Genomic DNA, 47732 nt, shown 5'->3' on the forward strand with positions numbered 1-47732 from the left:
GGGACATCCTTTCGGCCATCATGTATGGCGCGCGGGTCTCGCTGCTGGTGGGCATCTGCTCGGTCGTCTTCGCCATGCTGGTCGGCGTCGCGGTCGGCTTGCTCGCCGGCTATGCCGGCGGGGCGGTGGATGGGTTGCTGATGCGCATCGCCGATATCCAGCTCACCTTCCCGAACATCCTGATCGCGCTGCTGGTCGATGGCGTGGCGCGGGCGGCGCTGCCGCCGGCGGTGCATGACCGGGTTGCCCTGTTTGTCGTCATCTTCGCCATCGGCATCAGCGCCTGGCCGCAATTCGCCCGCACCGTGCGCGGCTCGACCCTGGTGGAGCGCAACAAGGAATATGTCCTGGCCGCCCGGGTGATCGGCATCTCCCAGGCGCGGATCATGCTGACCCATGTGCTGCCGAACGTGCTCGGCCCGGTACTGGTCATCGCCACCCTGGGTCTGTCGAACGCGATTATCTCCGAGGCGACGCTGTCCTATCTCGGCGCCGGCGTGCCGCAGACCCAGCCCTCGCTCGGCACCCTCATCCGCATCGGCAACGACTTCCTGATGAGCGGGGAGTGGTGGATCGCGGTCTTTCCCGGCATCGCGCTGATCGTCATGGTCCTGTCGGTGAACCTGCTCGGCGATTGGCTGCGCGATGCGCTGAACCCGAGGCTCCGTTGATGGCCCCGCTGCTCGAAGTCCGCGACCTCCGGGTCGAATTCCCGACCCGTCGCGGCACCCTGACCGCGCTGGATGGCGTCTCCTTCGACATCGCGCCGGGCGAGGTGCTCGGCATGGTGGGCGAGTCCGGCGCGGGCAAATCCATGACCGGCGCCGCCATTATCGGCCTGCTGGAGCCGCCGGGCCGCATCGCCGGCGGCGAGATCCGGCTGAACGGCAAGCGGATCGACAATCTGCCCTATGAGCAGATGCGGCGCATCCGCGGCCGGGAAATCGGCGCCATCTTCCAGGACCCGCTGACCACGCTGAACCCGCTCTACACCGTCGGGCGGCAGCTGGTGGAGACGATCCAGAGCAATCTCGGCCTCGATGCCGCCGAGGCGCGGCGGCGCGCCGTCCATTGGCTGGAACAGGTAGGCATCCCGGCCGCCGCGCAGCGGGTGGACAGCTACCCGCATGAATTCTCGGGCGGCATGCGCCAGCGCGTGGTCATCGCGCTGGCCCTCTGCGCAGAGCCGAAGCTGATCGTCGCCGATGAGCCGACCACCGCGCTCGATGTCTCCATCCAGGCCCAGGTCATCACCCTGCTGAAGGGGCTGGCCCGGGACAAGGGCACCTCCATGATGCTCGTCACCCACGATATGGGCGTGATCGCCGAGACGGCCGACCGCGTCGCCGTCATGTATGCCGGCCGCATCGCCGAGATCGGCCCGGTGCGGGAGGTGGTGAAGCACCCCAAGCACCCCTATACGCGCGGTCTCATGGCTTCCATCCCGCCGCTCGACCGCCGGGTGGAGAAGCTGGCGCAGATCGACGGCTCCATGCCGCGCCTCTCGGCCATCCCGCCGGGCTGCGCCTTCAACCCGCGCTGCCCGGAGGTCTTCGGCCGCTGCCGCGTGGAACGGCCGGTGCTGCTCGAGGCCGGGGGAACGCGCGCCGCCTGCTGGCTCTACGACCCGGCTTCCGAGAAGCGTGCGCCGGAGGCGATGCGCCATGGCTGAGACGCCCGTCCTCGAGGTCGAGGATCTCGCCAAGACCTTCGACGTCTCCCGCCCCTGGCTCCAGCGCGTGCTGGCGGGGGAGGGGCGGCGGACGCTGCGCGCCGTGGACGGCGTCTCCTTCGATATTCCAAAGGGCACCACCCTGTCCCTGGTCGGCGAGAGCGGCTGCGGCAAGTCGACCGTGGCGCGGCTCGTCGTCGGCCTCTACCGGCCGAGCCGTGGCCGCGTCCTCTTCGAGGGGGTTGAGCTGGAACGCGCCCGTGCCGTCGCCGAGCAACGGCGGCGCATGCAGATGATCTTCCAGGACCCCTATGCCTCGCTCAACCCGCGCTGGCGGGTGAAGGACATCGTCGCCGAGCCGATCCGCGCCTTCGGCCTGGTGAAGGGCGCGGCCGAGCAGCAGGAGATGGTCGGCCGGCTCCTCACCCAGGTCGGCCTCTCGCCGGCGGATGGGGAGAAGTTCCCGCATGAATTCTCGGGTGGCCAGCGCCAGCGCATCTCGATCGCCCGGGCGCTGTCCTCCAACCCCGACTTTCTCGTCTGCGACGAACCGACCAGCGCGCTCGATGTCTCGGTGCAGGCGCAGATCCTGAACCTGATGAAGGATCTGCAACAGCGGCTGGGGCTGACCTATCTGTTCATCAGCCACAACCTCTCGGTGGTGCGGCAGGTCAGCGACCGGATCGGGGTGATGTATCTCGGCCGGCTGGTCGAGCTTTCACCCGCGGAGACGCTCTTCACCGCCCCGCGCCATCCCTATACGCGGGCGCTGATGGAGGCGATCCCCGATCTCGACATGACCGGCCGCCAGCGCATCCCGGTGGGCGGCGAGGTCCCGAGCCCGATCGACCCGCCCTCCGGCTGCCCCTTCCACCCGCGCTGCCCACTGGCCAATGACCGCTGCAAAGCGGAGCGGCCGGCGCTGCTGCCGGCCCGCGGCACGCCGGAGAGCCTGACCGCCTGCCATGCGGTGGAGGAAGGGCGCGATCCCCCGCCGCGGCCGGCCGGGATGGATCAGCGGATGGGCACCACCGCCACCGCGTTATAGGGCGAACCGTCCACCAGCTTGGTGGACCAGGCCATGTAGACGACCACACCGCGCTCCTCGTCGAGGAAGCGGTGCACCCGCGTCTCCTTGAAGAAGAGGCTGGTGTTGCTCTCATAGACATTCTCGCCGCGCTGGCCGCGGCGGGCCTTGTCCGAGACGGTGACCGGCCCCGTCTTGATGCAGGACAGGCCGAAGCGGGCCGGATCCTCGGCCAGCCCGACCATGCCGGAGACGCCGCCGGTCCGCGCCTGGCTGACATAGCAGGAGATGCCGGCGATCTCCGGGTCGTCGAAGCGCTCCACCACCACCCGGTGGCTGCGGGTCAGGCCGAGATTGGTGATGGCCGTGTTGACATGGCCGATCTCCTTGGTCTCCTCGGCCAAGGCCGGGCCGGCGATCAGGAGGGCCAGCAAGGGGGCGACAAATCGCATGACGGGGGTCCCATTCTCGTTCGGCGATCAGGACGCGGCACCTCCGCGATGGTTTCAATCCCCCAACGCAACCCCGTCGCGCCGCGGATCGGCCCCGCCGAGCAGCCGCACCCCCTCCGGCCCACGCAGCAGGCGGATGGCGGTGAGGCCCGAATTCATCACCCGCACCTCCACCGGGAAGCCGCGGGCCTCCAACGCCGGGGCCAGGGCGGCGGCGCCGGTCCCGGCCTCCAGCTCCAGCGTCGCGTTCAGCGCGCCGACCCGAGGCAGGGCTACGGCGGCCTGCGGCTCCATCCCCCAATCCAGCATCGCCACCAGCGTCTGCGCCACATGGCCGATGATCCGCGATCCGCCGGCCGAGCCGACCACCACCACCGGCTGGCCATCCGGGCCGAAGACGATGCTTGGCGCCATGGAGGAGCGGGGGCGCTTCGCCGGCCCCACCCGGTTCGCCACCGGCCTGCCCTCGACCTCCGGCAGGAAGGAGAAATCGGTCAGCTCGTTGTTCAGCAGGAAGCCGCGCACCATGACGCGGGCGCCGAAGGCATCCTCGATGGTGGTGGTCAGTGCCACCGCATTGCCCGCTGCATCGACGATCGAGAGATGGCTGGTGCCATGCTCCGGCTGCGGCGGCTGGGAGGCGAGGGGGGCGCCACCCTGCCAGGGCGGGTTGCCCGGCCTCGGCGCTGCCAGGGCGCGGTCGCGGTCCAGCAACTGGGCGCGGATGGTCAGGTAGGTCGGGTCGAGCAGCCCCCGCACCGGCACCGGCACATGATCCGCATCCGCCAGGTAGCGGTTGCGGTCGGCGAAGGCGATCCGCCCCGCCTCGCCCAGCAGATGCGCCGCATCCACCCCGCGCGGATCGACCAGCATGTCCTGATGCGCCAGCAGGCCGAAGATCTGCAGCACCGCGACGCCGCCCGAGCTCGGAGGCGGCATGGAGCAGATGGTGAATCCGCGATAGGGCCCGCAGACCGCCTCCCGCTCCATCGGCGCATAGCCGGCCAGGTCGTCGGTGGTCAGCAGCCCGGGATTGGCATGGCCGCGCACGGCGCCGGCGATCTCGGCCGCGATCGGGCCGCGATGCAGGGCATCGGCCCCCCCTTCGGCGATGGCGCGGAGCGTGGCGGCGAGGGCCGGGTTGCGCAGCCGCGCGCCCTCGGCGAGCGGGCGTCCCTCCGGCAGGAAATAGGCCCGCGCCTGCGGATCCCGCCGCAGCCTGTCGGCATCCGCTGCGACCTGGGCAGCGAGGCGGGCGGTGACGGGGAAGCCCGCCTCGCTCGCGGCGATGGCCGGGGCGAAAAGCTGCGCCCAGGGCAGCTTGCCATGGCGCCGATGCGCCGCTTCCAGCATGCGGATCGCGCCCGGCACGCCCACGGCGCGGCCGCCCACTGCCGCCTCATAAAAGCCCATCGGCTGGCCGTCGCGCAGGAACAGGCCCGGCCCGGCCGCGGCCGGCGCCGTCTCCCGCCCGTCCCAGGCCGCGAGGTGCCGGGTGTTTGCGTCCCAATGCAGCATCAGCGCCCCGCCGCCGAGGCCGGAGGCTTGCGGCTCGACCAGGGCCAGCATGGCTTGGGCGGCGATGGCGGCATCGATCGCGCTGCCGCCGGCCCGCAGCATGGCAAGGCCCGCCTCGGCCGCCATGGGATGCGCGGCGACGACCATCTGCCGCTGGGCCTGGGCCGGCAGAGCCAGGCAGAGGAGCAGGAAGAGAAGACGGACCATGATGCTCCGGCGCGGAGGGGAGCCCGGGTTCTAGCCTCCGCTGGCGGTTGCGGGAACCGGGCCGCGATGCCGGAAGGCCAGCGCCTCCGCCACATGGCCGCGCTGGACCGTGGTGCTGCCGGCGAGATCGGCGATGGTCCGCGCAACCCGCAGGGTCCGGGTATAGCCCCGGGCCGAGAGCCGGAGCCGCTCCGCCGCCTGTTCCGCGAGCTGCCGGGCAGGGCCGTCGGCCGCGAGGCTGCGTTCCAGCACCGTGCCCTCGGCCGCCGCATTGCAGCGCGGGCCCTCGGGCCCATAGCGCTCGCGCTGCCGCAGCCGCGCCGCCTCGACCCGGGCCGCGACCACGGCGCTGGTCTCGCCGGCCGGGGCGCGCGCCAGTTCGGAGGCCGGAACCGGCATCACCTCGATGGCGAGGTCCATCCGGTCCAGCAGCGGGCCGGAGAGGCGCATGCGGTAATCGTCGCCGCAGCGCGGCGCCCGGCCGCATTCCCGAGCGGCATCGCCGAGATAGCCGCAGCGGCAGGGATTCATCGCCGCGATGCATTGGAATCGCGCCGGATAGGTCACATGCGCATTGGCGCGGCTGATCGTGGTGCGGCCGGTCTCCATCGGCTGGCGCAGGGCCTCCAGCGCCGCACGCGGGAATTCCGGCCATTCGTCGAGGAAGAGGACGCCGTGATGCGCGAGGCTGATCTCGCCCGGCTTGGCGCGCCCGCCGCCGCCGATCAGCGCCGCCGGGCTGGCGGAGTGGTGCGGTTCCCGGAAGGGCGGACGCACGACCAGCCTGCCGCCGCGCAGCAAGCCGGCGATGGAATGCACCAGGCTGACCTCCAACGCCTCGGCCGGCGAGAGGTCGGGCAGCAGCCCTGCCAGCCGCGCCGCCAGCATGGATTTGCCGGCGCCGGGCGGGCCGCTCATCAACAGGTTAAGAACATAAGAACCGGTCCATGCAACCTTACGGTTCATGGAGGCTTCCACTCATGTCCACTCCAAAGGCCTATAGCTACCTTCGCTTCTCAACCCCTGAGCAAATGAAGGGCGACAGCTTCCGGCGGCAGGCTGCACTTGCCGAGGCGTATGCGATCCAGCACCGGCTGGAACTGGACCGCGACCTCACCTTCCGCGATCTAGGCGTCTCAGCGTTCCGTGGGAAGAATGCGGAGACGGGACGATTGGGCGATTTCCGTCAGGCTGTCGCCGACGGACTGGTGCCGGCGGGATCGTTCCTCCTGGTAGAAAGCCTCGATCGAATCAGCAGGCAGGCTGCTCGGAAAGCGATTCGTGTCCTCGAAGATATTGTCGACCAAGGCGTAACCGTCGTCACGCTGAACGATGGTCGGGCCTACGATAAGGGTGCTTTGGATAACGACCCCATGGCGCTCCTGATCGCCCTCCTCACTTTCATTCGGGCGAATGAGGAGAGTGCCATGAAATCCCGACGCCTCAGGGCCGCGTGGGAGGGCAAGCGTCAGCGGGCTACATCAGGTGTAGGGATGACTGCCCGTTGCCCCTCTTGGCTCCGGCTGGACCCGGTGTCCCGTCAATATGTGCCTATTCCGCAAAGGGCGGAGGTAGTAGCGCGGATTTTCCAGATGGCTTCTGACGGTATCGGCCTCCACGGAATCGCCGCAACTCTGAATACCGAGTGTATTCCGACTTTCGGTGACACGACTAGAAAAGCGGAGTTCTGGAACCGAAGCTACGTGGCAAAGATCATCGAGAGCCCGGCGGTCATCGGGACCTTCGTGCCGCACACGGTAGACTATACTGGGGGAACGAAGCGTCGGGTTCCCGATAAGCCGATTGAAGGATATTTCCCAAGTATCGTCGACATCGCATTGCACGGCCAAGTTCGACTGGCGCGCCTCAACTGTCGCGCGCCGTCGACACGAACTGCGAACCGCGAGACGGCAAGTATGCTTGCTGGTTTGGCGGGCTGCCCGTTGTGCGGCGCGACCATGACCCGAGTTAGTAAGGGGGCGAAAGGCGGCAAGCCGCGCCTTACCTGTGTCCGCGCGAAAAAAGGTGCTTGCGGAGGAGCAAGTGTGCCGCAGCCGGAAGTTGAGGACGCCCTGATTTATTGGGCCGACAGCCTTGCGCGCGTGCCTTCGGGTGGCTCGGAATGGGAAGAAGCCTACTTCGATTGCAAGCAGAGGATCATCGGTCTTGACCGCCTTATTGCATCAGCGACAAGCGAACTGATCGAAACGCAGTCACCTGCTGTGCGGGATCGCTTACGTAAGCTGGAAGCAGAGCGGGCGGAGGCTGTCACCCAGCTTAAGGCGCTTGAAGCGCGCGCCATTGCTGCTGGGCCCGGATTGCAAAGAGCAGCGCATCAACTTCGGGACGCACTCAGAAGCCAGCCGCTTAATCGCCTAAGCGTCAACGGCCTTTTGCGTCAGATGTTCGATGCCGTGACCGTTGACGCCGAGGAGGCCGAACTGCGGTTCTTCTGGAAACATGGCGTCGAACAGGCCCTGCCTCTGGATGTGAAGCTCACCCCACCCTTAGCCCCAGGCTACCCGACGCCATTGGCAGATGCAGCACGCCGTCTCTTATCACGCCAAGGGCGATCTTAACGACCACGCGGCGAGCTTTGCTCAAGTCGCGCGCCTGCCTAATCTCGCTTGATAATCGCCATCGCTTCCCGCAGCGCCGCTTCGCGCGTCAGCCGCACGCCGGGCCCACCGCCGTTTGCGGGGATGAATTCGACACCGGCCGCGGTCAACGCATCCGTCAGTGCCATAAGCGTTCGACTTTGAGGCCGTGCGGTTTGGCCAGACTCAAGTTCAACGAGTGCACGTAGCGACACGCCACTCTCTTTAGCTAAACGAGTCCGCGACCAATCCAAGAGTCCGCGACCAGCCCGGATTTGGGCTGGCAAAAGCGCGCGATTCGTGCGGAAGTCCTGCTCGCTCACGGAAAGCGGTGCCAGATGCGGCGCCGTCGTGCAAGCGGAGGTGGGTCACGTCATGCCTAAGAAGGCAGTTGCGGTGAAGCGTGACGATATGGCCGACCTGTTTAACGCATCCTCTACGGGTGGAAAGTCGGTCACGGACGCCGAGCTATTCAGCTTCCCGGCTGTCAGGCGGCGATATTCCGACGCCGAGCTCCTGGCTGACCTTCGCGCCTTCGGGGCCGAATTTGGTCCGAGGGACCGCACAATGCTGAACTACCGCGACTGGCCGAAGCGGCAATTTCACCACTACACAATCATCGCACAGCTTGGCACTTGGATACAGGCTCTTCGAAGAGCCGGGCTGGACCATGAAACGCGGCAACGCAACGCGCCGACGAAAGCAGATGTCGAAGCCGAGCTTAGGCGATTCGCCAAAGCAACCCGTGTTGCAGATCGCACGCTGGCTAACTTCAAAGACTGGCGACTGCGAAGGATCAGCCCAACCGCCGTCTCTCGCTACTTCGGCTCTTGGTTTGATGCCTTCCAGGAGCTTGGCATCGCAGTTCCAGGCCGCACGAAATCGTCCCGGCACTCAGAAGAAGAAATTATCGCGGCTGTCGAGCGAATTTGGCGTTGGTGCGGGCGGCCACCGTCGGCAGAGGACTTCAAAAAATATGCCCGTATCCACGACGACGGAATCTCATTCGGGGCAGTCTATTACCACTTTGGTGCTTTAAAGCCCTTCTTGGCCTCCTTCGTGCAATGGAAGCAAGGAAGGCTCACCCTGGCGCAGTTTTTGACAGGCGCTCGAATGGGGCGGCTACGCGATCCAGTGCGGCCCAAGGTCCGGTATGCCTTGCTCAATGCTCGGAACTACACCTGCGACGCCTGCGGTAGAAGCCCGAAGCTGCATCCCGGCACGGTGCTGCATATCGACCATGTCATTCCGGTTTCGAAGGGCGGAACCGATGATCTGAGCAACCTCCGTGTCCTTTGTCAGGTTTGCAACATTGGGAAGGGCAACCGATTCGCCGATTGAGACTGATGCTTGGCCTCTTTGGCACCCCACGAAATGGCAGCTAGCGAAGCTGCTTGACTCTGCCGGATGTGAATCTTCCTCCTGCTAGTTGGCCTTGGCTTCGAACCACTAAAAAAGGAAGGATGAGGGGGGAAAGGCAATATGCATAACATTCCTGCTCGCCTGCCCTGACCCTACCGCAACCCCACCCAAGCTTCGCTTCAGCACAGCCGACCTGCCTAGCCCGCTTATTAGATTGGTCGGCTCCGCTTGCCTGGCCGTAGCCTGTAGCGGCACCACGCCGACCACGAACAAGAGCGAGGAACCCACGACGTGACCACCACGCTGGTGATTGACCGACCCGATTACAGAAGGGCCTGTTGTCGCCTGAAGGGCCTCGGTGCCCAATAGGGTTGGGGCGAGCTATCGAGGGGCTATGCACCCCCGAGCTGCCCCTACGTGCCCCCGTGCACGGGGCTCGTAGCGTTGCGGGGTTGTGTTGGGTGCCTAATGCAGTGCTGGTCTGTATGACCCTTGCAGGCTAATTAAGGTGATGGTGCGGATTGCTCCGCACCGTCCTTCAAGTCCTAACCACAGATTAGGCAAAATCGAAGTCTATCAGAATCTGCTGTCCCGCCAGAAAGCTCGCGCTGCTTCCGGCTGAAAAATCAAGATAAGCGTAGTTGGACCCATAGCTTACCGAGGCGGTATCGAAGGCCGGATCGGAAACAGTCTCCGATTCAATGTGGGCGCCGGCAACGTTTGGAGATCCGGCACCAAATTTCATCAGGATACCGAAGTCACCAAAAAAACTATGCTGGGCGCCGACGTCTATAGCGACCTTGCCGTCACCCGTAATATCGAACTTGAATACATCGAGATCAAATACGCCGTTAGACCAGAAATCCTGAACTTCAACGCCGTCGCCAATGGTTCCTGACTTTGTGCCAGCACTTGCGGAAAGCGGATTGTTGTGATCGACGCCTAGTGAGACAGTGAAGCTCTTGCCGATCAGCGACTGGATTGGGAGAGCCTCCACCGCTGCTGTTGCGGCTGATGATTCGCTTTCCAGCGTGCCGCCGCCGTCGGTAAAAGTGGCTAGGGCGTGAATGGCTGTGCCTACATCAGCAGCGACCGCAGTGTAGGTTGAACCACTTCCTACTTTTGTGGCCCCAGCGAACCATTCGTAAGTGATAGCGCCAAGGCCATCCACGTCGGCGAGGGTGTTGGATGCAGTGAGCACCTCGCCGACCTTCGCTGTGCCTGATACCGACACGCCGCCAGTGTGCGCGTCGTTTACGGCTGCGAGATTGAAGTTCTGGCTGGCCGCCATCACGCCGCCGTTGCCGTCGATAACGTTGTAGGACAGGGCGACCAAGCCATTATAATTCGCGGTCGGCGTAATGGTGTAGGTGCCGTTGCCGCTGTCGGCCACTGCCCCATGGTTGGCTGCAAGAGCCGACACCGAAAGCTTGTCACCGTCAAGGTCACTAAAGCCCTGGAGCAAGTCGGCGGCGCTGACGATATAAGCGGTGTCCTCGGTGCCGGCCGAGAGCGTCGCAGTAGCGGAGCCCACCGGGGCATCATTTACCGCAGCGATCGTGAGGCCAACCTTCGCCGTCGCGGTCAGGAGATCATTGGCGCTGGCGCCCTTGATGGCGTCGCTAACTGTGTAGCTAAACTCAGCGGCACCAAAGTAGTTGGCGTCAGGCGTATAGGTGATGGTCTGCTTGTCCGCAGACACCACCACGCTGCCATGTGTGGCACCGCCTACGCCAGTGATGACCAGATCGTCGCCATCAGGATCACTGTCATTAGCCAGCAGGGTTGATGCCTGGATGACAATGCCAGTGTCCTCCTTACCCGTTGCCACGTCAGCTACCGCCACGGGACCCTTGTTGGTGGTCAAGAAGATGGTTTTGTCCGAGAACTCGAGACGCTCGACGTTGGTCAGCTTGTCGTTGCCGTCCCAGGTGGTTTCTTGGTTGTCACGGTGCTTGACCATTGTGACGCCGTTGACGGTGGAGATTGTAAAGTCCGACGACTGGTCAGTGTAGAGCGCGGTATCAGTGCCGCCTGCGCCATCGAAGTCGTCATTGCCGGCGCCGCCGTAGAACGCCTCGTTGGCCGCAGTGCCAACTTTCTTGTCGTTGCCGGACGTCCCATTAATGCGCTGATACGCCATTTTTGCTCTCCATTTTCCAACCTCAACCTCTGTAGCCGGACCGCTTTCGTCGTCTAAGAAAATAAAAAGAAACAAACGCGTTGTAACTGATTCGTGATTGATGAATGATGCAACTTGTTTGGATGAACGCAAACACATGCAGGTGTTTAATCGAGAAGCGTTTCGATGCGGTTGTGGCCCGGCCCGGACGTAAATACGCCTGGACCTTTCCAGCCTCTGTTTAGAAGTCGAGCACTGTTAGTTGAGTTAGGGATTTTGCATTCCCCACTATGTCTGCATTCTGCACACGAGCGAACCGCTACGAACTTGGACGTATCTGATGCCGGCTCTGTTGGGGCCCATGCTGCCCCTGAGAGCCCCGCACAGAGGCTAGTAGCGGGTCAGTGCTCGCTGGGTGTCTATGCGGGGCAGGGCTGTATGACTCTGCTAGGCAGGCCTCCAGCATCAGCGCCTCAGGCTCCGTAGCAGGGCGCTGACCAAGCCATTTAGCGGTGCTTACAGCAGCAATGGCCTGTCGATCGTCAATCGAAGTGCGAGGCCGATTTCTTGCCGCGAGATCGCGCGGATCAGGTCGCAGGCGAGGCCCGCAGCAGAGGCCGGGACGAGGATGCCGTCATGGATCGGCAGCCCAAGAATCCCCTGCCGGTTCAGCGCCTGGACAACGGCGAGCATGATGTCGGCCTCGATGCCCATCAGGAGGTGGGTGAGGACGCGCTTCGGCTGCGCGACGGCGGCAAACTCTGTTGCCAAGCGCCACGGCTCGGCAAGCCAAGGGTAGCGCCCGAGCACCGCGCCCATGACCTTCAGCGGGTCAATGGCGGCCAGTTCCGCCATCCGCTCAAGCGGTCCACGCGGCCACTTCCGCACCGGACTGCCCTTGCCCAAGGTTGCGTTCACCCACGCCTTGACGACGCGCCGGTCAAACCCTGGCACGGCGTAGAGGTCACCTTCCGGCAGCGGCAGCCCCACTAAGGCGTGCATGATGGACAGGTGCGACGAACTGATGTCGATTTCGACCACCGGCTCGCCGTTGATCCGGATGTCGTTGATACGGCGCTCGGGCGGCATATTCTGGTAGTTGCCGTCGCCCACCGCATGGAGCCGTCCGTAGAGGCGCCAGTCTCCCCGGAAATGGCGTTGCCAGCGCGGAGGCAGGCATCCGGTGACGTTGAAGCCTGCGGCAAAGATGTTCAGGCGCTCCACCTCGGCTTTGAGCGAGGCGGCGATGGGGTCGTGCGGGTCGATCCGGAGCTTGCGTCCGCGATCGGCGTTCGGATGCGCCGTGACCTCCTTCAGGACGATCGACTCGCGGACCTTGGGCACCTTTTGCGAAGCGGATTTCCGCCAGCCGAAGTCCTTGCTGACCGTAGCGGTGTCGATACCGTAGGTGGCGGCGAGGGTCAGCAGCCGCTCGGTTGGCCAGAAGCGGGATGCGGCGCCCTTGGAGCCGTCCGAGAGGCGACCACCCTTCCTGCGGCGTAGGAGGTAGTCTTTCTCCATCCACCGAAGGGCATCCGAGAAGGCCGGGTAGCCGATGTCCTCGCCCGTGAAGCTGGCCGCATGGAGGGTCCGGGAGACTGCCCGAGGCGGTGTCTCCGACCAGGCTAGAAGTAGGTTCCCAACAATTGCGCCTAAGGCTGCCCGAAGCTGCCTGTCAGCATCGGCTCTGCGAGCCCGCCCGCGGGGCTTGTGATAAGCCTCCGCCAGTAGAACGCGCCGATGGACCTCTGCGGCCAAGGCTTCGGCTGCTGGATTGGCAGGGGTCCGGAGGGGATTGAGATAGCGGGAGTCGCTGACGGCCTTCCGAGACAGTCTTTCCGGGGTGAAGCGGAAGCCTCCCATTCGGCCAAGAGGGGAGTCCGGACGCAGGGGAGGAATCGGCCCAGGTGTTGGCTTCGCCTTCCTCGCGCGTCGAGGCCGCGCCGGAGGTGTCTTGGTGGGATCTTCGGTCTTGGGTGGAAGAACAGAGTCCGGAAGCGGTATCGGAGCGTTGTGGATCGAGGTTTCGACAGGGCTAGTATCCCCATCGAAGAACTCTCGAAGCCAATCATCATCGGCGTTGGCTTCTGGTTCTTCTAGATGGTCCTTATTGTTATACGGCCCCCCGGAGGGAAGCCTACTGGTAGACTTAAGCGTGCAGTCATCATCTGCCAGCAGGTCTGGCGGGAGGGTAGTCTGATCTAGCGGGGGCATGAGGGGACCAAGGCATGGGGTGGGCCAACCCCTAGCCCGCACCCGCACCTCCGCCAGCCGGGCTTGGGCATCCGGTCAGCGTCGATCAGGGCTCAGGTAATGGCGCTTGCCGGGGAGCAAGGCCTAGGGATCGGGATGCCGTATATTGCTATTCACGAATTCGTGATGTCAAGGAAAAAGCCTTGTGGGCCGATGGCAACAGTGATCCGCCGGCTCGGCCCGATTAGGACCATCAAAGTGGTGCCATTCCTCCACAAGGAATGTTTGGTAACCGCCTGCATCTAGTATCCGGACCCCCACCCTGGCCCAAGCCCCCCTTGCCGGTTAGGACGCCGATCACGGAATTCGATAGCGGCAGCGACGGGGCTTCGGATGTGACGGAATGCTGTGGGCAATACCCCCATGGGCACACTGACGGTGCCGCCGGCCATGGCCATCCCTGGCCGCGCGACGATCAAGGACCCTACCCCATAAGCCCACTTTGAAACGCAAGCGGAAAATCCGCAACCGTTCTGAACCATTCGATGGCGCGGCGCGCTGTTCGGGCGTGCCCCGCTACTTCTTCCACCTTCGTGGGTTTGACGGCTTGGACGTCGAGGATTTCGAAGGGACCGATCGTCCGGACCTCGATCGCGCGCGAGCCGAGGCGGTCAGGGACGCACGCATCTTGATTGGCCAGCAAATCGGCAAAGACGGGACGGTGCTGCGCGGATGGTTCGCGATTTGCGATAAGGCGGGGAAGGTGCTGGCAGTAGTGCCGCTTCGAAACACCCTGACCTTCTAGGGGCAGCGCAAGCGTCACGCTTCGGCGCCTGTCGGTCCACTTCCACCCTTCGCAGTTATCCCGCGAACATTCTGAAGCAGGCGCTCACGCCGCCTGTGGCCTGGGGCCCTGGTGGTCCGGCCCGTTGATAATGGCGTTCACAATCACCGCCCGGTATCGGACTGAGGCGAATGCAGAATGCGGCTACAAGCAAACCATCGCCTGCTGACGTTCCTCGGCGGAAGCGATCGGGAGAGGCCTGGGCTCCCACCGAAATTCCATCGCGGAGCCCCGTATGGCCCTTGCTAACCAAACACCGCCGCGCACCCGGAACCGTTTACTTGCGGCCCTGCCGCCTGAGGACCTATGCCGGCTCTGGCCCCAGTTTGAGCCCGTTGAACTCGGCTTCCGCCGTATCTTGCAAGAGCCGGAAAAGCCGATCACTGCCGTCTATTTTCCCGAAAGCGGCTGGGCCTCGATGCTGGCCTATCTGGAGGACGGCGACGCGGCCGAGGTTGGGCTGATCGGCCGCGACGGCATGGTCGGGCTGCCGGTTCTGCTCGGCGGCGACAGCGACGACCTTGAGGCGATGGTGCAGGCACCCGGCACCGCTCTGCGGATGGATGCAGCAGCATTCCGCGAGGCGCTGGACAGCATCCCCGCTTTCCGCACCCTCCTGCTTCGCTACGCCCTGGTCCACCTTGGACTGGTGGCGCGCACGGCGGCCTGCAATGGCCGGCACCAACTTGACCAGCGCCTTGCCCGTTGGCTGCTGATGGCACATGACCGGACCGAAGGTGATGAGTTCCCGATGACGCATGAGCTTATGGCGATGATGCTCGGGGTCCGCCGCGCCGGGGTTACCGTCGCGGCCGGGCAGCTCTCGAAAGCGGGCCTGATCCGCTACAGACACGGCCGCATCGAGGTTACCGACCGCCCCGGCTTGGAAAATGCCACTTGCGAGTGTTACGGCGTGGTCCGCAGGGCATCCGATGCTTTGCTTGGGCGGGAGGACGGGACCACCGCTGTCTACCGCCGATAGGTGGCTGTCGCCGACCGTCTCCTCATCGGGCAACCCTTGGCATCCCACGCGGCCGGCCGCGAAGGTGCATTCGACTGCACCAAGGGGGTTCAGAAGTTTCACTGCAGAAATGTGAGTGCCTACCCCGCACCGGCTGGGTCATGGTTCTCCCCCGCGAAGGTGCTTGGGTCCGCTCAGAGAGACTTCTATGGTTGGACTTGCCGCGTTGGCCCAGCGCAAGATCCGGCAGCTTAATGACATGGTTGCTTGCAAAACAAGCCGACCAGCTTCGTCCCTAACATTCGCCACTAGTGTCTGCGCACCGAGCGTGGACGGGATATTCTTTGCGTATTCAGGAAGGAACTGCATCGCTTCGGCCTGCACATCCTCTATGCAAGCAATTTCTACGCCCTCGTCGTCCTCGTAGTGGTTTGCTCCGTCGTGCAAAGTCCAGAAATATCGCGGCATTTTCTGTGCCTGTCCGGAAAGGCTTGCTTGGGACCCGCTAGTGTCTACGTCAAAATACCGCCCGCGTCTGTGCGGTAACCCGCTGTCGTATAGGAGCACGGCCGAGACCATCGTTGGCCGCGCTGGTTGCGAAAGTGGTGGTATCCAGCCCTGAAATGGAAGCGCCAACGCGTTCGGGCGTGACCGTAACCCGAGGCAGGAAAAGCTTGGGCTGAGCCAGGGAACTCGCAACAAACGCGAATCCTAATGGCCGCTTTATGTTATAATATTGCGCGCATCCTTTCGGGCCGTTTCGCAGTGGTTGCGTTGGCACCGCCTAGGCTGCCACTGTTGCCCGCCGAGGAGTCACAAATCCAGCGGGAGGGCTTGCCGATGTCCATACTTGGCGAAGTGCATGCAGCACGCGCTGCGATGCTGAAGCGGCTGCGGCAGGAGGATCGCCGGATCGCTTTGCTCGTCATCGGAGGCGCCATACTTCTCATCGCGGCGGCAGCATCATACCCGGTTCTAACGGCTCTGCTACGCTAGTTCTGGGCCGACCACGGGATCCAGTGAAGGCGGATCCTGATACGCCTAGGCATGGGCGCCCAGGCTTGGTCACAACACGCCCCAGCTTGATTGCGAGAGCGGGACGCCAGCTAGGCGGGGCCGTCGACGGACACATCGTGAGGAAGCGGTTCTTTTGTCATTGACCTGAACAGGTTATGGCCGCCGGCCGCTGCCACTTCCAGCGCCCGCTTGGCGCTTTCCTGCCCCTTCACCTCGGAGAGGCAGGGGCCACGCGGCGCGGCGGCCTCGGGCGGGGGCGGCTCCGGCGGGGTGAGCACCTGGATGCCGCGGAAATGGTTCATCAGCGCCAGCAGGTCGGGCGCCGCCAGTACCTCCACCCGGCCCGCCCAGGCCGCCTCGCCGCCCTGGCTGGCCGGGCAAATCAGGCCGAGATCGCGGGCCGAGGCGCCGAGCGCCGCCGGCAGCACCCCCGCCACCGGCCGGATGGCGCCATCCAGCGACAACTCGCCGAGCGCCGCATAGCCCGCGACCTCCTCGCGCGGCAGCACGCCCATGGCGGCCAGCACGCCGAGCGCGATGGGAAGGTCGAAATGCGAGCCTTCCTTGACGATATCGGCCGGCGCCAGGTTCACCAGCACCCGCTTCGGCGGCAGGGACAGGCCGAGCCCGACCAGCGCCGCCCGCACCCGCTCCCGGCTCTCGGCCACCGCCTTGTCGGGCAGGCCGACCACGAGGAAGGCCGGCAGGCCTGAGGCGAGCTGCACCTCCACCTCGACCGGCATGGCCTCGATTCCGGAGAAGGCGAAGGTGGCTATACGGGCAACGGTCATGCGCCCGCGAGATTATATTATTCCGATTTTACATCAATCGGCGATGGCGAGGGCCCGGCGCCACAGGCGGAGGAAATTGCCGGACCAGAGCAGCCCCAGCTCCCGCTCCCCATAGCCGCGCCGGGCCAGCGCCGCGGTGAGGTTCGGCGTCTCCGCGGCATTCTGCCAGCCCTCCACCCCGCCGCCGCCATCGAAGTCGGAGGAGAGGCCGACATGCTCGATGCCGATGCGGCGGACGGCATGGTCCACATGGTCGGCCATGTCCTCGACGCTGCCGGGATTGCGCTGGCCTTCCGGCGTGGGGCGGAGGAAGGCGGGCACGGCGGTAATCTGTGCCAGGCCGCCGACCGATTTCAGCGCATCGAGCTGTTCGTCATCGATCCCGCGCGGATGGTCGTGCAGGGCGCGGCAGGCGGTATGCGTGGCGACGATCGGGGAGCGGGAGAGGTCTGCCGCCTGCAGCATCCCGCTTTTGGCCACATGCGAGACATCGACCAGCATCCCGGCCGCATTCAGCGCCGCGATCGCCTGCCGCCCGAGCGGCGAGAGCCCGCCATGCTCGGCCGGCGCATCACCCAGGCGCTGCTGCGGCCGGGCGCTGTCGGCCAGGTCGTTATGCCCGTCATGGGTCAGGGTCAGGTAGCAGGCGCCGAGCGACCGCCAGCGCGCCGGCACCGAGAGGTCATGCCCCATCGCATAGCCATTCTCGACCGCTGAGAGTACGGCGAGCGCGCCGGCCGCATGGCAGGCCTCCAACTCATCCGGCGTGGCGCAGAAGCGGTGCGCCTCGCCATCGGCCCGGTCGCGGATATGGCGGAGCATCGCCTCCGCCCGCTCGGCCGCCGCCGCATGGCCCGCCGCATCGCGCCGACCCTGGCCGACATAGGCGATGAAGATGACGGCGTTCAGCCCGCCGCGCTGCATCTTCGGGAAATCGACCCGCATCGGGCCTTCCGCCAGCGGGTCGGGCGGGTCTGGCCAGCGGATATCGACATGGGTGTCGAGGGTGAGCATCACGCCCCGCCCCAGCCGGTGAGGAAGCGTTCGAGCAGGCTGCCCATCACCTCCACATTATAGCCACCCTCCTGGATGACCGCAGCGGGGAGGCCAAGCCCGGCGATGGCGGCGCCGGCGCGGGCGAAGCCATCCGCCGTGACCTTCAGCAGGCCGAGCGGTTCATGCTCGCTCGGGTCGAAGCCAAGCGAGACAACCAGCGCCTCGGCGCCGAAGTCGCGGGCGGCGCCGATGCCGGTGGCCACGGCCTCCAGCCAGCCGGCATCGCCGGTCCCGGCCGGGAGGGGCAGGTTGCGGTTGGTCCCGGCGGGGCCGGTCTCCTCGGCATAGCCGGTGAAGAAGGGATAGTATTCCGACGGGTCGCCATGAACCGAGACGGTCAGCACCGACGCATCCTCCCAGAAGATGCCCTGGGTGCCGTTGCCGTGGTGGCTGTCGATATCCAGCACCGCGACACGCTTCGCACCCGCCCGGCGCAGCGCGGCGACGGCGATGGCGGCGTTGTTCAGGTAGCAATGCCCGCCCGCCCGCGCGGCATAGGCATGGTGCCCGGGCGGACGGCACAGCCCATAGGCCGCCCGCCCCGCCGCTGCTTCCGCCGCCGCGGCGAGGGCGACGCCGGCCGCGGCCCGGCTCGCCTCCCAGGTGCCGGCGCCGATGGGGCAGGAGGTGTCGGCCGTATACCAGCCGGCCTGGCCGATGATGCCGGCCGGACGGCGGCCCCCATTCGACAGCGCATCAGCGGTCGCATGGGTGTTGCCAACCACCTCCTCGCCCGGATTCGGCAGGGCGCGCCAGGCGGCGAAGGCGCCCTCGAGGAAGTCGATATAGTCCGGCGCATGCACTGCCTCAATCGCCGCGCGGTCCGGCGCCGCCGCCGTCTCCGGCGCGAGGCCGAGGCGGTGCAGGGCGCCGAGCAGGGCCTCGGCCCGGGCCGGCACCTCGAAATTCGGCCGGAGCTGGCTGCGCTGGAGGAAGAAGCGCGGCTGGTGCCGCATCTGGTCGGGATGGAAGAAAGCGCGCATGGCCGGGAGGCTAGCAGCGGATACGCCCTTGTCCATGCGCCGAACGGGCCGTTAGCATCCGCACAATTCACCCTGGGAGATCACAATGACCGTTTCGCGCCGTGGCCTGCTGGCCGCGTCTGCCGCCGCGCCTGTGCTCATGCGGGTGCAGGATGCCCTGGCCCAGGGCATCGCCCCGCGCCGTGGCGGCACGCTCACCTCGATCCTGTCGCCGGAGCCGCCGGTGCTGCAGATCGGCGTGAACAACCAGGGCCCGACGCTGGTCGCCGCCGGCAAGATCTTCCAGGGGCTGCTGACCTTCAGCCCGACGCTGGAGCCGATCCCGGTGCTGGCGAAGAGCTGGACCATCAGCCCGGATGGCAAGGAATACGTCTTCAAGCTGCAGGAAGGCGTGAAATTCCACGACGGCCATCCGATGACGGCGGATGACGTCATCTTCTCCATCATGAAATTCCACATGGAGGTGGCGCCGCGGGCGCGGGCCATCTTCGCGCTGATCGAAAAGGCGGAGGCGCCGGACCCGCTGACGGTGCGCCTCACGCTGAAGCAGCCCTTCCAGCCCTTCCTGCTGATGTTCGACAACAGCGCCTGCGCCATCGTGCCGAAGCACCTGTTCGACGGGCAGGATTACCGCACCGCGCCGGCAGTGCAGCGGCCCGTCGGCACCGGGCCCTTCCGCTTCGCCGAATGGCAGCGGGGCAACTTCATCAGGCTGGAGCGCTTCGCCGATTACTGGAAGCCGGGGCAGCCCTATCTGGATGCGATCATCTACCGCATCGTCCCCGACAGCCAGAGCCGGCGCCTGGCGCTGGAGACCGGGCAGGTGCTGCTCACCCAGGGCAGCGATATCGAGCCCTTCGACGTGCCGGCGCTGCGGTCGCGGCCGAACCTCGAGGTCTCGACCAAGGGCTGGGAGTATTTCTCGCCGCTCGCCTGGATTGAGCTGAACCATCGCGTGAAGCCGCTCGACGACGTGCGGGTGCGGCAGGCGATCAGCATGGCGCTCGACCGCAATTTCATCACCCAGCGGCTGTGGTTCGGCGTCGGCAAGCCGGCGACCAACCCGATCGCCTCCACCACCCGCTTCCATGATGCGAGCGTAAAGATCGCGGCGCATGACGTGAAGGCCGCCGCGGCGCTGCTGGATGCCGCGGGACTGAAGCCGAATGCCCAAGGGGTGCGCTTCACCCTGAAGCACCTGACCCTGCCCTATGGCGAGGTCTGGTCGCGGCTGGCCGAATATCTGAAGCAGTCGCTGCGCCAAGTCGGCATTGCGCTCGAACTGGAGAGCACGGATGCCGGCAGCTGGGCCCGCCGCGTCGGCGCCTGGGAGTATGATACGACGATCAATTTCGTCTACCAGTTCGGCGACCCGACCCTCGGCGTGGAGCGGACCTATGTCTCCTCCAACATCCAGAAGGTGACCTTCACCAATACCGGCGGTTATTCCAACCCGAAGGTCGATGAGCTTTTCGCCACGGCGCGGAACTCGGCGGATGCGAAGGACCGGCAGGCGGCCTTCAGCGCGGTGCAGAAGATCCTCTGCGAGGAAGTGCCGCAGATCTGGCTGATGGAGATGGCCTTCCCGACCATCCATGACAAGAAGGTGCGCAACGTCGTCACCACCGGGCTCGGCGTGCATGCCAGCTTCGACGATGTCTTCCTGACCGCCTGATGGAAGCCTCGAAGCTGCCCGGCTTCCTGCTGCGACGGATGGTGAAGGCGGCGATCGTCGTGCTGGCGATCGTCGTCTGCAACTTCCTGCTGGTGCATGCGGCGCCGGGCGACCCGGCCAGCGTCATCGCCGGGCAGTCCGGCGTGGCGGATGCGGTCTTCCTCGAGCAGCTGCGGCGGCAATTCGGGTTGGACCAGCCGCTGTACGTCCAGCTCTGGATCTATCTGAAGAGCGTGCTCTCGCTCGATCTCGGCTTCTCGCACCGGCAGCAGGCGCCCGTGGCACAGCTCGTGCTTGAACGGCTGCCCGCGACCCTGCTGCTGACCGGGGCGGCCTTCGCCTTCGCCCTGGCTGCCGGAGTCACGCTGGGCGCGTTGGCGGCGCAGCGGGTGGGGCGCTGGGCCGACAGCGTCATCACCGTGGTGGCGCTGACCTTCTACGCGACGCCGCTGTTCTGGGTGGGGCTGATGCTGGTGCTGGTCTTCTCGGTCTGGCTGGAATGGCTGCCGAGCTTCGGGATGAGCAGCGTCGGCGTCGAGATGCAAGGGCTCGAGGTCGTGTGGGACGTGGCGCAGCACCTGCTGCTGCCGGCACTCACCCTCGGCCTCTTCTACCTCGCGGTCTATGCGCGGCTGACGCGGGCGACGATGCTGGAGGTGGCCGACCAGGATTTCGTCAAGACGGCGCGGGCCAAGGGCGTGCCAGAAGGGCGCATCCTGCGGGCGCATGTGCTGCGCAACGCGCTGCTGCCGGTCATCACCTTCGCCGGCATCCAGGCGGGGCAGCTGCTCGGCGGCTCGATCCTGGTGGAGACGGTCTTCGCCTGGCCGGGCATCGGGCGGCTGGCCTTCGAGGCGCTGCTGGCGCGGGACTACCCGGTGCTGCTCGGCGTCTTCTTCTGCACCAGCGTCATGGTCGTGCTGTTCAACCTGCTGACCGACCTGCTCTACGCCGTCATCGATCCTCGTGTGGAGGTTGCGGGTTGAGGGATTTCTGGAGGCGCTTCCGGCGCAACAAGGGCGCGGTGGTCGGCCTCGTCATCCTGCTGCTCGTGGTGGTGCTGGCGGCGACGGCGCCCTGGCTCTTTCCCGGCAGCCCCTGGGACATGGCGGGTGCGCCCTTCTCCCCACCTGGGGAGATGGGGATGCTGCTCGGCACGGACAGCCTTGGGCGCGACGTAGCGGCGGGGATCGCGCATGGGGCGCGCATCTCGCTGCTGGTCGGCGCGGTCTCGACCGTGGCGGCGCTGCTGGTCGGCGTGACGCTCGGGGCGGTGGCCGGCTATCTCGGCGGCTTCGTGGATGATGCGGTGATGCGCTTCACGGAGTTCTTCCAAACCATCCCGAGCTTCGTCCTCGCCATCCTGCTGGTGGCGATCTTCACGCCCTCCATCGGCTCCGTGGTCTTCGCTATCGCCATCGTCTCCTGGCCGCCGGTGGCGCGGGTGGTGCGGGCGGAGTTCCTCTCGCTGCGCGGGCGGGAATTCGTCCAGGCGGCGGAGGTGCTGGGGAAGTCGCGGCTCTCGATCGTGCTGACGGATATCCTGCCGAATGCGCTCTCGCCCATCGTCGTGCTGTCCTCGCTGATGGTCGCTTCGGCGATCCTGCTGGAGAGCGCGCTGAGCTTCCTCGGACTCGGCGACCCGAACCTGATGACCTGGGGCTTCCTGATCGGTTCCGGTCGCAGCGTCATCCGCCTCGCCTGGTGGATGAGCGTGTTTCCCGGCGTTGCCATCTTCCTGACCGTCCTGGCGCTGAACCTGGTGGGGGAGGGGCTGTCGGACGCGCTGAATCCGCGCCTCGCCCGGCAGCGCGGAGGCGCGGCATGAGCCTGCTGCGGGTCGAGGGGCTGACCGTCGCCCTGCCGCCGGGCGGCGACCGGCCGCATGCGGTGGAGGATGTGTCCTTCCATGTCGATGCGGGGGAGATCCTCTGCGTCGTTGGCGAGAGCGGATCGGGCAAGTCGATCAGCGCCAATGCGGTGATGGGGTTGTTGCCGAAGGGGCTGCCGGTGCGGTCCGGGGCCATCAGCTTCGAGGGCAGGGACCTGCTGTCGCTTGGGGCGGAGGCGATGCGGAGGCTGCGGGGCCAGCGCCTCGCCATGATCTTCCAGGAGCCGATGACGGCGCTGAACCCGCTGATGCGGGTGGGCGACCAGATCGCCGAGGTGCTCCGCGTCCATGGCAGCGGTGCCGATGCGGCGAGGCGGGTGCCGGAGCTGCTGGCGGCGGTGAACCTGCCCGATCCGGCCGCCATCACCCGGAGCCACCCTTTCCGCCTCTCGGGCGGGCAGCGGCAGCGGGTGATGATCGCCATGGCGCTGGCGCTGGAGCCGGCGCTGCTGATCGCCGACGAGCCAACCACGGCGCTCGACGTCACGACGCAGATGCAGATCTTGCGGCTGATCCGCGAGATCCAGTCCCGGCGCGGCATGGGCGTGCTCTTCATCACCCATGACTTCGGCGTCGTCGCCGAGATCGCCGACCGGGTCGCGGTGATGCAGCGCGGGCGGATCGTCGAGCAGGGGCCGGCGGCCGAGGTGCTGAATCGGCCGCAGCACCCTTATACGCGGGCGCTGATCGCCGCCGTGCCGCATGGCGCGGCGGAGGCGCGGGCGGCAATCGCCACGGCGTCGGTGCTGGAGCTGCGCGGCGTGGAGAAGACCTATCGCCGCGGCGGGTTCTTCGGCGCGCGGGCGGTGGTGCGGGCGGTCCATGATGCGGATTTCGTCCTGCGGCGGGGCGAGACGCTGGGCTTGGTCGGCGAGAGCGGCAGCGGCAAGTCGACGCTGGCGCGCTGCGTGGTGAAGCTGGTGGAGCCGGAGCAGGGGACGATCGCCTATCACGGGACCGATCTGCGGCCGCTCTCGCGCGCGGCCTGGAAGCCCTATCGCCGGCGCATCCAGATGGTGTTCCAGGACCCCTACGCCTCGCTCAACCCGCGCCGGACCGTGGGCGACACCATCGCCGAGGGGCCGGTGACTCATGGGGAGCCCCGCGGCAAGGCGCTGGAGCGGGCGCGGGAGCTGCTGCGGCTGGTCCAGCTCGACCCCGGGGCGATGGACCGCTATCCGCATGAGTTCAGCGGCGGGCAGCGGCAGCGGATCGGCATCGCGCGGGCCCTGGCCATGGAGCCGGAGCTGCTGATCGCCGACGAGCCGGTCTCGGCGCTCGATGTCTCGGTACAGGCGCAGGTGCTGGCGCTGCTGGCGGAGATCCGCGCACGGCTGGAGCTGACCATGCTCTTCATCACCCATGACCTGCGGGTGGCGGCGCAGATCTGCGACCGGGTGGCGGTGATGCAGCGCGGGGCAATCGTCGAGCAAGGGCCGACTTCGGAGGTCTTCGCCGCGCCGCAGCACCCCTATACGCGGCAGCTACTGGACAGCATCCCGGGAAGGGGCTGGACTCCGCCGGAACTCTAGGGGGATGCCATGAGCCAGACACTCGATCCCGGCGCCCGCCGGGCGATCCTCGATGCCGTCGATGCGCTGCGCGACGAGAGCGTCGAGACGCTGAAGCGGCTGGTGCGCTGCCCCTCGACGCTCGGCAACGAGCAGTCCGCGCTGAGCGAGATGGCGCGGATCTATGAGGGGCTCGGCCTCGCGCCGCGGCGTGTGCCGACGGTTCCGGCGGAGCTGGCCGCGCATCCCGGCTTCTCGCCGCCGCTCATCTCCTATGAGGGGCGGGACAATGTGGTGGCGGTCCACCACCCGCGCGAGCGGCGGGGGCGGAGCCTCACCCTGCAGGGGCATGTGGATGTGGTGCCGGAGGGCGCGGCGGATATGTGGGCGACGCCGCCCTATGAGCCGGATATCCGCGACGGCCGCATGTATGGCCGCGGCGCGGGGGACATGAAGGCGGGCATCGTCTCCTACGTCACCGCCTTCAAGGCGATGCGCCTGGCCGGGCTGCAGCCGGCGGCCGAGGTGCAGATGCAGTCGGTGATCGAGGAGGAGTGCAGCGGCAACGGCGCGTTGGCCGCCATGCTGGCCCTGCCGAAGACGGATGCCGTCATCATCCCGGAGCCGGGGCCGGGGCTCGATGCGCTTTACACGGCGGAGGTCGGCGTCGTTTGGGCCTGGGTCACCGTCTCTGGCCGGCCGGCGCATGTGCGCGACATGCAGGCGGGGGTGAATGCGATCGAAGCGGCGACCATCATCGCCGGCGCCTTCAAGGAGTACGAGCGGGAGATGAACGACGGCTCCCGCATCCATCCGGCCTTCCGTGGCGTGAACCATCCGGTGAACGTCAATCTCGGCACCATCGAAGGGGGCGAGTGGAATTCCTCGGTCGCCACGCGCTGCCGCATCGGCCTCCGCGTGGGGGTGATGATGGGCTATACGGCGGCGCAGACGCGGGCGGATATCGAACGGCTGGTCGAGCAGGCGAAGCAGCATGAGCGGCTGCGGGGCGCCATGGTGAAGCTGGAGTTCAAGGGCTTCATGGCCGATCCCTGCGTCTTCGACACCGATGCCGCGATCGTGCAGCTCGCCCGCCGCTCCTATGCCGAGGTCACTGGCGGAAGCCTGCGCGACTACCCGGCGACAGGGCTGACGGATGGGCGCTTCTTCACCCTCTACCAGGATACGCCGGTCGCCTGCTTCGGCCCCGATGCGGTCGATATCCATGGCATCGACGAGAATGTCGGGCTGGACAGCATGCACGGCATCACCCGCACCATCGCCTTGTCCATGGCCGAATGGTGCGGCATCGAGAAGGCCTGATCCCATGTCCGCATCCAACCTTCCGCTCTCCGGCACCCGGCTCTGGGAGAGCCTGATGGAGATGGCGAAGATCGGCGGCACGCCGAAGGGCGGCTGCAACCGGCAGACCCTGACCGACCTCGATGCCGAAGGGCGCGCGCTGTTCCAGCGCTGGGGCGAGGCCTGCGGGCTGACGCTGACCGTGGACCGGCTCGGCAACATGGTCTTCCGACGGGAGGGGAGGGACCCGAACCGCGCGCCGGTCGCCATCGGCAGCCATCTCGACACCCAGCCGACGGGCGGGAAGTTCGACGGCGTGCTCGGCGTGCTGGCAGGGCTCGAGATCATGCGGGCCCTGCATGAGGCGGGCGCCGAGACCGAGGCGCCGCTGCTGCTGATCAATTGGACCAATGAGGAAGGTGCGCGCTTCTCCCCGCCCATGATGGGCAGCGGCGCGGCCATGGGCCTTTTCACCGAAGCCGAGATCCTGGCCAAGCGCGCCGCCGATGGCGCCGTCTTCGGCGAGGAGTTGAAGCGCATCGGCTGGCAGGGCGAGGCGGATCCGGCCGAGCTGCAGAAAGTCGCCGCCTATCTCGAACTGCATATCGAGCAGGGCAAGCTGCTGGAGGATGCCGGGCTCGATGTCGGCATCGTCACCCATGCCCTGGCGCAGAGCTGGTTCGAGGTCACAGTCGAGGGCGAGGATGCGCATGGCGGCTCGCCCATGGCCGGGCGGCGCGATGCGATGATGGCCGCGGCGCCGCTCATCGCGGCAGTGGAGGACATTGCGCTCAAGACCCTCGCCCCGAATGGCGAGCCTGGTCGCGGCACGGTCGGCGTGGTCGAGGTCTATCCGGCCTCGCGCAATGTCGCACCGAGCCGCGTCTTCTTCAGCGTGGATTTCCGCCACAGCGACCCGGATGCGCTCACCCGCATGGGAGAGGCGCTGACCGCCCGCGCCGCCGAGATTGCTGCGGCCCGGAAGGTGAAGGCGACCGTCGCGCCCTTCTGGCACTCGCCGCTGACGCCCTTCGATGCGACGCTGGTGGCCCGCGCGCGGGATGGCGCGACTGCAGGCGGGCTGAAGTTCCAGGAGATGCCGACCGCCATCGGCCATGACGCCGTCTATATGGCGCGGAAGGTGCCGACGGTGATGGTCTTCACCCCCTGCCATGGCGGCCTCTCACACAATGAGGCCGAGAGCATCACTCCGGACTGGGCCACCGCCGGGATGCAGGTGCTGGCCGATGCGGCGTTGGCGACGGCGGGCCTGGTCCGGCCGTGAACCTGCCGCTCTCGCCCGACCGGCTGTGGGACAGCCTGATGGCTATGGCCGCCATCGGCGCCACTCCGGAAGGCGGCTGCAACCGCCCGGCGCTTTCAGCCCTGGATGGCGAGGCGCGGGCGCTGCTGGCGGAATGGGGCAGGGCGGCGGGCCTCGATGTCTCGGTGGACCGGCTGGGCAACATGATGCTGCGGCGGGAGGGGCGCGATCCGTCCCGCCGGCCAGTGCTGGTCGGCAGCCATCTCGACACCCAGCCCACGGGTGGCAAATTCGATGGGCCCTATGGCGTGCTGGCCGGGTTTGAGATCCTGCGCGCGTTGCAAGAGTCGGGCGCCGAGACCGAGGCGCCGATCATCCTGGTGAACTGGACCAGCGAGGAGGGCTGCCGCTTCAGCCCCTCGATGATCGGCGCCGCCGGTGCCATGGGCGTGCTCAGCGAGGCCGAGGTGCTCGACCGCCGCGCCATCGATGACGGCGAGCGCTATGGCGATGCCCTGGCCCGCACCGGCTGGGCCGGCAACGCCGACCCGGCCGCGCTGCGCGACGCCAGCGCCTATTTCGAGGCGCATATCGAGCAGGGCCCGGTGCTGGAGGCGGAGGGCTACGACCTCGGCATCGTCACCGGCGGCTTCGCCACCGAGCGCGCCATGATCGGCGTCCGTGGCAAGGACAGCCATGCCGGCACCACGCCGATGGAGATGCGCCAGGACGCGCTGCTCGCCGCAGCGGAGATGATGGTGGCGGCGGAGCGCATCCTGCTCTCCCGCGCGCCGGAGGGGCGCTGCACGGTGAACCGCGTGATCGTGGAGCCGGGCGCCGATGGCGTCGTCCCCGGCGGCGCCCGCTTCGCCATGGATTACCGCCATCCGGAGACCGGGACGCTGCAGGCGCTCTGGGCCGCGGCGGATGCCGAATTCGCCGCCATCGCCGCCCGCCGCAAGGTCGCGGTCTCGCGCGAGACCTATTGGGCCTTCCCGCGCGTCGAATTCGATACGGTGCTCACCGCCCGGCTGCGCGCCGCGGCCGCTCGCCAAGGGGTCCGTCACCGCGACATCCTCAGCGGCGCCGGGCATGATGCCTATCACGCCGCATCCCGCATGCCGGCGGTGATGCTGTTCATCCCCTGCCATGGCGGCATCAGCCACCACCCGACGGAATCGATCTCCCGCGACTGGGCCGAGATCGGGCTGCGGGTGCTGGCCGATGCCGTGATCGAAACCGCCAACGCCCCAGGATAAACCCATGCGCATTGCCATCGGCGGCTTCCAGCACGAAAGCCATTCCTTCGCCCCGCTGCCGACCGGCTGGCAGGAATTCCTCCGCCCCGGCGGTTTCCCCGGGCTGCAACGCCCGGCGACGCTGATCGAGACATTGCGGCCGACCTCCGTTCCCTGCGCCGGCGCGATCGAGGTGGCGGAGGCGGCCGGCGCCAGCATCGCCCCGCTCACCTGGTGCTTCGCCAATCCCGCCGGCCCGGTGACGGCCGAGGCCTTCGAGCGCATCGCCGCGCTGATGCTCGCCGCCCTCTCCGATGCTCTGGAGGAGGGGCCGCTGGACGGAATCTATCTCGAACTCCACGGTGCCATGGTCGCGGTCGGCTTCGACGATGCCGAAGGCGAGCTCCTGCGCCGGCTGCGCGCCGTGGTCGGGCCCGAGCTGCCGATCACCGTCAGCCTCGACCCGCATGCCAATATGACTCGGCAGATGGTCGATCTCGCCGATGCGCTGGTCCCCTATCGCACCTATCCGCATGTGGACATGAAGCCGGCCGGCGCCCAGGCCATGCGCCTGCTGCTGGAGCGCATCCGTCGCGGCAAGCCCTGGGCAAAATCCTTCGCCGAGGTCGATTTCCTCATCCCTCTGACCATGCAGTGCACCATGGTCCCGCCCATGTCCTCGGTGCTGGAGGAGCGGGAGCGGCTCGCCGCCGCGCATGGCGCCGCCGAGCTCGCCTTCTGCTTCGGCTTCCCCTATGCGGATTTCCCCGGCTGCGGCGTCGCCATCGCGGCCTATGCGGATACCCAGGCGGCGGCCGATGCCGCCGTCGCCGGCCTTAAGTCCTATATGGACGCGCATGAGCCGGAATTCGCTGGCGGCGTCGCCCCGGCGGCCGAGGGCGTCGCCCAGGCCATCGCCATCGCCCGCAGTGCCGCGAAGCCGGTGGTAATGGCCGATACCCAGGATAATCCTGGCGGCGGCGGCCATGGCGATACCACCGGCCTGCTCGCCGAGCTGATCCGCCAGGATGCGCAGGGCGCCGTGCTCGGCCTGATCAACGACGCCGAAAGCGCCGCCGCCTGCCATGCCGCCGGAGTCGGGGCGACGCTCGAGCTCTCCCTCGGCGGCAAGAGCGACGGCGCCCCGCTTCCCGTGACCGCCACGGTGGAGGCGCTGACCGATGGGCGCTTCATCTGCACCGGGCCGATGGGCAAGGGCAACCCCGCCGATCTGGGCCCGACCGCGCTGATCCGCGTCGCCCCGGGCGTCCGCGTCATCGTGGTGACGCGGAAGATGCAGGCGCTCGATCAGGCGCTCTTTACCCATATCGGCGTGCAGCCGGCCGAGCAGAAGATCATCGCGCTGAAGTCGAGCGTGCATTTCCGCGCCCATTTCCAGCCGATCGCTGAGCAGGTGCTGGTCGTCGCCGCGCCCGGCCCGGTGGTGGCGGATCCGGCCACGCTGCCCTTCACCAATCTCCGCCCGAGCCTGCGGCTGCGGCCCGGCGCCAATCGCTGACCCTGGCTAACGCGGGCGGGCGCGCATCGCCTCCGCCCGTTGCGCCAGTGCCGAGCCTTCCGGCCCGGTCAGGAATCCCGTCGCTCGCTCTATTTCCGGCCGCCTGGCGGCGCACCACCGGTTGCGGTCCGCCTGGTGCCGCGCATCGAATTCCGGCGGCGCCATCGCACGCAGGAAATCGTCCCGTGCCGCTGTGCCGCCCTCGCGCTCGCGCTGCTCGATCGCCGCCGCCTCGATCCGCGCCGCGCGGTCGAGCGCGGTGACCGGAACGGGGATGCCGCAGGCCTGCCCGGCGCGCACGGCCTCACCCAGCACCGGCGCGTTGGCCGCCACCTCCCCCAGCTCGGGGGGCGGCGTGGCGACCGGCGTCTCGGCGCAGCCGGCGAGCAGGAGGATAAGGCCCAGGGTGCGGCGCATCGCGAAGCGATAGCGCGGCGCCATACCGGACGACAACGGCGTGTTGTCGTAATGAAGCGTCAATCTGGGCCGGCGAGCAGCGCCTCGACCTCCGACCGGCGAGGAATTGGCGCCACCGCGCCATAGCCGGTGGTGGAGAGCGCTGCGGCTGCATTGGCATAGCGCGCGGCCTCGAGCGGATCGGCGCCCTCGACGAAGCGCGCCAGGAAGGCGCCGGCGAAGGTGTCGCCCGCGCCGGTTGCATCCACCGCCCGGACCTTGCGGCCGGGAACCAGCACCCGCCCCTCCGGCCGCGCCACCAGCACGCCCTCGGCCCCAAGCTTCAGCAGCACCAGGGGGCAGCCGAGGCGGAGGTAGAAATCGGCGATCGCCTCCGGCGCCCCCAGCCCGGTCAGCACCCGCGCATCCTCGAGCGAGGGCAGCGCCACATCCGCGCTGGCGATGGCACCATGGATCACCGCCGCCGCCCGCGCCGCCGGCCAGAGGCGGAGCCGCAGATTGGTGTCATAGGAGACCCGGATCCCCGCTGCCTTGGCGGTGCCGATCGCATGGAAGACCGCGTCGCAGGCGCTGGCCGAAATCGCCTGGCTGATGCCCGAGACATGCAGCAGCCGCGCCGCGCGGATCGCCGCCTCAGGCACATCCTCCGGCCGGTAGCGGCTGGCGGCGCTGGCGGTGCGGTAGAAGGTGAAATCGTGCCCGCGCTCGTCATGGGTGACGACATACATCCCGGTCGGCGCATCCGGGTTGCGCAACACGGTCTCGGTCGAGACGCCCTCGCGCCCCCAGAGCGCCATCAGCCCATCGCCCGGCCGGTCGGTGCCGATCGCAGTGACATAGCCCGCGCTGGCGCCGCTGCGGGAAGCGGCGATGGCCGCATTGCTGGTGTCGCCACCGAAGCCCTCGAGGTAGAGCACGCGCCCATCGGGGCCGGGCGGCTGCTGGTTCAACTCCAGCATCGGCTCGCCCATGCAGAGGATGTCGGGCATCAGGCCTGCTCGATCCCCAATGCCTCATGCGCGGCACGCATGATGGCGGGCTTGTCGCCGGCGGCGATCCGCGCCTCATCCACCAGCTTGCCGCCGATGCCGACGAAGGCGGCGCCGGCCGCGAGATAGGCCGGGGCATTGCCGGCATCGACGCCGCCGGTCGGGCAGAAGACCGCCTGCGGGAAGACCGCCCGCACCGCCTTCACATGGCCCGGCCCGCCGGCCGAACTGGCGGGGAAGATCTTCACCACATCCGCCCCGGCGGCCAGCGCCGCGCGAATCTCGGTCGGTGTCATCGCCCCCGGCATGGCGGCGGCGCCGGCGGCGCGGGCGAGGCGGATGACCTCCGGATCGACCCAGGGCGTGACCAGGAAGCGCGCCCCGGCGGTGAGGCAGGCCTCGGCGGCGGCGGCATCCGGCACCGTGCCGGCCCCCACCGTCAGCCCCGGCTCGCCGGCAAGCTCGCGGATGATCGCTACCGCATCCGGCGTGGTCAGGGTCAGTTCCAGCACGGTGAAGCCTGCCTCGCGCAGCCAGGCGCAGGCGGTGATGGCATGCGCGGCGGTGGAGGTGCGGATGACCGGCACCACGCGGGCCCGGCGCAGGACCGGCAGCAGGGGATGGCTCATGACTTGGCGCTCCGCTCTTGCGGTTATCGGGGCGGGTTTTCCGCCCGGCCGCAAGGGGGTGCGTCAGGGCTGGGCCAGAGTCAGCATGAGATCGGCCGTGGCCTCGAGCTGCCGGGCCTGGGCGCCAGCCTCGGCGAGCGCCGCCTGGGTCTCCTGTAGCCCGCCGGCATAGGCTTCGAGCGAGCCGCCGAGACTCCCGACCGCGCCGGACAGCGCGCCGAGTTCCTGCCGCAGCCCGGCGACGGCGGCAGCCTGCTCGGCGAGCGCGGCATCCAGGGCCCGCAGCGCACGCCGCAGCCGGTCCTCGGGCTTTTCGGGGAAAGGTAGGATGGCGGCGGTCGGGGTCATGGCGAGCGCTCTCGGGAAATGTCTAATAAAATGTAAATCGTCTCATGGCGCCGCGTCCAGCGTTAACCGCCCTGCATTGCTGCCGCCGTGCCGGCCAGAAGGCAGGCGGCGGCGCCGAGGCTCAGCCCCCAGCGCAGCCGCAGATAGGGCAGGGGCACCAGATCGGCCCGCGCCGCGAGCGACTCGCCCGCCGCGGTCAGCAGGATGCCGCCGGCCAGCAGGCCGAGGCCCGGCACCGGCGGCAGCAGCATCGCCGCCCAGGCGAGCAGCGCCGGCAACACGCCGAGGCCGAGCCGGGGCGCGGCCGCATCGATCTCGGCCGGCGGCGCATTCAGCGCCAGCCCCCAATGCACCGCACCGAGAAAGCTGAGGATCACCGCCCCATAGGTGGCTAGGGCAAACAGCGCGAGGCCCCGCCATTCCGGCGGCGCGAACCAAGCACCGAGCGCCGTGCCGAGGAAGGGCAGAAGACCCGCGAGGCCGAGCCAGCGGGTGGAGGAGGGGATGTCATGCATCGCCGGAAGATCGGACCCTTCGCCACCAGCGCAAGGCAGAGGGGCGTACACTCGGCCTCGCTTGCCGGGCCGGCCAGGCCGCGATCAGGCTCATCGCCACCGCCGCCCAGCCGGGCAGCGACTGCACCAGCAGCAGCAGGCACCAGAGCCGCGCCTCCGCGGTGCCGAGCCCATGCACCAGGGCCACGCCGAGCGCCGCGGTCCCGAGGCCGAGGGCAAGCGCTGCCTCGGGCCAGGCCATGCCGAGCCCGGCCAGCAGGGCCGGTGCCCGGACCAGCTTCGGCGTGCGCCGGAAGGGCAGCCGCCGGCCGAGCAGGGCCAGCAGCACCGTCCGCCCCGTGCCATGGGCGAGGGCCAGCCCGGCCAGCATCGCCCCCAGCCGGTCCGACCAGCCGCAGGGCACCCGCGCCGCATAGATCGCCCAGACCCGCGCCAGTCGCACCAGGAAAAGGCCGAGCGCCGGGAGCAGGAAGAGCAGGATCGGGAATTCCGTCCGCACCGGCGCCAGGATCAGCCCCGCCGACCAAGCCAGCGCGAGCAGCGCCATGGCGAAGCCCATCGCATCGCCCAGCCAGGCCGCCCAGCCGGTGGCGAAATGCCAGCGCTGCCCGCGCGTCAATTCGCTGCGGCGGGGGTTCGCCAGCGCCCCGGCATGGCGGCGGAGGATCTGCACCGCCCCATGCGCCCAGCGCTGCCGCTGCCGGCACCAGGCGGCGAAATCATCGGGCATGAGGCCCCGGCCCAGGCTCTCGGGCACATAGATGCCGCGCCAGCCGCCGCGCAGCAGGCGCAGGCCGAGCTCGGCATCCTCGCAGATGCACCACTCGGCCCAGCCGCCCGCCTCCTCCAGCGCCGAGCGCCGGATCAGCACCATGGTGCCATGCTGAATAATGGCGTTGCGCGCCGCCCGGGTGACCATCCCGGCCTGGAAGAAGCCGGCATAGTCCCAGAAGAGGAGCCGCTTGAAGACGTTCTCGCCGCCATCCCGGTAGTCCTGCGGGTTCTGGGTGAAGCCTATGGCGGGATCGGCGAAATAGGGCGCCATCCGCCGCGCCCAATCCGGCGCCACGACGTAATCAGCATCGATTACGCCGACCAGCTCGGCCTCCGGCGCCGTCGCCCGCAGCGCCGCGTTCAGCGCTCCTGCCTTGAAGCCCGGCCAGGGGCCGAGACGGAGGAAGCGGAAGCGCGGCCCGAGCCGGGCGCAGAGGCGCTCCACCGGCTGCCAGAGCGCCGGGTCGGCGGTGTTGTTCTCGACGACCAGCACCTCGAATTCCGGGTAGTCGAGGGCGGCCAGCGCCTCCAGCGTCTGTCGGACCAGGGCGGGCGGTTCATTGCAGATCGCCAGATGTATCGAAAGCCTGGGCAGCGGGGCCCTGGCCGGCGGCATGGGCGGCGGGGCGAGGGGCGCCCAGACCGTCTCCGCCAGCTCGAACCCCTCGGCCAGCAGCAGCCCGAGCAGCAGCCCTTGGCCGAGCAGCAGCAGCAGCCAGACCGCCGCCGCCAGCCCATCCAGATAGGACCCGGCCATGGCCAGCGTCACGCCGGCCATGCCGGCGACCATCCCCTGCGCCAGCCCGACCAGCACCAGCTTGCCCGGCAAGCGGATATCCGGCCGCCGCGCGAGCAGCGGCCCAGACAGCAGCGCCGAGGCGAGGCCGGTCCCTAGGGCCCAGAGCGGCCAGTCCGGCACCTCCTGCACCGGCCCCGCCAGCGGCCATTTCGGCTGGCGGTCGAGGTCGAGCAGCCCCCAATGTCCGGCCGCCCGCCCCTCGAAGCTGACCTTCCAGGGCTGATCGAAGGCCTCCATCAGGAAATAATTCAAGCCACCGGCTCCGGCCGCCGCCAGGAAGCCGCGGACGAAGCCCGCCTGGTTGAGGCGGGAGCCCCGGGCGGCGCCGATATCCCGCCCCGCCGAGGGCCAGCCGACCTCGCCGATCAGGATCGGCTTGCCGGGAAAGCGGGCCGCGACGGCACGATACTTTTCCAATGTGAAGCGCAGCGCCGCCTCGACCGGCAGCCCTTCCCAATAGGGCAGCAGATGAATGGTGACGACATCCACAGCCGCGGCCAGATCGGGATGGGCGAGCCAGACATGCCAGGGCTCGGCGGTCGAGAGCGGCCGGCCTGGCCCCGCCGCCCGCAGCGTCCGCAACCGGGCGATCAGCGCCGCCGGGGTGAGGTCGCCGCGCAGCACCGTCTCGTTCCCGACCATCAGCAGGTCGACATTGGGCGCCGCCGAGGCAGCCGTCAGCCGGGCTAGCTCCGCCGCATCCCCCGGCCCGCCATCGAGCCAGGCGCCGAGGGTGACGCGCAGCCCGGGCGCCGCCTCCGCCGCCAGGCCAGGGATGCGGTCGAAGCCGCCGCCCACCGTATAGGTGCGGATGCGGCGGGTGAGAGGGGCGACGCGGCGGAGGTCCCCGGCGATCTCCTCGGCGCTCGGCCATTGCCCCTCCGCCCCCTGGCCGCGCTGATAGGGGGCGAAAGCGAGGCCGCCGACCGGCCCGTGCCAATCGGGCGGTGCCACGGGCCGGTTCCAACCCCACCAGGCCAGGCCCTGGATGGCGCCGACCAGGGCCAGGACGAGCAGGGTGGCCAGCTGGCCTCGGGCGCGGGCGGTCATGATCGGCCTTGGGCTCCGGGCATCTCCGGGGCTGGAGCGCGCCCGGTGCCGCCGCGCCCCAGCCGCTCGCGCGGACATGATCGGGCGGCGGGCGCTACCGCAAGCCGCCGCCACCGCGTAGAACCGGCCGGAGAACGGGAAACCCGATGGCAATCTTTTTCGAGCTGGCGATTCTTCTGCTGCTGGTGGTGCTGAACGGGGTCTTCGCGATGAGCGAGCTGGCCATCGTCTCCGCCCGCCGGGCGCGCCTGCTCGCGATCCAACGCCGCGGCAGCCCGGGCGCCGATGCCGCGATCGCCCTGGCCGAGGATCCGCAGCGCTTCCTCCCGACGGTCCAGATCGGCATCAGCCTGGTCGGCATCCTGGCCGGCGTATTCGGCGGCGCCCGGCTGGCCGGGCCGCTGGCCGAGGTGCTGGCGGCGATCCCCGGCTTCTCCCCCTTCGCCAATGAAGCCGCCTTCACCCTGGTCGTGCTCCTCATCGCCTATGCCAACCTGATTATCGGGGAGCTGGTGCCGAAGCAGCTCGCGCTGCGCGATCCGGAGCGGGTGGCGGTCGCGGTCGCCCGGCCGATGGTGATGCTGGCCCGCATCACCAGCCCCATCGTCTGGGTGCTCAGCCTCTCCTCCAACCTCGTCCTTCGCCTGTTTGGGGCGGCCAAGCCGGCCGAGCAGTCCGTCACGGAGGAGGAGGTGAAGGCGGTGGTGGCCGAGGGCGCCGAGACCGGCGCGCTGGAGCATGAGGAGCGGCACATGATCGAGCGCGTGCTGCGCCTGGCGGACAAGCCGGTGCGGGCACTGATGACCCCGCGCAACGACGTCGCCTGGATCGACCGCAACGCCTCGCCACAGGATATCTCCGCCGCGCTGCGGGCCCAAGGGGTGACCCGCTTCGTCGTCGCCGAACGGCGGATCGACAATGTGGTCGGGGTCGTGGTGGCGAAGGACCTGCTGGACCAGGCCCTGGAGGGCCAGCCGCTTTCGGTGGCCAAGGCGCTGCGCCAGCCACTGGTGCTGCCGGACAACCTCAACGCGCTCGATGCGCTCGACCGGATGCGGCACGACACCATCGGGATCGCGGTCGTGCTGGACGAATATGGCAGCTTCGAGGGGGTGGTGACCGCCTTCGATCTGCTGGAGGCGATCATCGGCGAACTCGGCCCGGCCGAGACCCCGCAATCCCTGGGCGACCCGGTGACCCGCAGCGATGGCAGCCTGCTGCTGGAGGGGATGATGCCGAGCGACGAGCTCCGCGCCCGGCTGGACCTGCCGCCCTTGCCCTATCAGGGCAGCTACCACACCGTCGCCGGGCTGATGCTGGCCCTGCTCCGCCGGGTGCCGCGCGAGGGCGACCGGATCGTCTGGGCCGGCTGGCGGTTCGAGATCGTCGATATGGACGGGCGCCGGGTGGACAAGGTGCTGGCCCGGCGGGAGGAGGCGACGGGGGCGGGCTAGGAGCCTACTTTGCCTTCCTGGCGATCGGCGCGACGAATTGCGCCTCGGTATCCCAGGGAAACAGGATCCAGGTGTCCTGGCTGACCTCGGTAATGAAGGTATCGACCAGCGGCTTCCCCGCCGGCTTGGCATAGACCGTCGCCAGATGCGCCTGGGGCAGCAGGCGGCGCACCACCTTGGCGGTGGTCCCGCTATCGACCAGGTCGTCGATCACCAGCCAGCCCGTGCCGTCGCCGGCGGCGACGGGCTGCTTCACCACCTGCGGCTCGCCCATCGCCTCCTCGTCATAGGTGACGACGGAGACGGTCTCCAGCAGGCGGCATTCCAGCTCCCGCGCCACGATCGCCGCGGGGATCATCCCGCCGCGTGTGATGGCGACGACGCCCTGGAAAGGTCCATGTTCCATCAGCCGCCAAGCCAGGGCCTTGCTGTCGCGGTGCAGCTGCTCCCAGCCGACGGTGTAGTATTTCCCGGCCATCTCAGAACATTCGCCCGCCATTCGGCACGGCGAGGTCGGGCCGCAGCAGCACCACCGCGCCGTTCACGTCCGGGACGCCGAGGACCAGCACCTCGCTCATGAAGGGGCCGATCTGCCGGGGCGGGAAATTCACCACCGCCACCACCTGCCGGCCGATCAGCTGGTCCGCCTTGTAGTGCAGCGTGACCTGGGCCGAGGACCGCTTGACCCCGATCCCGGCCCCGAAATCCACCCAGAGCTTGATCGCCGGCTTCCGCGCCTCGGGGAAGGGCTGGGCATCGATGATGGTGCCGGTGCGGATGTCGACCCGTTCGAAATCCGCATAGCTGATGGGGTCGGTCATGCGTTTCACTTAACCTGGGCCTGGAGAACGGGGCAAGGCGGCTTGCCGAAGCCGCGCCCTGCCGCCACAAGAGCCCGATCCGGAACGCCCAAGGTCCAGAGGACGAAGCAGCCCCATGAAGCGCGATTTCCACGCCCCCGGCCGCAGCGCCGTCTATGGCACCAAGGGCATGGCCGCCACCTCCATGCCGATCGCTACCTTCACCGCGCTGGAGGTTCTGCAGCGCGGCGGCAATGCGCTGGACGCTGCCATCGCCGCCGTCGCCGTCCTCGGCGTGGTGGAGCCGCAGAGCACCGGCATCGGCGGCGACTGCTTCTGCCTCTATGCCCCGGCCGGCACGGGCAAGGTCATCGCCCTGAACGGCTCCGGCCGCGCCCCGGCCGCCGCGACGCCGGAGGCGCTGCGGGCCCGCCAGGTCAACACGCTGGTCCATACCTCCCCGCATGTCGTCACCATCCCGACCGCGGTTTCGGGCTGGGAGCTGCTGAACAAGACCTATGGCCGGAAGGAGCTGGGCGAGCTGCTGCGCCCGGCCATCCGCTGCGCCGAGGAGGGCTGGCCGGTTCATGCCCGGGTCGCCTCCGACTGGGCCGCGGCCGCTGGCAAGCTGCGCGGCAACGAGGCCTCGGCCCGCCGCTTCCTGGTGGATGGCGAGGCGCCGAAGATCGGCCACCGCTTCCTCCAGCCGGAGCTCGGCAAGACGCTGCGCGCCATCGGCGCCCAGGGCGCCCGCGCCTTCTATGAGGGCGAGATCGCGGCCGACATGGTCGCCACGCTCCGGGCGCTGGGTGGCCTGCATACCGAGGAGGATTTCGCCCGCAGCCTGCGCGGTGCCGAATTCGTCGACCCCATCAAGACCGCCTGGCGTGGCATGGAGGTCTATCAGTGCCCGCCCAACGGCTCGGGCCTGCATGTCCTCCAGCTCCTCGGCATCCTCGAGGGCTTCGAGACGCCGGAAGCGGGGCCGCTCAGCGCCGAGCGCTATCACCGCCATATCGAGGCGGCGCGGCTGGTCTATCGCGACCGCGACGCCTTCCTCGCCGATCCGTCGCAGGTGGATGTCCCGGTCGAGGCGCTGACCGACAAGGCCTATCTGTCGCGCCTGCGCGGCCTGATCAGCGATGAGCGGGCGATGAAGCTGCTGCCGCCGGCCGGCACCAGCGACCTGGCGAAGCACAAGGACACCGTCTACCTCTGCGTCGTCGATGAGGAGGGCAATGCCTGTTCCTTCATCAACAGCCTGTTCGAGAGCTTCGGCAGCGGCATCCTGGCCGAGAAGTCGGGCGTCATGCTGCACAACCGCGGCTTTGGCTTCCGCCTGCAGGAAGGCCATCCGAACTGCATCGCGCCGAACAAGCGGCCGATGCACACCATCATCCCGGGGATGGTGATGAAGGATGGCGAGGCGATCATGCCGTACGGCGTGATGGGCGGGCATTTCCAGCCCATGGGCCAGACGCTGTTCCTGACCAACCACTTCGAATTCGGCCTCGACATCCAGGAGGCGCTGGATTGCCCGCGCCTCTTCCCCGCGCCGGGCAAGGGCGCGGTGGAGCTGGAGCGGGGCATTCCCTCGAGCGTCGTCGATCGCCTCAGCCGGATGGGCCATGAGGTGGCGCTGATGGACAAGCCGCATGGCGGCGGCCAGGCGATCTTCATCGACCGCAAGGCCGGCACCCTCATCGGCGGCAGCGACCCGCGCAAGGATGGCTGCGCCCTGGGCTTCTAGACCCATGATGCGGGCGGTCCAGGCCGATATCACCACCCTCGATGTCGATGCGGTGGTGACGGCGGCGAATGAGGGGTTGCGCGGCGGCGGCGGAGTCGATGGCGCCGTCCATCGCGCGGCCGGGCCTGAGCTGCTCGCCGCCTGCCGCAAGCTCGGCGGCTGCCCGACCGGCGAGGCGCGCATCACCCCCGGCTTCCGGCTGAAGGCCCGCCACGTCATCCATGCCGTCGGCCCGGTCTGGCGCGGCGGCACCGCCGGCGAGCCCGGCCTGCTCGCCTCCGCCTACCGCTCCAGCTTCGCCCGCCTGCGCGAGGTGGGCGAGCATTCCATCGCCTTTCCCGCCATCTCGACCGGCATCTATGGCTACCCGCCGGAGCAGGCGGTCCGCATCGCCGTGGTCACGGTGCGGGAGGAGCTGGTGGCCTATGGGCCGCTGGAGGTGATCTTCGCCTGCTTCGATTCCCGCACCCTCGCGCTCTACGAGAAGGAACTCGCTGGATGACCGAACCCTGCGACCTCAGCGCCCTTGAGGCGCGCCGCCTGATCGGCCGCAAGGCGCTCTCCCCGGTCGAGCTGCTGAAGAGCTGCCTGGCCCGGATCGATGCGGTGAACCCGGCGGTGAACGCGATCGTCGCCCGCGATGACGAGGCCGCCCGCAGCGCTGCCCACGCCGCCGAGGCGGCGGTGATGCGGGGCGAGCATCTCGGCGCGCTGCACGGCCTGCCCGTCGGCATCAAGGATCTGGAGGAGACGAAGGGTCTGCTGACGACCTATGGCAGCCCGATCTTCGCCGAATTCGTGCCCGAGGCCGATTGCGGGATGGTGGCGCGCATCCGCGCCGCCGGCGGCATTGTCATCGGCAAGACCAACACGCCGGAATTCGGCCTCGGCGCCAATACCCGCAACCGGGTCCGTGGCGCGACGGGCAATGCCTTCGACAATACCCGCTCGGCGGCAGGCTCCTCCGGTGGCTCGGCCGTGGCGCTGGCGACCTGCATGGCGCCGCTCTGCTCCGGCTCCGATACCGGCGGCTCGTTGCGCAACCCGGCGGCCTTCAACGGCATCGTCGGCTACCGGCCGAGTCCCGGCCTCGTCTGCTCCGAGAAGCGGGCGCATGGCTGGTCGCCGCTGCCGGTGCTCGGGCCGATGGCGCGAACCGTGGGCGATGCCTGCCTGCTGCTCTCGGCCATGGCTTCCGACGATGCGCGGGACCCGCTGGCCTATACGCTGCACGCCCGTCCGGTGCGGGGCGAGGGGGCGCTGTTCAGCCCGCCGCGCAGCCTCGACCTTTCGACGCTGAAGCTCGCCTTTTCCGAGGATCTCGGCCAGGCGCCGACCGAGGGCGTGGTGCGGGAAGCCTTCCGGGCGCGGGTCGCCGCCATGGCCCCGCTCTTCGCCCGGGCCGAAGCCGCCCATCCCGACTGCTCCGGCGGGGACGAGGCCTTCGAGGTACTGCGCGCCCAGGGGGTACTGACCGCGCATGCGGAGAAGGTCCGCACCCGGCCGCAGGATTGCGGGCCGAACGTCATCGCCAATGTCGAGGAAGGCCTGCGCTACAGCCTGCAGGATGCGGCGCGGGCGGCGCAGCTCCAGACCCGCATCTACCGCGACTTCCAGCGCTTCTTCGCCGAGCATGACGTGCTGATCACCCCGGCGATCACCATCAGCCCGCGCAACTGGCGGGAGCTCTTCCCGAAGGAGATCGACGGCCAGCCGACCCGGACCTATTTCCACTGGCTGGCGCTGGCCTATTACGTGACGCTCACCGGCCATCCGGCGATCAGCCTGCCGCTCGGCGTCGATGCCAAGGGCATGCCCTTTGGCCTGCAGATCGTCGGACCGCGCGGCGGGGACGCCTTCGTGCTCGGCGTCGCGGCGGCGATCGAGGCGGCTTTCGCCGGGGATGCGCAGTTTGGCCGGCCGGTGCCGGACCTGGCGGCGCTCAAGGCCGCGCCGCCGATCGCCTCGATGCCGGAATTCCTCAGCTTCGGCTGAGGTTCTACCAGCCGCGATAGGGGCGGCCATAACCGCCCCCGTAGCCGCCGCCATAGCCGGGATGGCGGTAGCCACCGTGTCCGCCATAGCCGCGGTTCCTATAATAGGGCCGCGGCTTGTCGCTGGCGGCGCCCGCCGCCAGCGCCGCCGCGGCGCCGACCCCGGCGCCCAGCAGCAGCGTGTTGCCCCAATTGGTCGAGCCGTCCGGGTTCTGGCAGCCGGCCAGCATCAGGCTGGACGAGAGCAGGGCGGCGGCGGCGATGCGGCGGATCATGGCTTTCTCCTTGCCCGAAGCTTGGCACTGCATCGCGGCGACAGCGTGGCAAGCAGGGGTGCTCAGTCCCCGGTGGCGGAGAAGGCATTGAAGGTCTGCAGGGTATAGGTGTCCTTCACCCCCGGCACGGTCTGCAGCGTCTCCACCACGAACAGGCCGATATCGCGGTCCGGCTCCAGGTAGAATTTCCCCATCAGGTCATATTGGCCGGAGATGGAATGCATCTCCGAGAGTTCCGGGATGGTGTCGGCCATGGCCCGTGCCACGCGGTAGGCATGGCCCATCTCGCATTTAATTTGTACGAAGATCGCGCGCATCGCGCCCTCCTCCTGTCTGTCTCCCCGTTTGTAGCGCGGGCTTGGCCGCTTCCCTATGGGTTTGCCGGGTCACCCCTGTCATTGCTCACGCATTGGTTGCATCGGGCCCGGCTGCAGGATAGGGATGCGCACCGCCCAACGGGATGCCCCATCATGCGAATTGCGGTTCTCGGAGCCGGTTATGTCGGCCTGGTGTCTGGTGCCTGCTTTGCCGAGTTCGGGGTGAATGTCTGCATCGTGGACACGGACCCGGCGAAGGTGGAGGCGCTGCGGCGCGGGGTGATCCCGATCTACGAGCCTGGGCTCGACAAGCTGGTGGCGGAGAACCATGCCGATGGCCGGCTTGGCTTCACGACCGATCTGGAGGAGGCGATGGAGGGCGCGGATTGCGTCTTCCTGGCGGTTGGCACGCCCTCGCGGCGCGGCGATGGCCATGCCGATCTGCGCTATGTCTATGCCGCGGCCGAGGGCGTGGCCCGGGCGGCGAAGAAGGACGGGCTGGTGCTGGTGACCAAGTCCACGGTGCCGGTCGGGACGGGGCAGAAGATCAGGGAGATCGTCCAGCGGGTGCGGCCGGACCTGACGATCCATGTTGCCTCCAACCCCGAGTTCCTGCGCGAGGGCAACGCGATCGGCGACTTCATGCGCCCGGACCGGGTGGTGCTGGGGGCGGACAGCGATGCGGCCTTCGCCACGCTGCGCCGGCTGTATCGGCCGCTCTACCTGATCGAGACGCCGATCGTGGCGACGAGCATCGAGACGGCCGAGCTGATCAAGTATGCGGCGAACGCCTTCCTTGCCACCAAGATCACCTTCATCAACGAGATCGCCGACCTCTGCGAGCGGGTCGGCGCCGATGTCCATGACGTGGCCCGCGGCATGGGCCTCGATGGCCGGATCGGGCGGAAGTTCCTCCATCCCGGCCCGGGCTATGGCGGCAGCTGCTTCCCGAAGGACACGCTGGCCCTGGCGCTGACGGCCCGCGATGCCGGCGCCCCGATCCGCCTGGTCGAGGCGACGATCGCGGTGAACGACGCCCGCAAGGAGGCGATGGCCGACCGGATCCTGGCCGCGCTCGGGCCCTCGCCGGCGGGCAAGTCGGTCGGCATCCTGGGCGTGACCTTCAAGCCCGAGACCGACGACATGCGGGACGCGCCGAGCCTGGTGATCCTGCCGAAGCTGGTCGCCGCCGGGGTCGAGGTCACGGTGCACGACCCGCAGCCGGGCCAGGCGCGGCAGGTGCTGCCGGCGGCCACCCGCTTCGCCGCCAGCCCGATCGAGGCCGCGACCGGCGCCGATGTGGTGGTGCTGCTGACCGAGTGGAACGAATACCGCTCGCTCAGCCCCGATCGCCTGCGCAGCGCCATGCGCGGCGAGACCCTGCTCGACCTCCGCAACGCCTGGGATCCCGTCGCCATGCGCGAGGCCGGCTTCCACTACAGCAGCGTCGGACGGGCGTAGATGCCGCATCGTAGGGCGGCGCTGCCCAGGAAGCGGGCAGGCTGATCACGAAGGCCCTGCGCCGCTAGTGGCACGGGCCTTGCTGCCTATCCGGGCATGACCCTCTCCCCCGTCCCGGATCGCGGTGGCCCGGCCCAGCCCCTGCTGCTGCTCTCCGGCCTGAAGAAGCATTTTCCCATCCGCGGCGGGCTGTTCGGCGCCACCGTGGCCACGGTCCGCGCCGTGGATGGCGTGACCTTCGCCGTCCGCAAGGGCGAAACCCTCGGCATCGTCGGCGAGAGCGGCTGCGGCAAGTCGACCACCGCCCGGCTGCTGATGCGGCTGATGGAGCCCGATGCCGGCCGGATGATCTTCGATGGCGAGGGCGTCGGCCAGGATGCCCAGACCGGCGGCATCACGCTGAAGGAATACCGTCGCCAGGTGCAGATGGTCTTCCAGGACAGCTATGCCTCGCTCAACCCCCGCCTGCCGATCGAGGAGAGCATCGCCTTCGCCCCCAAGGTGCATGGCATCGCCCCGGCCGAAGCCCGCGCCCGGGCGCATGAGCTGCTGGCCGCAGTCGGCCTCGCCCCTGCCACCTTCGCCCGGCGCTATCCGCATGAGCTTTCGGGCGGCCAGCGCCAGCGCGTCAACATCGCTCGCGCGCTCGCTCTGCAGCCGCGGCTGATCCTGCTGGACGAGCCCGTCTCCGCCCTCGACAAGAGCGTCGAGGCGCAGGTGCTGAACCTGCTGGTGGACCTGAAGGAGAAGTTCGGCCTCACCTATGTCTTCATCAGCCACGATCTGAACGTGGTGCAGTACATCTCCGACCGCGTGCTGGTGATGTATCTCGGCCAAGTGGTGGAGCAGGGGCCGGTGGAGGCGATCTACGACCGCCCGGCGCATCCCTATACGCGGGCGCTTCTGGCCAGCCGCCCTTCGATGGATCCCGGCGCCCGCCGGACCGAGCCGCCGCTGACCGGCGACCCGCCCAATCCGATCAATCCGCCCTCCGGCTGCCGCTTCCGCACCCGCTGCCCCTTCGCGGAGGCGGTCTGCGCCGAGCGGGAGCCCGTAGCCTCCGATCTCGGCGGCGGCCATGAGGCGGCCTGCCATATGGCGGAGCCGGGTAGCGGCCATTCGCAGGCGGGGAGGCTGGCGGCATGAGCGAAGTCCTGGAGAAGCCGACAACCCAGACCGCGGTGGCGAAGCCGCTGGTGATGCTGCGCGACCTCTCGGTCCGCTTCGTCTCCCGCGACGCCACCATGCATGCGGTGAACGGCGTCGATCTCGACCTCGCCGCCGGCGAAGTGCTCTGCATCCTGGGCGAATCGGGTTCCGGCAAATCGGTGACGCTGCGCGCGCTGATGAAGCTGCTGCCGAGGACAGCCCGCGTCACCGGCCGGATCGAGGTCGCCGGCCGCGACGTGCAGGCGATGAATGAGCGCGAGCTGCAGGATTTTCGCGGCAGCGACGTCGCCATGATCTTCCAGGAGCCGATGACCGCGCTCGACCCGGTCTTCACCATCGGCCAGCAGATCGCCGAGACGGTGGTGCGGCATGAGGGCGTCACCCGCGCCGCCGGCATGGCCCGGGCGCTGGAGCTGCTGGAGCTGGTGCAGATTCCCTCCGCCAAGCGACGGCTCGCGGCCTATCCGCATGAGCTGTCGGGCGGTCTCCGGCAGCGGGCGATGATCGCGGTCGCGCTGGCCTGCCGGCCAAAGCTGCTGCTGGCCGACGAGCCGACCACCGCGCTCGACGCCACGGTGCAGATCCAGGTGCTGCTGCTGCTGCGGAAGCTCCAGGAGCAACTCGGCATGGGGGTGATCTTCGTCACCCATGACCTTGGCGTGGCCGGCGAGATCGCCGACCGCGTGGCGGTGATGTATGCCGGCCGCGTGGTCGAGGAAGGGCCGGTCGCCGCCATGATGCGGGCGCCGCTCCACCCCTATCCGCGCGGGCTGCTCGGCGCCACGGTGCATGGCGGCATGCGCGGCCAGCGCCTGACCACCATCCCCGGTGCGCCCCCGAGCCTCGAGACGCTGCCGACCGCCTGTTCCTTCGCGCCGCGTTGCGCGGAGGCGGAGCCGGCCTGCCTTGCCGGCGTGCCGGCACCGCGGTCCCCGGTGCCGGGGCGCAGCGCCCGCTGCATCCGAGTCGCCGAGAGCGGCGTTTAGACCCGCGGCGGGCCGATATCCCAGGGCAGGCGATCGGCCTCGCGCAGCGCATCGACGCGGCTGATGCCGATGTCGCTCAGCATGCGCTCATCCATCTCCGCCAATTGCCGGCGGGTGATGGCAGCGCGCAGCATGGCGCGGAGGCCGGGCAGCACCGGGCGGCTGGGCCAGGGCAGGGGGATTGACCGGGTCGGGATGTTCAGGATGGCCATGACGGGTTCTCCTCACATCCCCAAGCTGGCTCCGGGCCGGGGATAAGGAAAACGAATTGCATTGACCACTCCCATCAGCATTGCTGATGATGGGCCATGCTCTCGATCCCCCCCGGGCTCGATCCCGACCTGCTCCGCAGCTTCGTCCTGATCGTCGAGGGCGGCAGCTTCACCCGCGCCGCCCAGGCGGTCGGCCGCACCCAATCCGCCGTCTCCATGCAGATCCGACGGCTCGAGGAGATGCTCGGCCAGCCTCTGTTGCTGCGCGGGGCGAGGGGGGTGGAGCCGACCCGGCACGGGCTCTGGCTGCTGGAACGGGCCCGCCGGCTGCTCGCCCTGCATGACGAGATCCACAGCACCTTCCGCCAGCCCGCGGTCGCCGGCGCGGTGCGGCTCGGGACACCGGACGACTATGCCATGCGCTGGCTGCCCGGCATCCTGGCCCGATTCGCCGGTAGCCATCCGGCGGTCGAGGTCGAAGTGACCTGCGCCCCATCGCATGAGCTGGTGGCGCGGCTGGCCGAGGGCGAGCTCGACCTCACCCTGCTGTCGGAAGGGAATGAACCGCCCGGTTCCCGCATCCGGTGGCTCTGGCGCGGCCCGCTCTACTGGGTCGGGACCGATGAGTTGGCGCGCCGGCGGCCCTTGCCGCTTTCGCTTGCCAGTGGTGGCTGTTCCTGGCGCGATGCCGCCATCACCGCGCTCGACAAGGCGGATCTGCCCTGGCGCGTCGCCTATACGGCGGCCTCGCTCTCCGGCTCGCTCGCCGTGGCGCTGGCGGGGCTTGCGATCACCGTCGCCATGCCAGGGCCGCTGCCGGATGGGCTGCGGGCGCTCGGCCCCGCCGAGGGGCTGCCGCTGCTGCCGGAATTCGGCATCGGCCTGCTGCGCGGCCCGCGCACCCCGGTCGCCGAGGCGCTGGCGCAACACATCGAGGAGGGATTCGAACTGGAGACGGGGTACGAGACACGTCTCCGGGCTTGAGCCGATGATGGAACGGGTGCATCCACCGCGGCAGGCTTCGATCGCCGAGGGGAGACGCCTGAATGAACCGTCGTTCGCTGCTGGCCATGGCGGCCACCGGCCTTGCCACGCCCAGCTTGGCTCAGGAGGCCTGGCCTGACCGCCCGATCCGGCTGGTAGTGCCCTGGCCGCCCGGCGGCTCGACCGATACCATCGCCCGGCTGTTCCAGCCGAAGCTGGCCGAGATCCTTGGCAAGCCGGTCATCATCGACAACCGGGGCGGTGCCGCCGGCTCGATCGGGGCGATCGAGGCGGCCCGGGCAGCGCCCGATGGCTATACCTGGATGCTCGCCTACGACAACGAGGCGACCAACCAGACGCTGATGCGGCTGCCCTACAAGACGCTGGAGGCCTTCACCCCGGTCAGCCTGGTGGCGACCGGGCCGCTGGCCCTGGTGGCGCATTCCAGCACGCCCTACCGTAATTTCGGGGACGTGGTCGCGGCGGCCAAGGCGACGCCGGACAGGATCAGCTTCGCCAGCTCCGGCGTCGGCGGGCTGGCGCATGTCTCGACCACGCTGCTGCAGCAACAGGGTGGCTTCAGCCTGGTGCATGTGCCCTACCGGGGCGGCGGACCGGCCGTGCAGGATGCGGTGGCGGGGCAGGTGCCGCTCTTCATGTCGAATGTGGTCATCATCAGCCAGCATATCCGGGCCGGGTTGCTGCGGCCGCTTGGGGTGACGACCCTGCGGGAGAGCCGGCATGTCCCCGGCACCGCCCCCTTCGCCGAGCAGGGTTTCCCCGGCTTCGACGCGCCGACCTGGTGGGCCTTCCTCGGCCGGACGGGAACGCCGGAGCCGATCCTGCGGCGGATGCAGGAGGCGCTGGCCAAGGCCCTGGCCGAGCCCGATGTGCGGGCGAAGATCGAGGAACAGGGCTGCGACGTCCGGGCCAGTGGGCCGGAGGAGTGCGGCCGGTTCCTGGCGGCCGAGATCGAGCGCTGGGGCAAGGTGATCCGGGACAACAATATCCGGGCCGATAGCTGAATTCGGTCGGGCTGCGGAATTGGGCATTCGGGTGTTGACCCGGGCCTCGGCCGGGCGTAGAAGCTGGGCACCGCAGCACGGCGGGGCTTGACGAGAACCGGCGGAAACGCCATTATCGTTGCCCCGCTGACGAAGCGGTTCCCATCGCCAAGTGGCGGTTTCCGGGGCCTGAAAGGGCAGGGGAAGCTGTTGCGAGGCGGTTTCCCATCGGGTCCGCCTGATGGTTGTTCTTTTGACATTTATATCTGGTGTTATTGGAAGCGCGTTTAAGTGACGCTTGCTGTCTATCTATGGATGGTTGGTTGGTGGGTTTGGTCTTGCTTGCTGTGTGATGAGCATGGGGGTGGGACGCGCGGGCGGCGCTGCTGCTGGGCCTTGGCTTGGTGGTGGGGTTGTTCTGTGGATTGGCCTGCTGATTGATGGTCTGGATGGTTGGTGGGTGTTGGGTTTGATGGGTTTTGGTTTGGGTTCTGGGATTTCGTAGGCTGGCTTTCGGGCTGGCGTATGAACCTGAGAGTTTGATCCTGGCTCAGAGCGAACGCTGGCGGAATGCTTAACACATGCAAGTCGCACGGGGGCTT

43 protein-coding genes, 1 rRNA gene and 2 pseudogenes (1 of these 46 only partly in view) are annotated in these 47732 nt (G+C 68.4%); 25 read left to right on the top strand and 21 right to left on the bottom strand.

The genetic code is table 11. The features are described from left to right. The 3 genes in view from JMJ55_RS16570 to JMJ55_RS16580 are tightly spaced (each overlapping or abutting the next) and all read left to right on the top strand, a layout consistent with a single transcriptional unit that may run on beyond the window. Window positions 1–671: the 3' portion of an ABC transporter permease gene (locus tag JMJ55_RS16570; protein ID WP_202826690.1), read on the top strand. 244 nt of this gene lie to the left of the window's left edge; only the last 671 of its 915 coding nucleotides appear in the window; its start codon lies beyond the left edge, outside the window; its stop codon occupies window positions 669–671. Beyond that, window positions 671–1672 (top strand): ABC transporter ATP-binding protein, encoded by a 1002-nt coding sequence (locus JMJ55_RS16575; RefSeq protein WP_202826691.1) that lies wholly within the window; start codon window positions 671–673, stop codon window positions 1670–1672. The genes JMJ55_RS16570 and JMJ55_RS16575 overlap by 1 nt, the downstream gene beginning before the upstream one ends. Next, window positions 1665–2720 carry an ABC transporter ATP-binding protein gene (locus tag JMJ55_RS16580; RefSeq protein WP_202826692.1) on the top strand — a complete coding sequence of 352 codons (1056 nt, stop codon included), beginning with the start codon at window positions 1665–1667 and terminating at the stop codon, window positions 2718–2720. The genes JMJ55_RS16575 and JMJ55_RS16580 overlap by 8 nt, the downstream gene beginning before the upstream one ends. On the opposite strand, the gene JMJ55_RS16585 is transcribed toward JMJ55_RS16580, so the two are convergent. The 3 genes and pseudogenes from JMJ55_RS16585 to JMJ55_RS16595 all read right to left on the bottom strand — a co-directional run. Continuing rightward, the gene (locus JMJ55_RS16585; RefSeq protein ID WP_202826693.1) at window positions 2687–3151 is read right to left on the bottom strand and encodes a CreA family protein; all 465 of its coding nucleotides are present in this window, start codon (window positions 3149–3151) and stop codon (window positions 2687–2689) included. The two genes, JMJ55_RS16580 and JMJ55_RS16585, sit on opposite strands and share 34 nt — an antisense overlap. 54 nt (window positions 3152–3205) lie before the next feature. Next, window positions 3206–4876, bottom strand: a complete 1671-nt coding sequence (ggt, locus tag JMJ55_RS16590; RefSeq protein ID WP_202826694.1) for a gamma-glutamyltransferase — start codon at window positions 4874–4876, stop codon at window positions 3206–3208. Window positions 4877–4906: 30 nt separating this feature from the next. Further along, window positions 4907–5803 (bottom strand): annotated as a pseudogene (locus JMJ55_RS16595) (YifB family Mg chelatase-like AAA ATPase); the annotation flags it as partial. 53 nt (window positions 5804–5856) lie between these two features. On the opposite strand from JMJ55_RS16595, the gene JMJ55_RS16600 reads away from it, so the two are divergent. Then, window positions 5857–7455, top strand: coding sequence for a recombinase family protein (locus JMJ55_RS16600; RefSeq protein ID WP_407927543.1), 1599 nt, complete (start codon window positions 5857–5859; stop codon window positions 7453–7455). A gap of 38 nt (window positions 7456–7493) precedes the next feature. Here the strand turns inward: JMJ55_RS16600 and JMJ55_RS31625 are convergent, their stop codons facing one another. Further along, entirely contained in the window at window positions 7494–7796 is a 303-nt protein-coding gene (locus tag JMJ55_RS31625) for a helix-turn-helix domain-containing protein (protein WP_328702672.1), read from the bottom strand. Window positions 7797–7848: 52 nt separating this feature from the next. Here JMJ55_RS31625 and JMJ55_RS16610 point away from each other — a divergent pair, with 52 nt between their 5' ends. Continuing rightward, window positions 7849–8814 carry a homing endonuclease associated repeat-containing protein gene (locus JMJ55_RS16610; protein ID WP_202826697.1) on the top strand — a complete coding sequence of 322 codons (966 nt, stop codon included), beginning with the start codon at window positions 7849–7851 and terminating at the stop codon, window positions 8812–8814. A 577-nt stretch (window positions 8815–9391) separates the two neighbouring features. Here JMJ55_RS16610 and JMJ55_RS16615 read toward each other — a convergent pair. After that, the gene (locus tag JMJ55_RS16615; RefSeq protein ID WP_202826698.1) at window positions 9392–11116 is read right to left on the bottom strand and encodes a cadherin-like domain-containing protein; all 1725 of its coding nucleotides are present in this window, start codon (window positions 11114–11116) and stop codon (window positions 9392–9394) included. A 357-nt stretch (window positions 11117–11473) separates the two neighbouring features. Next, window positions 11474–12478, bottom strand: a complete 1005-nt coding sequence (locus tag JMJ55_RS16620) for a hypothetical protein (RefSeq protein ID WP_202826699.1) — start codon at window positions 12476–12478, stop codon at window positions 11474–11476. Window positions 12479–13652: 1174 nt separating this feature from the next. Here JMJ55_RS16620 and JMJ55_RS16625 point away from each other — a divergent pair. Next, window positions 13653–13955 (top strand): DUF6894 family protein, encoded by a 303-nt coding sequence (locus tag JMJ55_RS16625; RefSeq protein ID WP_202826700.1) that lies wholly within the window; start codon window positions 13653–13655, stop codon window positions 13953–13955. 274 nt (window positions 13956–14229) lie between these two features. Next, on the top strand, window positions 14230–14976 hold the full coding sequence (locus tag JMJ55_RS16630) for a Crp/Fnr family transcriptional regulator (RefSeq protein ID WP_202826701.1): 747 nt from the start codon (window positions 14230–14232) through the stop codon (window positions 14974–14976). Between the two features lie 138 nt (window positions 14977–15114). Here JMJ55_RS16630 and JMJ55_RS32060 read toward each other — a convergent pair whose 3' ends face one another. The 4 genes and pseudogenes from JMJ55_RS32060 to JMJ55_RS16645 form a co-directional block, all read right to left on the bottom strand. Beyond that, window positions 15115–15534, bottom strand: coding sequence for a DUF6894 family protein (locus JMJ55_RS32060; RefSeq protein WP_407927544.1), 420 nt, complete (start codon window positions 15532–15534; stop codon window positions 15115–15117). Between the two features lie 578 nt (window positions 15535–16112). After that, window positions 16113–16763, bottom strand: a pseudogene (locus JMJ55_RS16635) (magnesium chelatase domain-containing protein); the annotation flags it as partial. Between the two features lie 33 nt (window positions 16764–16796). Continuing rightward, window positions 16797–17777, bottom strand: coding sequence for a dipeptidase (locus JMJ55_RS16640; protein WP_202826703.1), 981 nt, complete (start codon window positions 17775–17777; stop codon window positions 16797–16799). Then, a complete protein-coding gene (locus JMJ55_RS16645) occupies window positions 17777–18802 on the bottom strand; it encodes a histone deacetylase family protein (RefSeq protein ID WP_202826704.1) in 1026 nt (341 codons plus the stop codon). The genes JMJ55_RS16640 and JMJ55_RS16645 overlap by 1 nt, the downstream gene beginning before the upstream one ends. Before the next feature lie 85 nt (window positions 18803–18887). On the opposite strand from JMJ55_RS16645, the gene JMJ55_RS16650 reads away from it, so the two are divergent. The 8 genes from JMJ55_RS16650 to JMJ55_RS16685 are packed head-to-tail and all read left to right on the top strand — an operon-like array spanning window position 18888 to window position 29202. Next, window positions 18888–20477: an ABC transporter substrate-binding protein gene (locus tag JMJ55_RS16650; protein WP_236033765.1), complete on the top strand. Its 1590-nt coding sequence runs from the start codon at window positions 18888–18890 to the stop codon at window positions 20475–20477. Further along, window positions 20477–21463 (top strand): ABC transporter permease, encoded by a 987-nt coding sequence (locus tag JMJ55_RS16655; protein ID WP_202826705.1) that lies wholly within the window; start codon window positions 20477–20479, stop codon window positions 21461–21463. The genes JMJ55_RS16650 and JMJ55_RS16655 overlap by 1 nt, the downstream gene beginning before the upstream one ends. Next, window positions 21460–22305 (top strand): ABC transporter permease, encoded by an 846-nt coding sequence (locus JMJ55_RS16660; RefSeq protein ID WP_202826706.1) that lies wholly within the window; start codon window positions 21460–21462, stop codon window positions 22303–22305. Before JMJ55_RS16655 ends, JMJ55_RS16660 begins: the two co-directional genes overlap by 4 nt. Then, window positions 22302–23900, top strand: coding sequence for an ABC transporter ATP-binding protein (locus tag JMJ55_RS16665; RefSeq protein ID WP_202826707.1), 1599 nt, complete (start codon window positions 22302–22304; stop codon window positions 23898–23900). The genes JMJ55_RS16660 and JMJ55_RS16665 overlap by 4 nt, the downstream gene beginning before the upstream one ends. Before the next feature lie 9 nt (window positions 23901–23909). After that, window positions 23910–25202, top strand: coding sequence for an ArgE/DapE family deacylase (locus JMJ55_RS16670; RefSeq protein WP_202826708.1), 1293 nt, complete (start codon window positions 23910–23912; stop codon window positions 25200–25202). 4 nt (window positions 25203–25206) lie between these two features. Then, window positions 25207–26466: a Zn-dependent hydrolase gene (locus tag JMJ55_RS16675; RefSeq protein ID WP_202826709.1), complete on the top strand. Its 1260-nt coding sequence runs from the start codon at window positions 25207–25209 to the stop codon at window positions 26464–26466. After that, window positions 26463–27704 carry an allantoate amidohydrolase gene (locus tag JMJ55_RS16680; protein ID WP_328702673.1) on the top strand — a complete coding sequence of 414 codons (1242 nt, stop codon included), beginning with the start codon at window positions 26463–26465 and terminating at the stop codon, window positions 27702–27704. The genes JMJ55_RS16675 and JMJ55_RS16680 overlap by 4 nt, the downstream gene beginning before the upstream one ends. Before the next feature lie 4 nt (window positions 27705–27708). Then, complete coding sequence (locus JMJ55_RS16685; protein ID WP_202826710.1) at window positions 27709–29202, top strand: M81 family metallopeptidase; 1494 nt, start codon at window positions 27709–27711, stop codon at window positions 29200–29202. A 6-nt stretch (window positions 29203–29208) separates the two neighbouring features. On the opposite strand, the gene JMJ55_RS16690 is transcribed toward JMJ55_RS16685, so the two are convergent. From JMJ55_RS16690 to JMJ55_RS16715, 6 genes are all read right to left on the bottom strand, one after another. Further along, window positions 29209–29619: a hypothetical protein gene (locus JMJ55_RS16690; protein WP_202826711.1), complete on the bottom strand. Its 411-nt coding sequence runs from the start codon at window positions 29617–29619 to the stop codon at window positions 29209–29211. A gap of 59 nt (window positions 29620–29678) precedes the next feature. Continuing rightward, entirely contained in the window at window positions 29679–30608 is a 930-nt protein-coding gene (locus JMJ55_RS16695) for a sugar kinase (RefSeq protein WP_236033766.1), read from the bottom strand. Then, a complete protein-coding gene (locus JMJ55_RS16700; protein ID WP_202826712.1) occupies window positions 30608–31237 on the bottom strand; it encodes a bifunctional 4-hydroxy-2-oxoglutarate aldolase/2-dehydro-3-deoxy-phosphogluconate aldolase in 630 nt (209 codons plus the stop codon). The genes JMJ55_RS16695 and JMJ55_RS16700 overlap by 1 nt, the downstream gene beginning before the upstream one ends. A gap of 63 nt (window positions 31238–31300) precedes the next feature. Next, entirely contained in the window at window positions 31301–31585 is a 285-nt protein-coding gene (locus tag JMJ55_RS16705; protein ID WP_202826713.1) for a hypothetical protein, read from the bottom strand. A 62-nt stretch (window positions 31586–31647) separates the two neighbouring features. Beyond that, complete coding sequence (locus JMJ55_RS16710; RefSeq protein WP_202826714.1) at window positions 31648–32100, bottom strand: DUF3429 domain-containing protein; 453 nt, start codon at window positions 32098–32100, stop codon at window positions 31648–31650. Continuing rightward, window positions 32093–34723, bottom strand: a complete 2631-nt coding sequence (locus tag JMJ55_RS16715) for a glycosyltransferase (protein ID WP_236033767.1) — start codon at window positions 34721–34723, stop codon at window positions 32093–32095. Before JMJ55_RS16715 ends, JMJ55_RS16710 begins: the two co-directional genes overlap by 8 nt. A 146-nt stretch (window positions 34724–34869) precedes the next feature. Between JMJ55_RS16715 and JMJ55_RS16720 the strand changes: the two genes are divergently transcribed. Beyond that, a complete protein-coding gene (locus JMJ55_RS16720; protein WP_202826716.1) occupies window positions 34870–36177 on the top strand; it encodes a hemolysin family protein in 1308 nt (435 codons plus the stop codon). Between the two features lie 4 nt (window positions 36178–36181). Here the strand turns inward: JMJ55_RS16720 and gpt are convergent, their stop codons facing one another. Together gpt and JMJ55_RS16730 are read right to left on the bottom strand one after the other, a co-directional pair. Beyond that, window positions 36182–36655: a xanthine phosphoribosyltransferase gene (gene gpt / locus JMJ55_RS16725; RefSeq protein ID WP_202826717.1), complete on the bottom strand. Its 474-nt coding sequence runs from the start codon at window positions 36653–36655 to the stop codon at window positions 36182–36184. A 1-nt stretch (window position 36656) separates the two neighbouring features. Further along, complete coding sequence (locus JMJ55_RS16730; protein ID WP_202826718.1) at window positions 36657–36998, bottom strand: tRNA-binding protein; 342 nt, start codon at window positions 36996–36998, stop codon at window positions 36657–36659. Window positions 36999–37113: 115 nt separating this feature from the next. Between JMJ55_RS16730 and ggt (JMJ55_RS16735) the strand changes: the two genes are divergently transcribed. From ggt (JMJ55_RS16735) to JMJ55_RS16745, 3 genes are read left to right on the top strand one after another with little or no spacing between them, the layout of a single operon-like run. Continuing rightward, complete coding sequence (gene ggt, locus JMJ55_RS16735; protein WP_236033768.1) at window positions 37114–38727, top strand: gamma-glutamyltransferase; 1614 nt, start codon at window positions 37114–37116, stop codon at window positions 38725–38727. 4 nt (window positions 38728–38731) lie between these two features. Next, window positions 38732–39229, top strand: a complete 498-nt coding sequence (locus JMJ55_RS16740) for an O-acetyl-ADP-ribose deacetylase (RefSeq protein ID WP_328702675.1) — start codon at window positions 38732–38734, stop codon at window positions 39227–39229. Beyond that, window positions 39226–40722, top strand: coding sequence for an amidase (locus JMJ55_RS16745; protein WP_202826719.1), 1497 nt, complete (start codon window positions 39226–39228; stop codon window positions 40720–40722). Before JMJ55_RS16740 ends, JMJ55_RS16745 begins: the two co-directional genes overlap by 4 nt. 4 nt (window positions 40723–40726) lie before the next feature. Here the strand turns inward: JMJ55_RS16745 and JMJ55_RS16750 are convergent, their stop codons facing one another. Together JMJ55_RS16750 and JMJ55_RS16755 are read right to left on the bottom strand one after the other, a co-directional pair. Continuing rightward, window positions 40727–40996: a hypothetical protein gene (locus tag JMJ55_RS16750; RefSeq protein WP_202826720.1), complete on the bottom strand. Its 270-nt coding sequence runs from the start codon at window positions 40994–40996 to the stop codon at window positions 40727–40729. Window positions 40997–41058: 62 nt separating this feature from the next. Beyond that, entirely contained in the window at window positions 41059–41313 is a 255-nt protein-coding gene (locus JMJ55_RS16755) for an Lrp/AsnC ligand binding domain-containing protein (protein ID WP_202826721.1), read from the bottom strand. Window positions 41314–41466: 153 nt separating this feature from the next. Here JMJ55_RS16755 and JMJ55_RS16760 point away from each other — a divergent pair, with 153 nt between their 5' ends. The 3 genes from JMJ55_RS16760 to JMJ55_RS16770 all read left to right on the top strand — a co-directional run bounded on the left by JMJ55_RS16760 (window position 41467) and on the right by JMJ55_RS16770 (window position 44930). Continuing rightward, window positions 41467–42774, top strand: a complete 1308-nt coding sequence (locus JMJ55_RS16760; protein ID WP_202826722.1) for a UDP-glucose dehydrogenase family protein — start codon at window positions 41467–41469, stop codon at window positions 42772–42774. A 96-nt stretch (window positions 42775–42870) separates the two neighbouring features. Continuing rightward, window positions 42871–43920: an ABC transporter ATP-binding protein gene (locus tag JMJ55_RS16765; RefSeq protein ID WP_202826723.1), complete on the top strand. Its 1050-nt coding sequence runs from the start codon at window positions 42871–42873 to the stop codon at window positions 43918–43920. Next, window positions 43917–44930: an ABC transporter ATP-binding protein gene (locus tag JMJ55_RS16770; RefSeq protein WP_202826724.1), complete on the top strand. Its 1014-nt coding sequence runs from the start codon at window positions 43917–43919 to the stop codon at window positions 44928–44930. The genes JMJ55_RS16765 and JMJ55_RS16770 overlap by 4 nt, the downstream gene beginning before the upstream one ends. Here the strand turns inward: JMJ55_RS16770 and JMJ55_RS16775 are convergent. Then, entirely contained in the window at window positions 44927–45142 is a 216-nt protein-coding gene (locus JMJ55_RS16775) for a DUF1127 domain-containing protein (RefSeq protein WP_202826725.1), read from the bottom strand. The two genes, JMJ55_RS16770 and JMJ55_RS16775, sit on opposite strands and share 4 nt — an antisense overlap. A gap of 96 nt (window positions 45143–45238) precedes the next feature. Here JMJ55_RS16775 and JMJ55_RS16780 point away from each other — a divergent pair, with 96 nt between their 5' ends. The 3 genes from JMJ55_RS16780 to JMJ55_RS16790 form a co-directional block, all read left to right on the top strand. Next, the gene (locus JMJ55_RS16780; RefSeq protein ID WP_202826726.1) at window positions 45239–46126 is read left to right on the top strand and encodes a LysR substrate-binding domain-containing protein; all 888 of its coding nucleotides are present in this window, start codon (window positions 45239–45241) and stop codon (window positions 46124–46126) included. Window positions 46127–46188: 62 nt separating this feature from the next. Beyond that, window positions 46189–47151 (top strand): Bug family tripartite tricarboxylate transporter substrate binding protein, encoded by a 963-nt coding sequence (locus JMJ55_RS16785; protein ID WP_202826727.1) that lies wholly within the window; start codon window positions 46189–46191, stop codon window positions 47149–47151. A 506-nt stretch (window positions 47152–47657) separates the two neighbouring features. Further along, window positions 47658–47732 (top strand): 16S ribosomal RNA (locus JMJ55_RS16790); the annotation flags it as partial.

The sequence above is a fragment of the Belnapia mucosa genome (assembly GCF_016775475.1).
GTDB lineage: Bacteria > Pseudomonadota > Alphaproteobacteria > Acetobacterales > Acetobacteraceae > Belnapia > Belnapia mucosa.

Bases quoted from the DNA above. Each gene is read 5' to 3' on its own strand.
- JMJ55_RS16575 (WP_202826691.1), top strand. From the start codon at position 671: ATGGCCCCGCTGCTCGAAGTCCGCGACCTCCGGGTCGAATTCCCGACC.
- JMJ55_RS16580 (WP_202826692.1), top strand. From the start codon at position 1,665: ATGGCTGAGACGCCCGTCCTCGAGGTCGAGGATCTCGCCAAGACCTTC.
- JMJ55_RS16585 (WP_202826693.1), bottom strand. From the start codon at position 3,151: ATGCGATTTGTCGCCCCCTTGCTGGCCCTCCTGATCGCCGGCCCGGCC.
- ggt (WP_202826694.1), bottom strand. From the start codon at position 4,876: ATGGTCCGTCTTCTCTTCCTGCTCCTCTGCCTGGCTCTGCCGGCCCAG.
- JMJ55_RS16600 (WP_407927543.1), top strand. From the start codon at position 5,857: ATGTCCACTCCAAAGGCCTATAGCTACCTTCGCTTCTCAACCCCTGAG.
- JMJ55_RS16610 (WP_202826697.1), top strand. From the start codon at position 7,849: ATGCCTAAGAAGGCAGTTGCGGTGAAGCGTGACGATATGGCCGACCTG.
- JMJ55_RS16615 (WP_202826698.1), bottom strand. From the start codon at position 11,116: ATGTGTTTGCGTTCATCCAAACAAGTTGCATCATTCATCAATCACGAA.
- JMJ55_RS16620 (WP_202826699.1), bottom strand. From the start codon at position 12,478: ATGGAGAAAGACTACCTCCTACGCCGCAGGAAGGGTGGTCGCCTCTCG.
- JMJ55_RS16630 (WP_202826701.1), top strand. From the start codon at position 14,230: ATGGCCCTTGCTAACCAAACACCGCCGCGCACCCGGAACCGTTTACTT.
- JMJ55_RS32060 (WP_407927544.1), bottom strand. From the start codon at position 15,534: ATGGTCTCGGCCGTGCTCCTATACGACAGCGGGTTACCGCACAGACGC.
- JMJ55_RS16640 (WP_202826703.1), bottom strand. From the start codon at position 17,777: ATGCTCACCCTCGACACCCATGTCGATATCCGCTGGCCAGACCCGCCC.
- JMJ55_RS16645 (WP_202826704.1), bottom strand. From the start codon at position 18,802: ATGCGCGCTTTCTTCCATCCCGACCAGATGCGGCACCAGCCGCGCTTC.
- JMJ55_RS16650 (WP_236033765.1), top strand. From the start codon at position 18,888: ATGACCGTTTCGCGCCGTGGCCTGCTGGCCGCGTCTGCCGCCGCGCCT.
- JMJ55_RS16655 (WP_202826705.1), top strand. From the start codon at position 20,477: ATGGAAGCCTCGAAGCTGCCCGGCTTCCTGCTGCGACGGATGGTGAAG.
- JMJ55_RS16665 (WP_202826707.1), top strand. From the start codon at position 22,302: ATGAGCCTGCTGCGGGTCGAGGGGCTGACCGTCGCCCTGCCGCCGGGC.
- JMJ55_RS16670 (WP_202826708.1), top strand. From the start codon at position 23,910: ATGAGCCAGACACTCGATCCCGGCGCCCGCCGGGCGATCCTCGATGCC.
- JMJ55_RS16675 (WP_202826709.1), top strand. From the start codon at position 25,207: ATGTCCGCATCCAACCTTCCGCTCTCCGGCACCCGGCTCTGGGAGAGC.
- JMJ55_RS16685 (WP_202826710.1), top strand. From the start codon at position 27,709: ATGCGCATTGCCATCGGCGGCTTCCAGCACGAAAGCCATTCCTTCGCC.
- JMJ55_RS16690 (WP_202826711.1), bottom strand. From the start codon at position 29,619: ATGCGCCGCACCCTGGGCCTTATCCTCCTGCTCGCCGGCTGCGCCGAG.
- JMJ55_RS16695 (WP_236033766.1), bottom strand. From the start codon at position 30,608: ATGCCCGACATCCTCTGCATGGGCGAGCCGATGCTGGAGTTGAACCAG.
- JMJ55_RS16700 (WP_202826712.1), bottom strand. From the start codon at position 31,237: ATGAGCCATCCCCTGCTGCCGGTCCTGCGCCGGGCCCGCGTGGTGCCG.
- JMJ55_RS16705 (WP_202826713.1), bottom strand. From the start codon at position 31,585: ATGACCCCGACCGCCGCCATCCTACCTTTCCCCGAAAAGCCCGAGGAC.
- JMJ55_RS16710 (WP_202826714.1), bottom strand. From the start codon at position 32,100: ATGCATGACATCCCCTCCTCCACCCGCTGGCTCGGCCTCGCGGGTCTT.
- JMJ55_RS16715 (WP_236033767.1), bottom strand. From the start codon at position 34,723: ATGACCGCCCGCGCCCGAGGCCAGCTGGCCACCCTGCTCGTCCTGGCC.
- JMJ55_RS16720 (WP_202826716.1), top strand. From the start codon at position 34,870: ATGGCAATCTTTTTCGAGCTGGCGATTCTTCTGCTGCTGGTGGTGCTG.
- gpt (WP_202826717.1), bottom strand. From the start codon at position 36,655: ATGGCCGGGAAATACTACACCGTCGGCTGGGAGCAGCTGCACCGCGAC.
- JMJ55_RS16730 (WP_202826718.1), bottom strand. From the start codon at position 36,998: ATGACCGACCCCATCAGCTATGCGGATTTCGAACGGGTCGACATCCGC.
- ggt (WP_236033768.1), top strand. From the start codon at position 37,114: ATGAAGCGCGATTTCCACGCCCCCGGCCGCAGCGCCGTCTATGGCACC.
- JMJ55_RS16740 (WP_328702675.1), top strand. From the start codon at position 38,732: ATGATGCGGGCGGTCCAGGCCGATATCACCACCCTCGATGTCGATGCG.
- JMJ55_RS16745 (WP_202826719.1), top strand. From the start codon at position 39,226: ATGACCGAACCCTGCGACCTCAGCGCCCTTGAGGCGCGCCGCCTGATC.
- JMJ55_RS16750 (WP_202826720.1), bottom strand. From the start codon at position 40,996: ATGATCCGCCGCATCGCCGCCGCCGCCCTGCTCTCGTCCAGCCTGATG.
- JMJ55_RS16755 (WP_202826721.1), bottom strand. From the start codon at position 41,313: ATGCGCGCGATCTTCGTACAAATTAAATGCGAGATGGGCCATGCCTAC.
- JMJ55_RS16760 (WP_202826722.1), top strand. From the start codon at position 41,467: ATGCGAATTGCGGTTCTCGGAGCCGGTTATGTCGGCCTGGTGTCTGGT.
- JMJ55_RS16765 (WP_202826723.1), top strand. From the start codon at position 42,871: ATGACCCTCTCCCCCGTCCCGGATCGCGGTGGCCCGGCCCAGCCCCTG.
- JMJ55_RS16770 (WP_202826724.1), top strand. From the start codon at position 43,917: ATGAGCGAAGTCCTGGAGAAGCCGACAACCCAGACCGCGGTGGCGAAG.
- JMJ55_RS16775 (WP_202826725.1), bottom strand. From the start codon at position 45,142: ATGGCCATCCTGAACATCCCGACCCGGTCAATCCCCCTGCCCTGGCCC.
- JMJ55_RS16780 (WP_202826726.1), top strand. From the start codon at position 45,239: ATGCTCTCGATCCCCCCCGGGCTCGATCCCGACCTGCTCCGCAGCTTC.
- JMJ55_RS16785 (WP_202826727.1), top strand. From the start codon at position 46,189: ATGAACCGTCGTTCGCTGCTGGCCATGGCGGCCACCGGCCTTGCCACG.